Source organism: Pseudomonas sp. PGPR40, assembly GCF_022014505.1.
Classification (GTDB): Bacteria; Pseudomonadota; Gammaproteobacteria; order Pseudomonadales; family Pseudomonadaceae; genus Aquipseudomonas.
In genome coordinates this window covers 57,540-112,828 of record NZ_JAKLSP010000023.1, presented here as the reverse complement: position 1 = coordinate 112,828, position 55,289 = coordinate 57,540, and the positions used below count along the sequence as shown (strand labels likewise).

The 55,289-nt window shown below is 60.0% G+C and carries 56 protein-coding genes and 1 pseudogene (1 of these 57 only partly in view); 26 read left to right on the top strand and 31 right to left on the bottom strand.

Translation table 11 applies throughout. The features are described from left to right. A protein-coding gene (locus MEB48_RS20145; RefSeq protein ID WP_237885690.1) for an SdiA-regulated domain-containing protein crosses the window boundary here: on the top strand, positions 1–407 show its final stretch. The gene continues 511 nt to the left of window position 1, outside the view; only the last 407 of its 918 coding nucleotides appear in the window; the start codon falls outside the window, past its left edge; the stop codon is at positions 405–407. Between the two features lie 124 nt (positions 408–531). Here MEB48_RS20145 and rpiA read toward each other — a convergent pair whose 3' ends face one another. Then, positions 532–1,206: a ribose-5-phosphate isomerase RpiA gene (gene rpiA, locus MEB48_RS20140; protein WP_237885689.1), complete on the bottom strand. Its 675-nt coding sequence runs from the start codon at positions 1,204–1,206 to the stop codon at positions 532–534. 316 nt (positions 1,207–1,522) lie between these two features. On the opposite strand from rpiA, the gene ilvA reads away from it, so the two are divergent. Both ilvA and MEB48_RS20130 read left to right on the top strand, forming a co-directional pair. Then, positions 1,523–3,037 (top strand): threonine ammonia-lyase, biosynthetic, encoded by a 1,515-nt coding sequence (gene ilvA, locus MEB48_RS20135; protein ID WP_237885688.1) that lies wholly within the window; start codon positions 1,523–1,525, stop codon positions 3,035–3,037. A gap of 39 nt (positions 3,038–3,076) precedes the next feature. After that, complete coding sequence (locus MEB48_RS20130) at positions 3,077–3,502, top strand: DUF2269 domain-containing protein (protein ID WP_237885687.1); 426 nt, start codon at positions 3,077–3,079, stop codon at positions 3,500–3,502. Positions 3,503–3,621: 119 nt separating this feature from the next. On the opposite strand, the gene MEB48_RS20125 is transcribed toward MEB48_RS20130, so the two are convergent. Beyond that, positions 3,622–4,278 carry an HAD family hydrolase gene (locus MEB48_RS20125; RefSeq protein ID WP_237885686.1) on the bottom strand — a complete coding sequence of 219 codons (657 nt, stop codon included), beginning with the start codon at positions 4,276–4,278 and terminating at the stop codon, positions 3,622–3,624. Positions 4,279–4,421: 143 nt separating this feature from the next. Between MEB48_RS20125 and MEB48_RS20120 the strand changes: the two genes are divergently transcribed. Beyond that, positions 4,422–4,901, top strand: a complete 480-nt coding sequence (locus MEB48_RS20120; RefSeq protein ID WP_007897732.1) for an RNA pyrophosphohydrolase — start codon at positions 4,422–4,424, stop codon at positions 4,899–4,901. A 22-nt stretch (positions 4,902–4,923) separates the two neighbouring features. After that, complete coding sequence (ptsP, locus tag MEB48_RS20115) at positions 4,924–7,203, top strand: phosphoenolpyruvate--protein phosphotransferase (protein WP_237885685.1); 2,280 nt, start codon at positions 4,924–4,926, stop codon at positions 7,201–7,203. Positions 7,204–7,335: 132 nt separating this feature from the next. Here ptsP and MEB48_RS20110 read toward each other — a convergent pair whose 3' ends face one another. Then, positions 7,336–8,082, bottom strand: coding sequence for an NRDE family protein (locus MEB48_RS20110; protein ID WP_237885684.1), 747 nt, complete (start codon positions 8,080–8,082; stop codon positions 7,336–7,338). A 134-nt stretch (positions 8,083–8,216) separates the two neighbouring features. Between MEB48_RS20110 and MEB48_RS20105 the strand changes: the two genes are divergently transcribed. The 3 genes from MEB48_RS20105 to MEB48_RS20095 all read left to right on the top strand — a co-directional run bounded on the left by MEB48_RS20105 (position 8,217) and on the right by MEB48_RS20095 (position 10,926). Beyond that, the gene (locus MEB48_RS20105) at positions 8,217–8,999 is read left to right on the top strand and encodes a sulfite exporter TauE/SafE family protein (RefSeq protein WP_237885683.1); all 783 of its coding nucleotides are present in this window, start codon (positions 8,217–8,219) and stop codon (positions 8,997–8,999) included. 83 nt (positions 9,000–9,082) lie between these two features. Beyond that, positions 9,083–9,889: a prolipoprotein diacylglyceryl transferase gene (gene lgt / locus MEB48_RS20100; protein ID WP_237885682.1), complete on the top strand. Its 807-nt coding sequence runs from the start codon at positions 9,083–9,085 to the stop codon at positions 9,887–9,889. 65 nt (positions 9,890–9,954) lie between these two features. Continuing rightward, positions 9,955–10,926 (top strand): thymidylate synthase, encoded by a 972-nt coding sequence (locus MEB48_RS20095; RefSeq protein WP_237885681.1) that lies wholly within the window; start codon positions 9,955–9,957, stop codon positions 10,924–10,926. A gap of 120 nt (positions 10,927–11,046) precedes the next feature. On the opposite strand, the gene cadR is transcribed toward MEB48_RS20095, so the two are convergent. Further along, positions 11,047–11,496, bottom strand: a complete 450-nt coding sequence (cadR, locus tag MEB48_RS20090; RefSeq protein WP_007897786.1) for a Cd(II)/Pb(II)-responsive transcriptional regulator — start codon at positions 11,494–11,496, stop codon at positions 11,047–11,049. Between the two features lie 84 nt (positions 11,497–11,580). Here cadR and MEB48_RS20085 point away from each other — a divergent pair, with 84 nt between their 5' ends. Together MEB48_RS20085 and MEB48_RS20075 are read left to right on the top strand one after the other, a co-directional pair. Further along, on the top strand, positions 11,581–13,854 hold the full coding sequence (locus tag MEB48_RS20085) for a heavy metal translocating P-type ATPase (RefSeq protein ID WP_237885680.1): 2,274 nt from the start codon (positions 11,581–11,583) through the stop codon (positions 13,852–13,854). Positions 13,855–14,085: 231 nt separating this feature from the next. Beyond that, positions 14,086–14,508: a hypothetical protein gene (locus MEB48_RS20075; protein ID WP_237885679.1), complete on the top strand. Its 423-nt coding sequence runs from the start codon at positions 14,086–14,088 to the stop codon at positions 14,506–14,508. A 155-nt stretch (positions 14,509–14,663) separates the two neighbouring features. Here MEB48_RS20075 and MEB48_RS20070 read toward each other — a convergent pair whose 3' ends face one another. Then, positions 14,664–16,040: a GTPase/DUF3482 domain-containing protein gene (locus MEB48_RS20070; RefSeq protein WP_237885678.1), complete on the bottom strand. Its 1,377-nt coding sequence runs from the start codon at positions 16,038–16,040 to the stop codon at positions 14,664–14,666. Beyond that, positions 16,033–17,412 carry a DUF2868 domain-containing protein gene (locus MEB48_RS20065; RefSeq protein ID WP_237885677.1) on the bottom strand — a complete coding sequence of 460 codons (1,380 nt, stop codon included), beginning with the start codon at positions 17,410–17,412 and terminating at the stop codon, positions 16,033–16,035. Before MEB48_RS20065 ends, MEB48_RS20070 begins: the two co-directional genes overlap by 8 nt. Before the next feature lie 85 nt (positions 17,413–17,497). Here MEB48_RS20065 and MEB48_RS20060 point away from each other — a divergent pair, with 85 nt between their 5' ends. Next, positions 17,498–18,010, top strand: coding sequence for a dihydrofolate reductase (locus MEB48_RS20060; protein ID WP_237885676.1), 513 nt, complete (start codon positions 17,498–17,500; stop codon positions 18,008–18,010). A 115-nt stretch (positions 18,011–18,125) separates the two neighbouring features. Here the strand turns inward: MEB48_RS20060 and MEB48_RS20055 are convergent. Beyond that, positions 18,126–18,419, bottom strand: a pseudogene (locus MEB48_RS20055) (cation:dicarboxylate symporter family transporter); the annotation flags it as partial. A 185-nt stretch (positions 18,420–18,604) separates the two neighbouring features. On the opposite strand from MEB48_RS20055, the gene MEB48_RS20050 reads away from it, so the two are divergent. Further along, complete coding sequence (locus MEB48_RS20050) at positions 18,605–19,672, top strand: haloacid dehalogenase-like hydrolase (protein WP_237885675.1); 1,068 nt, start codon at positions 18,605–18,607, stop codon at positions 19,670–19,672. 201 nt (positions 19,673–19,873) lie between these two features. Here the strand turns inward: MEB48_RS20050 and ilvD are convergent, their stop codons facing one another. The 3 genes from ilvD to MEB48_RS20035 form a co-directional block, all read right to left on the bottom strand. After that, positions 19,874–21,715 (bottom strand): dihydroxy-acid dehydratase, encoded by a 1,842-nt coding sequence (gene ilvD / locus MEB48_RS20045; RefSeq protein WP_237885674.1) that lies wholly within the window; start codon positions 21,713–21,715, stop codon positions 19,874–19,876. Between the two features lie 259 nt (positions 21,716–21,974). Further along, entirely contained in the window at positions 21,975–23,177 is a 1,203-nt protein-coding gene (locus MEB48_RS20040; protein WP_237885673.1) for an MFS transporter, read from the bottom strand. 139 nt (positions 23,178–23,316) lie between these two features. Continuing rightward, positions 23,317–24,513, bottom strand: coding sequence for a class I SAM-dependent rRNA methyltransferase (locus tag MEB48_RS20035; RefSeq protein ID WP_017341306.1), 1,197 nt, complete (start codon positions 24,511–24,513; stop codon positions 23,317–23,319). Positions 24,514–24,777: 264 nt separating this feature from the next. Between MEB48_RS20035 and MEB48_RS20030 the strand changes: the two genes are divergently transcribed. From MEB48_RS20030 to MEB48_RS20020, 3 genes are read left to right on the top strand one after another with little or no spacing between them, the layout of a single operon-like run. Beyond that, positions 24,778–25,590 (top strand): HDOD domain-containing protein, encoded by an 813-nt coding sequence (locus MEB48_RS20030; RefSeq protein WP_176466876.1) that lies wholly within the window; start codon positions 24,778–24,780, stop codon positions 25,588–25,590. A 31-nt stretch (positions 25,591–25,621) separates the two neighbouring features. Continuing rightward, positions 25,622–26,434 carry a bifunctional DNA-formamidopyrimidine glycosylase/DNA-(apurinic or apyrimidinic site) lyase gene (gene mutM, locus MEB48_RS20025; RefSeq protein ID WP_038980934.1) on the top strand — a complete coding sequence of 271 codons (813 nt, stop codon included), beginning with the start codon at positions 25,622–25,624 and terminating at the stop codon, positions 26,432–26,434. Between the two features lie 54 nt (positions 26,435–26,488). After that, positions 26,489–26,812 (top strand): multidrug transporter, encoded by a 324-nt coding sequence (locus tag MEB48_RS20020; RefSeq protein ID WP_237885672.1) that lies wholly within the window; start codon positions 26,489–26,491, stop codon positions 26,810–26,812. A 271-nt stretch (positions 26,813–27,083) separates the two neighbouring features. Here MEB48_RS20020 and MEB48_RS20015 read toward each other — a convergent pair whose 3' ends face one another. The 5 genes from MEB48_RS20015 to MEB48_RS19995 form a co-directional block, all read right to left on the bottom strand. Beyond that, positions 27,084–27,335: a YfhL family 4Fe-4S dicluster ferredoxin gene (locus MEB48_RS20015; protein ID WP_003195146.1), complete on the bottom strand. Its 252-nt coding sequence runs from the start codon at positions 27,333–27,335 to the stop codon at positions 27,084–27,086. A gap of 168 nt (positions 27,336–27,503) precedes the next feature. Then, entirely contained in the window at positions 27,504–27,983 is a 480-nt protein-coding gene (coaD, locus tag MEB48_RS20010; protein WP_046818361.1) for a pantetheine-phosphate adenylyltransferase, read from the bottom strand. A gap of 115 nt (positions 27,984–28,098) precedes the next feature. Further along, positions 28,099–29,694, bottom strand: a complete 1,596-nt coding sequence (locus tag MEB48_RS20005; protein WP_237885671.1) for a GMC family oxidoreductase — start codon at positions 29,692–29,694, stop codon at positions 28,099–28,101. Positions 29,695–29,849: 155 nt separating this feature from the next. After that, entirely contained in the window at positions 29,850–30,395 is a 546-nt protein-coding gene (locus tag MEB48_RS20000) for a twin-arginine translocation pathway signal protein (protein WP_237885670.1), read from the bottom strand. Positions 30,396–30,423: 28 nt separating this feature from the next. Beyond that, on the bottom strand, positions 30,424–31,854 hold the full coding sequence (locus tag MEB48_RS19995) for a coniferyl aldehyde dehydrogenase (RefSeq protein ID WP_237885669.1): 1,431 nt from the start codon (positions 31,852–31,854) through the stop codon (positions 30,424–30,426). Positions 31,855–31,999: 145 nt separating this feature from the next. On the opposite strand from MEB48_RS19995, the gene MEB48_RS19990 reads away from it, so the two are divergent. Both MEB48_RS19990 and MEB48_RS19985 read left to right on the top strand, forming a co-directional pair. After that, positions 32,000–32,671, top strand: coding sequence for a TetR/AcrR family transcriptional regulator (locus MEB48_RS19990; RefSeq protein WP_237885668.1), 672 nt, complete (start codon positions 32,000–32,002; stop codon positions 32,669–32,671). 44 nt (positions 32,672–32,715) lie between these two features. Continuing rightward, a complete protein-coding gene (locus MEB48_RS19985) occupies positions 32,716–33,570 on the top strand; it encodes a sulfurtransferase (RefSeq protein WP_237885667.1) in 855 nt (284 codons plus the stop codon). Positions 33,571–33,727: 157 nt separating this feature from the next. Here MEB48_RS19985 and MEB48_RS19980 read toward each other — a convergent pair whose 3' ends face one another. The 4 genes from MEB48_RS19980 to MEB48_RS19965 form a co-directional block, all read right to left on the bottom strand. Further along, positions 33,728–34,738 (bottom strand): hydrolase, encoded by a 1,011-nt coding sequence (locus tag MEB48_RS19980; protein ID WP_237885666.1) that lies wholly within the window; start codon positions 34,736–34,738, stop codon positions 33,728–33,730. A 73-nt stretch (positions 34,739–34,811) separates the two neighbouring features. Beyond that, the gene (rsmD, locus tag MEB48_RS19975) at positions 34,812–35,429 is read right to left on the bottom strand and encodes a 16S rRNA (guanine(966)-N(2))-methyltransferase RsmD (RefSeq protein WP_237885665.1); all 618 of its coding nucleotides are present in this window, start codon (positions 35,427–35,429) and stop codon (positions 34,812–34,814) included. Continuing rightward, positions 35,429–36,919 carry a M16 family metallopeptidase gene (locus tag MEB48_RS19970; RefSeq protein WP_237885664.1) on the bottom strand — a complete coding sequence of 497 codons (1,491 nt, stop codon included), beginning with the start codon at positions 36,917–36,919 and terminating at the stop codon, positions 35,429–35,431. Before MEB48_RS19970 ends, rsmD begins: the two co-directional genes overlap by 1 nt. Continuing rightward, a complete protein-coding gene (locus MEB48_RS19965; protein ID WP_237885663.1) occupies positions 36,912–38,267 on the bottom strand; it encodes a M16 family metallopeptidase in 1,356 nt (451 codons plus the stop codon). The genes MEB48_RS19970 and MEB48_RS19965 overlap by 8 nt, the downstream gene beginning before the upstream one ends. Positions 38,268–38,610: 343 nt before the next feature. Between MEB48_RS19965 and ftsY the strand changes: the two genes are divergently transcribed. From ftsY to rpoH, 4 genes are all read left to right on the top strand, one after another. Beyond that, entirely contained in the window at positions 38,611–40,155 is a 1,545-nt protein-coding gene (gene ftsY, locus MEB48_RS19960) for a signal recognition particle-docking protein FtsY (protein WP_237885662.1), read from the top strand. Further along, positions 40,152–40,823: a cell division ATP-binding protein FtsE gene (gene ftsE / locus MEB48_RS19955; RefSeq protein WP_007897888.1), complete on the top strand. Its 672-nt coding sequence runs from the start codon at positions 40,152–40,154 to the stop codon at positions 40,821–40,823. Before ftsY ends, ftsE begins: the two co-directional genes overlap by 4 nt. Beyond that, entirely contained in the window at positions 40,820–41,842 is a 1,023-nt protein-coding gene (ftsX, locus tag MEB48_RS19950; protein WP_237885661.1) for a permease-like cell division protein FtsX, read from the top strand. The genes ftsE and ftsX overlap by 4 nt, the downstream gene beginning before the upstream one ends. A 113-nt stretch (positions 41,843–41,955) precedes the next feature. Further along, positions 41,956–42,810 (top strand): RNA polymerase sigma factor RpoH, encoded by an 855-nt coding sequence (gene rpoH, locus MEB48_RS19945; protein WP_007897890.1) that lies wholly within the window; start codon positions 41,956–41,958, stop codon positions 42,808–42,810. Positions 42,811–43,001: 191 nt separating this feature from the next. Here the strand turns inward: rpoH and mtgA are convergent, their stop codons facing one another. Further along, entirely contained in the window at positions 43,002–43,724 is a 723-nt protein-coding gene (gene mtgA, locus MEB48_RS19940; RefSeq protein ID WP_237885660.1) for a monofunctional biosynthetic peptidoglycan transglycosylase, read from the bottom strand. A 74-nt stretch (positions 43,725–43,798) separates the two neighbouring features. Between mtgA and MEB48_RS19935 the strand changes: the two genes are divergently transcribed. The 4 genes from MEB48_RS19935 to trmB all read left to right on the top strand — a co-directional run bounded on the left by MEB48_RS19935 (position 43,799) and on the right by trmB (position 46,144). Beyond that, a complete protein-coding gene (locus MEB48_RS19935) occupies positions 43,799–44,170 on the top strand; it encodes a DUF423 domain-containing protein (protein ID WP_237885659.1) in 372 nt (123 codons plus the stop codon). Between the two features lie 183 nt (positions 44,171–44,353). Next, positions 44,354–44,554 carry a sulfur carrier protein ThiS gene (gene thiS / locus MEB48_RS19930; protein ID WP_007897898.1) on the top strand — a complete coding sequence of 67 codons (201 nt, stop codon included), beginning with the start codon at positions 44,354–44,356 and terminating at the stop codon, positions 44,552–44,554. A gap of 60 nt (positions 44,555–44,614) precedes the next feature. After that, the gene (locus MEB48_RS19925; protein ID WP_007897902.1) at positions 44,615–45,409 is read left to right on the top strand and encodes a thiazole synthase; all 795 of its coding nucleotides are present in this window, start codon (positions 44,615–44,617) and stop codon (positions 45,407–45,409) included. Between the two features lie 9 nt (positions 45,410–45,418). Beyond that, positions 45,419–46,144 (top strand): tRNA (guanosine(46)-N7)-methyltransferase TrmB, encoded by a 726-nt coding sequence (gene trmB / locus MEB48_RS19920; protein ID WP_046029724.1) that lies wholly within the window; start codon positions 45,419–45,421, stop codon positions 46,142–46,144. A gap of 128 nt (positions 46,145–46,272) precedes the next feature. On the opposite strand, the gene MEB48_RS19915 is transcribed toward trmB, so the two are convergent. The 10 genes from MEB48_RS19915 to MEB48_RS19870 form a co-directional block, all read right to left on the bottom strand. Beyond that, on the bottom strand, positions 46,273–46,596 hold the full coding sequence (locus MEB48_RS19915) for a DUF3392 domain-containing protein (protein ID WP_237885658.1): 324 nt from the start codon (positions 46,594–46,596) through the stop codon (positions 46,273–46,275). A 9-nt stretch (positions 46,597–46,605) separates the two neighbouring features. Further along, the gene (hemW, locus tag MEB48_RS19910; RefSeq protein WP_237885657.1) at positions 46,606–47,811 is read right to left on the bottom strand and encodes a radical SAM family heme chaperone HemW; all 1,206 of its coding nucleotides are present in this window, start codon (positions 47,809–47,811) and stop codon (positions 46,606–46,608) included. Beyond that, complete coding sequence (rdgB, locus tag MEB48_RS19905; protein WP_237885656.1) at positions 47,808–48,404, bottom strand: RdgB/HAM1 family non-canonical purine NTP pyrophosphatase; 597 nt, start codon at positions 48,402–48,404, stop codon at positions 47,808–47,810. Before rdgB ends, hemW begins: the two co-directional genes overlap by 4 nt. Continuing rightward, on the bottom strand, positions 48,401–48,835 hold the full coding sequence (locus MEB48_RS19900; RefSeq protein ID WP_237885655.1) for a DUF4426 domain-containing protein: 435 nt from the start codon (positions 48,833–48,835) through the stop codon (positions 48,401–48,403). The genes rdgB and MEB48_RS19900 overlap by 4 nt, the downstream gene beginning before the upstream one ends. A 26-nt stretch (positions 48,836–48,861) precedes the next feature. Beyond that, complete coding sequence (gene metW, locus MEB48_RS19895) at positions 48,862–49,482, bottom strand: methionine biosynthesis protein MetW (RefSeq protein WP_030130163.1); 621 nt, start codon at positions 49,480–49,482, stop codon at positions 48,862–48,864. 7 nt (positions 49,483–49,489) lie between these two features. After that, entirely contained in the window at positions 49,490–50,629 is a 1,140-nt protein-coding gene (metX, locus tag MEB48_RS19890; RefSeq protein WP_237885654.1) for a homoserine O-succinyltransferase MetX, read from the bottom strand. 195 nt (positions 50,630–50,824) lie between these two features. Beyond that, positions 50,825–51,121, bottom strand: a complete 297-nt coding sequence (locus MEB48_RS19885; RefSeq protein WP_149659730.1) for a DUF167 domain-containing protein — start codon at positions 51,119–51,121, stop codon at positions 50,825–50,827. Next, positions 51,121–51,708: a YggT family protein gene (locus MEB48_RS19880; RefSeq protein ID WP_237885653.1), complete on the bottom strand. Its 588-nt coding sequence runs from the start codon at positions 51,706–51,708 to the stop codon at positions 51,121–51,123. The genes MEB48_RS19885 and MEB48_RS19880 overlap by 1 nt, the downstream gene beginning before the upstream one ends. 25 nt (positions 51,709–51,733) lie before the next feature. Then, entirely contained in the window at positions 51,734–52,552 is an 819-nt protein-coding gene (proC, locus tag MEB48_RS19875; protein WP_237885652.1) for a pyrroline-5-carboxylate reductase, read from the bottom strand. Between the two features lie 36 nt (positions 52,553–52,588). Next, positions 52,589–53,275 (bottom strand): YggS family pyridoxal phosphate-dependent enzyme, encoded by a 687-nt coding sequence (locus tag MEB48_RS19870; protein ID WP_237885651.1) that lies wholly within the window; start codon positions 53,273–53,275, stop codon positions 52,589–52,591. A 57-nt stretch (positions 53,276–53,332) separates the two neighbouring features. On the opposite strand from MEB48_RS19870, the gene MEB48_RS19865 reads away from it, so the two are divergent. Continuing rightward, positions 53,333–54,367, top strand: coding sequence for a type IV pilus twitching motility protein PilT (locus tag MEB48_RS19865; protein ID WP_095052526.1), 1,035 nt, complete (start codon positions 53,333–53,335; stop codon positions 54,365–54,367). A gap of 130 nt (positions 54,368–54,497) precedes the next feature. Here MEB48_RS19865 and MEB48_RS19860 read toward each other — a convergent pair whose 3' ends face one another. Next, a complete protein-coding gene (locus tag MEB48_RS19860) occupies positions 54,498–55,118 on the bottom strand; it encodes a C40 family peptidase (RefSeq protein WP_237885650.1) in 621 nt (206 codons plus the stop codon). Positions 55,119–55,289: the final 171 nt, after the last annotated feature.

Sequence of the window (55,289 nt, the reverse complement as noted above, 5' to 3'; positions counted from 1 at the left end):
TGGCCTATGACTCAGTGGGCAAACGCTTGTTTGTCGCCAAGGAGCGCGACCCGATGCTGATTTACGAAGTGCAGGGGTTTCCGCATTACAACCCGGAAAAATCCTACGCGGTGCATGTGGTGAACAACCCCAAGCGCGATGCCGGGATGTTCGTGCGAGACCTGTCGAGCCTGCAGTACGACGAGCGCAGCGGCCATTTGCTGGCGCTGTCCGATGAGTCGCGACTGATCCTGGAGCTGGATGTCGACGGACGGCCGCTGACCACCCTGTCACTGAGCAAGGGCCGTCAGGGATTGCAGAAGACTGTGCCGCAGGCGGAAGGCATCGCCATGGACGACGACAGCACCTTGTACCTCGTCAGCGAGCCGAACCTTTTCTACGTCTTCAAAAAACCGGCACAGCCCTAACCAACACTACAAAACAAATGTGGGAGCGGGCTTGCTCGCGAAAGCGCTCTGTCAGCCGACATCTCTATCGGCTGACACGGCCTCTTCGCGAGCAAGCCCGCTCCCACATTGTTTGGTGTTTGCCTTATTGGGCACGCAGGGTTTTCACGCCTTCGCTCGTGCCTAGCAACAGCAAATCAGCCGGGCGGGCTGCGAACAAACCGTTGGTGACCACGCCGACGATGGCGTTGATCTGTGTTTCCAGCTCCACCGGGTTGGTGATCTGCATGTTGAACACGTCGAGGATGATGTTGCCGTTGTCGGTCAGCACGCCTTCACGGTAAACCGGGTCGCCGCCGAGCTTGACCAGTTGGCGGGCTACGTGGCTGCGGGCCATCGGGATCACTTCCACCGGCAGCGGGAACGCACCGAGGACCGGCACCAGTTTGCTGGCGTCGGCAATGCAGATGAAGGTCTTGGCCACAGCCGCAACAATCTTCTCGCGGGTCAGGGCCGCGCCGCCGCCCTTGATCAGGTGCAGGTGTTCGTCACTTTCATCGGCGCCATCGACATAGAACTCCAGATTGCTCACGGTATTGAGCTCATACACCGGAATGCCATGGCCCTTGAGGCGGGCGGCGGTGGCTTCGGAACTGGCGACCGCGCCATCGAACGCGCCCTTGTGTTTGGCCAGGGCGTCGATGAAGCAGTTGGCGGTGGATCCGGTGCCGACCCCGACGATGCTCTTGTCGTCGAGTTTCGGAAGGATGAAGTCGACGGCGGCCTGAGCCACTGCCTGTTTGAGTTGATCCTGGGTCATGCGGGCTCCGAAATGCCGAAAAGAGGGACGAAAGGCCGGCATTATAGGCCTCGCAATGGGGAAGGTCATTGCCCGATTGGCGGGTCAAATGCGCACGCCCGACGATGGATAACTGTAGGAGCGAGGCTTGCCCGCGAAAGCGATCTAACCGCCAACATTTATGTCGGATGTTAAGACCTCTTCGCGGGCAAGCCTCGCTCCTACAAATGTCATGATCCCCCTAGTGAGCCTGAAACCTCTTGATTCGTGTGGTCGCCCGCCCAAAAGCCGGGTTAGACTCCTTGGCCCTGCCCAACCCGCTCAGTGATGCTTTCCGATGCTCGAACAGTACGTCAAAAAGATCCTCACCTCGCGCGTTTATGACGTTGCCGTAGAAACTCCATTGCAGACTGCCCGCCAGCTCTCCGAGCGGCTGGGCAACGATATCTGGCTCAAGCGTGAAGACTTGCAGCCCGTGTTCTCGTTCAAGATTCGCGGCGCCTACAATAAGTTGACGCAGCTGAGCGATGAAGAACGTGCTCGCGGCGTGGTCACCGCGTCGGCGGGCAATCATGCACAAGGCCTGGCCCTGGCGGCCAAGGTACTGGGCGTGAAAGCGACCATCGTGATGCCCAAGACCACTCCTGAGATCAAGGTCGAAGGCGTGCGCTCGCGCGGCGGCAAAGTGGTGCTGCACGGAGATTCGTTCCCGGAAGCCCTGGCCTACTCGCTGAAACTGGTCGACGAAAAAGGCTACGTCTACATTCACCCTTATGACGATCCCCACACCATTGCCGGGCAGGGCACGGTGGCCATGGAGATTCTGCGCCAGCACCCGGGCCGTCTGGATGCGATCTTCGTTCCGGTGGGCGGCGGCGGGCTGATCGCCGGGATCGCGGCGTACGTGAAATATCTGCGCCCGGACATCAAAATCATCGGCGTCGAACCAGATGACTCCAACTGCCTGCAAGCCGCCATGGCGGCCGGCGAGCGCGTGGTGCTGCCGACCGTCGGTCTTTTCGCTGATGGCGTGGCGGTGGCGCAGATCGGCCAGCACACCTTCGATATCTGCAAAGACTACGTAGACGAAGTCATCACTGTCAGCACCGATGAGATCTGTGCGGCAATCAAGGATATCTACGACGATACCCGCTCGATCACTGAACCAGCCGGTGCCTTGGGCGTGGCCGGGATCAAGAAGTATGTCGAGCAGCGGGGCGTCACGGGCCATACCTTCGTGGCCATTGATTCCGGTGCCAACGTCAACTTCGACCGCCTGCGCCATGTGGCCGAGCGCGCTGAGCTGGGCGAGGGCCGCGAAGCCATCATCGCCGTGACCATCCCCGAGAAACCGGGCAGCTTCAAGGCGTTCTGCGAAGCCATCGGCAAGCGTCAGATCACCGAGTTCAACTACCGCTACAACACCGGCAGTGAAGCGCACATTTTTGTCGGCGTGCAGACACATCCGGAAAACGACCCGCGCAGTGCGCTGCTCGCCAGTCTCACCAAGCAGGGTTTTCCGGTGCTCGACCTGACCGACAACGAACTGGCCAAGTTGCACATCCGTCATATGGTTGGCGGGCGTGCCGCCCAGGTTGTCGATGAAGTGGTGCTGCGTTTCGAGTTCCCGGAGCGTCCGGGGGCGTTGTTCAACTTCCTCAACAAGCTCGGTGGGCGCTGGAACATTTCGATGTTTCACTACCGCAACCACGGCGCAGCGGATGGTCGGGTGGTCGCGGGCCTGCAAGTGCCGCACGACGAACGTCATCTGGTACCGGCCGCGCTGGAAGAAATCGGTTACCCGTACTGGGACGAAAGCGACAATCCGGCTTATCAGCTGTTTCTCGGCTGAGCGGCTACGCTGACGAGCAAGCCATAAGGAAATCGCACAATGGAAACGTTAACCACCCTCAAAATCGCTCACATGGTGGCGACACTAGTGCTGTTGATCAGCGCTCTGGGGCTGGCGATCTGGGTCTGGCGCACACGCCGCAGCGGTGATGCGACGGCTCATGCCCGCACCTTGCAGCGACCGCAGGTGTTCATTTGGCTGTTGATGGGCCTGGCGCTGTTGAGCATGCCTTTCACCGGCTGGTGGATGGTGCATCTGGTGGGCTGGCCGTTGGGGCAGACCTGGCTGCTGGCTTCCAGTGTGCTCTACACCGTGGCGGCGCTGGGCTGGTTCTGGTTGTTGGTGCGGCTGAACAAGTTGCGCAAGTCGCCGGCGGGGAACGGCAAATTCACCTTTGCCCTCGCACTGTTCAGCTTTGTCTGTTTCATCGCGATTGCGGGGTTGATGGGGGCCAAGCCGGTTTAAGGCTACAGACCGAGTCGGCCCCTTCGCGAGCAAGCCCGCTCCCACATTGATCTCGGCTGTACACAGATCCTGTGTCCACTGAAGATCAACTGGGAGCGGGCTTGCCCGCGAAGGCGATTTCAGTCGCGCAACGAAATCACTGGCCAGCCACGCTTCTCGGCCTCGGCCCGCAGATTCACGTCCGGATCGACAGCGATCGGATTCGTCACCTGTTCCAGCAACGGCAAGTCGTTCATCGAATCACTGTAGAAATAGCTGTCTTCCAGGTTATGGCCGGTCTCTTCGAGCCAGCGATTCAACCGGGTCACCTTGCCTTCACGGAAACATGGAACATCGGTGCTGCGCCCGCTGTAACGGCCGTCGATCATTTCGCATTCGGTGGCGATCAGGGTTTCAACGCCCAAACGTGCTGCAATGGGCCCGGTCACAAAGCGATTGGTGGCAGTGATGATCACCAGTTTATCGCCGGCCTCACGGTGTTTGGTCAGCAGTTCGATGGCCTTGGGCAGCACGATCGGTTCGATGCAGTCGCGCATATAGTCCAGGTGCCATTGATCCAGCGTGGCCATCTCTGTACGACCGAGGACCTCCAGGCAGAAGTTCAGGTACGCGTCGTTATCCAGCTTGCCGGCCAAGTAATCCTGATAGAACTCGTCGTTGCGTGCCTTGTAGGCGACGGCGTCGAGGAAACCGCGTTCACACAGGTAATCGCCCCAGGCGTGGTCACTGTCACCGCCCAGAAGCGTGTTGTCCAAGTCGAATAAAGCCAGCCGCATTGCAGTTACTCGCTGAAAAGTCTGTAGAAAGGTCTCCAGAATACGGACTTTTCACAAGAGTGCACATAAGGTAGGTCGGCTCGTTGCTGCTTTCACAACCTTTGTGGAACAATGCGGCGATATGCGTTTGCGAGGTTGTTGCCGTGATCGACCCCGATGGTTTCCGCCCCAATGTCGGGATCATTCTGACGAATGATGCCGGCCAGGTGCTATGGGCTCGCCGTATCAATCAAGATGCCTGGCAGTTTCCACAGGGAGGGATCAACCCCCAGGAGACGCCGGAAGACGCCTTGTACCGCGAGTTGAACGAAGAAGTGGGCCTGGAGCGCGAAGATGTTGAAATTCTCGCCTGCACCCGGGGCTGGTTGCGTTATCGTTTGCCGCAACGTCTGGTCAGGACGCACAGCCAACCGCTGTGCATCGGCCAGAAGCAGAAATGGTTTCTCCTGCGCCTGATCTCCAACGAGCAGCGGGTGCGGATGGATTTGACCGGTAAACCGGAATTCGATGGCTGGCGCTGGGTCAGTTATTGGTATCCGTTGGGCCAGGTGGTGACATTCAAGCGCGAGGTGTATCGACGCGCTCTCAAAGAGCTTGCCCCGCGCCTTTTAGCGCGCGACTGACGACGGAGTTCGACCCCGAGCCATGCTCAATACGCTGCGCAAGATCGTCCAGGAAGTTAACTCCGCCAAGGATCTCAAGGCGGCGTTGGGGATTATTGTGTTGCGCGTCAAAGAGGCCATGGGCAGCCAGGTCTGCTCGGTCTACCTGCTTGATCCAGAGACCAACCGCTTCGTGCTGATGGCCACCGAGGGCTTGAACAAGCGCTCGATCGGCAAGGTCAGCATGGCACCCAACGAAGGTCTGGTCGGTCTGGTCGGCACGCGTGAAGAACCCCTGAACCTCGAAAACGCCGCGGATCACCCGCGCTATCGTTACTTCGCCGAGACCGGTGAGGAACGCTACGCCTCGTTCCTCGGGGCGCCGATCATTCACCACCGTCGCGTCGTCGGCGTATTGGTCATTCAGCAAAAAGAACGCCGTCAGTTCGATGAAGGTGAAGAAGCCTTCCTCGTGACCATGAGCGCGCAACTCGCCGGCGTTATCGCCCACGCCGAGGCCACCGGTTCGATCCGTGGCCTGGGCCGTCAGGGCAAAGGTATCCAGGAAGCAAAGTTCGTCGGTGTACCGGGTTCGCCGGGCGCGGCGGTCGGAACCGCGGTTGTCATGCTGCCTCCGGCCGATCTGGACGTAGTGCCGGACAAGGCCATCTCCGACATCGATGCGGAACTCGGATTGTTCAAGACCGCCATCGAAGGCGTGCGCGCCGACATGCGTGCCTTGTCCGCCAAGCTGGCTACCCAGCTGCGGCCTGAAGAGCGGGCGCTATTCGACGTTTACCTGATGATGCTCGACGATGCCTCGCTCGGCAGCGAAATCACCACGGTGATCAAGACCGGTCAGTGGGCCCAGGGCGCACTGCGTCAGGTGGTCACCGACCACGTCAACCGTTTCGAATTGATGGACGACGCCTACCTGCGAGAGCGCGCCTCGGACGTCAAAGACCTCGGTCGGCGCTTGCTGGCTTATCTGCAGGAAGAGCGGCAGCAGACGCTGGTCTACCCCGACAACACCATTCTGGTCAGCGAAGAACTGACGCCGGCGATGCTCGGCGAGGTGCCGGAAGGCAAGCTGGTCGGCCTGGTGTCAGTACTCGGTTCCGGCAACTCCCACGTGGCGATCCTGGCGCGCGCCATGGGTATTCCAACGGTGATGGGCCTGGTCGACTTGCCGTATTCCAAGGTCGACGGCATCCAGATGATCGTCGACGGCTACCACGGGGAGGTCTATACCAACCCGAGTGATGTGCTGCGCAAGCAGTTCGCCGAGGTGGTCGAGGAAGAGAAACAACTGGCGCTCGGGCTGGATGCTTTGCGGGACCTGCCGTGCATAACGGTCGACGGTCACCGCATGCCGCTGTGGGTCAACACCGGCCTGCTGGCGGACGTGGCGCGGGCGCAGAAGCGCGGTGCCGAGGGCGTGGGACTGTACCGCACCGAGGTGCCGTTCATGATCAACCAGCGCTTCCCCAGCGAAAAGGAGCAGTTGGCGATCTATCGCGAACAACTCGCCGCGTTCCACCCGCAACCGGTGACCATGCGTACCCTGGACATTGGTGGCGACAAGGCGCTGTCGTACTTCCCGATCAAGGAAGACAACCCGTTCCTCGGCTGGCGCGGCATTCGCGTGACCCTCGATCACCCGGAAATCTTCCTGGTGCAGACCCGCGCCATGCTCAAGGCCAGCGAAGGCCTGAACAACCTGCGCATCCTGCTGCCGATGATCTCCGGCATCCACGAGCTGGAAGAAGCCTTGCACCTGATCCATCGGGCCTGGGGCGAAGTCCGCGATGAAGGCACCGACGTGCCGATGCCGCCGGTTGGCGTAATGATCGAGATTCCGGCGGCGGTGTATCAGACCAAGGAACTGGCGCGACAAGTAGACTTTCTGTCGGTCGGCTCCAACGACCTGACTCAGTACCTGCTGGCGGTGGACCGCAACAACCCGCGGGTGGCCGATCTCTACGACTACCTGCACCCGGCAGTGTTACAAGCCTTGCAGAGCGTGGTGCGCGATGCCCATGCCGAAGGCAAGCCCGTGAGTATCTGCGGCGAAATGGCGGGTGATCCGGCGGCGGCTGTGTTGTTGATGGCGATGGGTTTCGACAGCCTGTCGATGAACGCCACCAACTTGCCGAAAGTGAAGTGGATGTTGCGCCAGATCAACCTGAGCAAGGCCAAGGAGTTGCTGGCGGAACTGATGACCATCGACAACCCGCAAGTTATCCACAGCTCGTTGCAACTGGCGCTGAAGAATCTTGGGTTGGCGCGGATGATTAATCCGGCTTCGGTTAAAACCCTCTGAAACGCTGAGGGCCTCTTCGCGAGCAAGCCCGCTCCCACATTCGATCTTCAGTGAGCACATTATTTGTGAACACCAGAGACCAAATGTGGGAGCGGGCTTGCTCGCGAAAGCGTCAGCACTGACAACGCCTGATTAAATCCTGACTTCCACTTCCCCCAAATGCCCCCCATACGGCCCGAAACTCCTTTCGACCATATGCCGCACCCCATCCGCCTGAACAATCAATGCCGTGCTCGCCCGAGTCCCGTAAGTCGGGCTCTTGATAAACACGCTCGACAACAACGTCTCGGTGGCCTGCCCCACGCCAGTGTCCGGCAATTCGGCAAGCGGCGCCGTCTGCGGATCGCTGAGCAAGGCCAATAGCGCCTGCGGCTGCGGAGCGCCCAACACCTCGCTCAATGCTGCCTTGGCTTTGAGCACTTTCGGCCACGGCGTATCCAGCCCCGCGTTCGATAACCCATAAATGCCCGGTTTGAGCATGACCGCCTCTGTCTCCCGAGCGTTGAAGTGCCATAACTCGTGGGCATTGCCGAGCAACAGATTAAATCCGGCATATTCAGGTGAGCGTCCGACAACATCCTTTAAATAGTCGTCAATCGACATGTCCCCGCTGAGAAACTGCGCCACCAGTTCGCCTCGCGATTTGCGCGCTGGCGGTTGAAGGGGATCACGGATATTGGTCAGCGCGGCGAAGCGCCCGTGGGCGCCGACACCGAGCCACGTACCGCCAGCTTCAAGGTCGCGACCGGCGTACACGTGCGGGGCTTGCGGCCATTGCGCCAGGGGCAGGCTGGGCCGGGCATAGAATTCATCGCGGTTGGCCGCCACGATCAGCGGCTGGGCGTGGCCCGGTCGCCAGGCAAAAACAATCAGGCACATAAGGTGGTCCTTGTGTGTTTTTTGCTCACTCTACGCAGACATCGCTCATCGATCCATCGCCATCCACAGTGGAGCCCGAGGCCATGCTTCCGTTACCATGCCGCTCCTGAATCGGGATGCTTGGGGATGTGGCCATGGAATTTCTGCTCTATCTGGCGCTGGGCGCCTGTGCGGGCGTGCTGGCCGGGCTGTTCGGGGTAGGCGGTGGGATTATTATTGTCCCGGTGCTGGTGTTCAGTTTCACTTTGCAGGGATTTGATGCGTCGATCCTGACGCATTTGGCAGTCGGCACCTCTTTGGCGACGATCATCTTTACGTCGATCAATGCGATTCGCGAGCACCATCGCCGCGGCGCCGTGCGTTGGCCGATTTTTGCCTGGATGACATTCGGCATTCTGATCGGTGCCGGTTTCGGCGCATTGACTGCCGAAGCGATTTCCGGACCACATTTGCAGAAGATCATTGGTGTATTCGCGCTGACCATCGCCGTTCAACTCGCTTTGGACTTCAAGCCCAAGGCCAGCCGAACGGTGCCCGGTAAAGTCGGTCTGACCGTGGCTGGCAGTGTCATTGGCTGGGCCTCGGCGATTTTCGGAATCGGCGGCGGCTCGTTGACCGTGCCGTTCCTGACCTGGCGCAGCGTGCCGATGCAGCAAGCGGTGGCCACTTCGTCGGCCTGTGGCCTGCCAATCGCCTTGGCCAGTGCATTAAGTTTCATGATTCTGGGGTGGCACGATCCACTGCTGCCGGCCCATAGTCTCGGTTTTGTTTATTTGCCGGCGCTGCTGGGGATCGCCCTGACCAGCATGGTTTTCGCCCGCCTCGGTGCGCGACTGGCCCACGCGCTGTCGCCGCGCTTGCTGAAAAGACTGTTTGCCGCTTTGCTGTTTTGCGTCGGCTTGAGCTTCCTGCTCTGACGCGTGGCGCAATCCTGGCTTAATCCTGGCGTGACAGGGTCGCCCCGGGAATTTGAAGATTTCAACTCTAACGAGGAGTCGCAATGCTGCCTTACCCGCAGATCGACCCGGTGGCCCTGGCCATCGGTCCGCTGAAAATCCACTGGTATGGTCTGATGTACCTGATCGGCATCGGCGGCGCATGGTGGCTGGCGTCCCGTCGGCTGAACCGCTTCGACCCGACCTGGAGCAAAGAGAAACTCTCCGACATGGTGTTCTGGATGTCGATGGGCGTCATCGTGGGTGGCCGTTTGGGTTATGTGCTGTTTTACGACCTGAGCGCCTACATCGCCAACCCGCTGCTGATCTTCGAAGTGTGGAAGGGCGGCATGTCGTTCCATGGCGGGTTTATCGGTGTGATGCTGGCGGCGTTGTGGTTCGGTAAAAAGAACGGCAAGTCGTTCTTCGAGCTGATGGACTTCGTCGCGCCGATGGTGCCGATCGGCCTGGGTGCCGGGCGCATCGGTAACTTCATCAACGCCGAGTTGTGGGGCAAGGCGACCGACGTGCCGTGGGCGATGGTCTTCCCGACCGATCCGGCGCAACTGGCGCGTCACCCGTCGCAGCTGTACCAGTTCGCGCTGGAAGGCGTGGCGCTGTTCGCGATTCTCTGGCTGTTCTCGCGCAAGCCGCGGCCGACCATGGCGGTGTCCGGGATGTTCGCGCTGTTCTATGGCATCTTCCGCTTCATCGTCGAATTCTTTCGCGTGCCGGACGCGCAACTGGGTTATCTGGCGTGGAACTGGCTGACCATGGGCCAAGTGCTGTGCGTACCGATGATCGTCGGCGGGCTGTTCCTGATCTGGCTGGCTTATCGACGCGCCCCGGCGGCTCCCGCTGCTGCTGTATAAAAAGCAGGCGCTATACATTCGAACCCCGGGGGCTTTGGCCCCGGGTTCAAGGACACAGGTAATTCATGAAGCAATATCTCGAACTGGTCGCCCACGTCATCAAGAACGGCACCAAACAGGCCAACCGCACCGGCGTGAACACCATCAGCTTTCCGGGCGCGATGCTGCGCTTCGATCTGCAGGAAGGTTTTCCGGCGATCACCACTCGCAAAATGGCCTTCAAATCCGCCATCGGCGAAATGTGCGGTTTTCTGCGCGGGGTGAACAACGCCGCCGAATTCCGTGCGCTGGGCTGCAAGGTCTGGGACCAGAACGCCAACGAAAATGCGCAGTGGCTGGCCAACCCGTTCCGTCAGGGCGAAGACGATCTCGGCGAGATCTACGGCGTGCAATGGCGCAAATGGCCGGCGTACAAGCAGATCCCGGTCAGTAACCAGGCCGCCATCGAGCAGACGTTGAGCCAGGGTTATCGTCAAATCGCCGAGGGCTCCGAGGCCGGTCAGGCCTACGTGGTGCTGTACAAGGCGATCGACCAGATCCGCCAATGCGTGGACACCATCATCAAGGACCCGGGCAGCCGCCGCATTCTGTTCCACGGCTGGAACGTTGCGCAGCTCGATGAAATGGCTCTGCCGCCGTGCCACTTGCTGTATCAGTTCCATCCGAATGTCGAGACCAAAGAGATTTCTTTGACCCTCTACATCCGCTCCAACGATCTGGGCCTGGGCACACCGTTCAACCTCACCGAAGGCGCCGCGCTGCTGAGCCTGATTGGTCGCCTGACCGGTTACACACCGCGCTGGTTCACCTATTTCATCGGCGACGCCCACGTCTACGAAAACCATTTGGACATGCTCAACGAACAGCTCAAGCGCGAGCCGTTCCCGCAGCCGAAACTGGTGATCAGTGATCGCGTGCCGGAGTTTGCCAAGACCGGTGTTTATCAGCCGGAATGGCTGGAGCAGATCGAGCCGAGTGATTTCTCGCTGGAAGGCTACGAGCACCACGCACCGATGACCGCGCCGATGGCGGTCTAGTCCCTCCTGATCGTTCCCACGCTCTGCGTGGGAATGAATCCCGTGACGCTCTGCGTCACAGTGGACGCGGAGCGTCCATGGCTGCATTCCCACGCAGAGCGTGGGAACGATCATTGACCGCTAATGGCCGTGACTGCGCCCGACATGGGAATGCTCAACCTCCGTCGCCACAACCCCGCCACTCACTTCCAGCCGCTGCAAAATCCCGCACTGATCGATATCCGGCCCTTCGCTGCAGCGTTGGCGCAGGTCGAGCAGTTGTGTCTGCAAGGCCAGCAAACCGTCGATTCGTGCCTTCACATGGTGGATGTGTTCGTCGATCAACGCGTTGACGTTTTCGCATTGATCCTGCGGGCTATCGCGCAGGGCCAGCAGGCTGCGGATTTCCTCGAGGGTCATGTCCAGCGTGCGGCAGTTGCGGATGAAGGTCAGGCGCTCTGCGTGGGCCTGGGTATAGACGCGGTAATTGCCGTCGCTGCGGGCCGGCTCCGGCAGGAGGTTTTCGCGCTCGTAGTAGCGAATGGTTTCCACTGCGCAGTCGGTGAGTTTCGCCAGTTCTCCGATTTTCATCGCGACAATCTCCAGAAGGGTGCTTGACCCTATAGTGGCTACAGGGTCTTTACTTGGCAACAGGCACCTTCATGGACGCGACCAATGAGTGATTCTTTGCACACCCACAAACCCGAGGCTGGGCACAGCCACAAGCTACAGCCTGTACAGAAGCATGATCATGGCAGCCACGGGGATTCCTGCTGTTCCTCGAAGGCGGCGGCACCTTCGCGGATTTTGTTGAGCGAGACGCCGACCGCTGGCGCGCGGCTAAGCAGTTTCCGCATCGAGGCGATGGACTGCCCGACTGAGCAGACGCTGATCCAGAACAAACTGGGGAAGCTTTCGGGTGTGCAGCAACTGGAATTCAACCTGATCAACCGGGTGTTGGGCGTGACCCATGACCTGCCGAGCACCACGCCGATCATCGAAGCAATCAAGTCTCTCGGCATGCACGCCGAGCCGATGGAGCAGAGCGCTGAAACGCCAGCGTCGAGCCCTGAACCTGTGCAAAAGCCCTGGTGGCCGCTGGCGCTGTCCGGCGTCGGGGCGCTGGCCGCCGAGCTGATCCACTTCACCAATGCGGCACCGAACTGGGTGGTGGCGGTTATCGCGCTGATTTCGATCCTCAGCGGTGGCCTCAGCACCTACAAAAAGGGCTGGATTGCCCTGAAAAACCTCAACCTGAACATTAACGCGCTGATGAGCATCGCAGTGACCGGTGCGATCCTGATCGGCCAATGGCCGGAAGCGGCGATGGTGATGTTCCTGTTCACCGTGGCCGAGTTGATCGAGGCCAGGTCCCTGGACCGGGCACGCAACGCCATCGGCGGGCTGATGCAGATGGCCCCCGAGCAAGCCACGGTTCAGCAGGCCGACGGCAGCTGGGTCGCACGACCGGTTAAAAGCATCGAACTGGGTGCACGGGTGCGGGTGCGTCCCGGTGAGCGGATCGGTCTGGACGGCGAAGTGCTGTCCGGCAACTCGACCATCGATCAGGCGCCGATTACCGGCGAAAGCCTGCCGGTGGAGAAAACCGTCGGAGACAAGGTGTTCGCCGGCACCATCAACCAGTCCGGTTCGCTGGAATATACCGTGACTGCCGCAGCGAACAATTCGACCCTGGCGAGGATTATCCACGCCGTGGAACAGGCTCAGGGTGCGCGGGCGCCGACCCAGCGTTTCGTCGACGCCTTCTCGAAAATCTACACCCCGGCGGTGTTCATCCTGGCCTTGGCCGTGGCGGTGATCCCGCCGCTGTTCATGGACGCGTTGTGGTTCGACTGGATCTACCGGGCGCTGGTGTTGCTGGTGGTCGCCTGCCCGTGTGCCTTGGTGATTTCCACCCCGGTGACCATCGTCAGCGGCCTCGCGGCGGCGGCGCGCAAAGGGATTCTGGTCAAGGGCGGCGTCTATCTGGAGCACGGCCACAAACTCGATTACCTGGCTCTCGACAAGACCGGCACCCTCACTCACGGTAAACCGGTGCAGACCGACTATGTGTCCCTCGACCCAACCGCTGATGAAACAGCCCCGGCCGTTGCGGCGGCACTGGCCGGGCGCTCGGATCACCCTGTGTCGCTGGCCATTGCCAATGCGGCTGTGGATGCAGTTGTCGACAGCCAACGCGCGCCGCTGATTGTGGATAACTTCGAAGCCCTGGCCGGTCGTGGTGTGCGCGGCGAGATCAACGGTGAGCTCTACCACTTGGGCAACCATCGCCTGGTGGAAGATTTGGGCCTGTGTTCACCAGCGCTGGAAGAGAAACTGTTTGCTCTGGAGAAACAGGGCAAATCCGTGGTGCTGTTGCTCGACAAGTCCGGTCCACTGGCATTGTTTGCCGTAGCAGACACAGTGAAAGCGTCCAGTCGCGAAGCGATCCAGCAACTGCATGAGTTGGGCATCAAAACCCTGATGTTGACCGGCGACAACGTTCATACCGCTCAGGCCATCGCCGCCCACGTGGGCATCGATCAGGCGCAGGGCGATCTGTTGCCGACCGAGAAGCAGCAGGCCATTGAAACGCTTTATGCCCAGGGCCATCGGGTCGGAATGGTCGGCGACGGCATCAACGACGCCCCGGCACTGGCGCGGGCCGAAATCGGTTTCGCCATGGCGGCCGCCGGTACCGATACTGCGATTGAAACCGCTGATGTCGCCCTGATGGACGATGATCTACGCAAGATTCCGGCCTTCATCCGCCTATCGCGGCAGACTTCGAATATCCTCAAACAGAACATCGCTCTGGCATTGGTCATCAAAGCGATCTTTCTTGGGGTAACCTTCGCCGGGATTGCCACCATGTGGATGGCGGTGTTCGCTGACATGGGCGTGAGCTTGTTGGTGGTGTTCAATGGTTTGCGCCTGTTGCGTAAATAGACGGGCGGGAAGATGACAGCTGTCGAGGCTGAAGCCTTCGAGCAGGATCTGTTGTGTGCCGTCCGTTTGCGGATGCAGTGCCGATGATCGATCTCGGTATCTTGAAAGGCAAGGCTGTCGAGTTGTTGTCCCGCAACGCTTGATGACTTGTCTGACGGGCGATAGGGAAAGCCCGCATGGAACCCACTGTCGAAAAGGTTCAGGCTGAGTTTTTCGACAAGGAACGCTTGGATGCGTTATCTAAAAGTCATTGCACAGGACCCAAGCGGTTCGGGTCAGCCGGATAGCCTTCATTTCCGGTTTTATGAAGGTGAACAGTTGTTGCGCGAAGCGACAGCGCTAGAACGGCAACGACTTAAGGCACTAGGTGCGACTTATTCAAAGTGCGCTTGGTACAACACGGGTGAAAGCGAGGAGCGGCACCTGCGGATTTTTTCGCTGAACCCTTCCGTCGACGGCACACCGGAATCGGTGCGACTGCATTTTCACGAGGGCCCGACAATCATTTACAAGGCTGCGGTCCATGATCTTGATAACGATGGTGCATTCGAGGTGATACTGAGCGGCGATGTGGACAATGACGGATATGCCAATCGTACGGATCGGAACCGGGTCAGGGCGTTGGTGCGGGAATTTTTGACGGTCGGCTGGTAGCGTTCACTCCGATTTCGAGTCGCGGCCATCGCGAGCAGGCTCACTCCCACAGGGATTTGGTGCTGGAACATTCATCTGTGATCAGACGCAGATCCAATGTGGGAGTGAGCCTGCTCGCGATGGTGTCAGCCCAGACAAAACAAGTGTTCCGGCCATTACAGTTGCTGCGCCAACACCTCAATCTGCTCTTGGCGCTCCGCCTGACTCAACTTCGAATGCGGATTGAGCGACGACCACTGCGGATGCGCCCGCGCCTTGTTCAGCGCATCCGGCAGTTTCCCTTCGCGCCAGGTTTTGTCCTGCGGCGTGGCGACCTGAATGCTGTCCATCGCCGCATGCCCACGGGAATTCAGAGCCTGCAGCAATTGTCGCTGGCGCAAGGCCAACAGCCGTAATACGCCGTCGTCGACGGTCAGTTCTCGCTGCCCTTTGATTTTTCCCAGCAGGCGGCTGCCGTAACTGCGGGCGGTTTGCAGGGCGCCGCCGGCAATTGCTCCGGCCAGTGCCGCGGCGCCGAGGGTCAGGCCGCCCACCAGCAAATCAACCCCGGCCCCGGCCGCCGCGCCGGCTGCGATACCGCCGCCGACCCGCACACCGAGCTGCTTCAGGGTTTCCGGGTTGAACAGGTCATCGCCCCAGCGGCCATCGAGCAACGGCAAGTCACTGGCCGCCGCATCTTGTGGGCGGAAGGCGTAGAGCTTGAGCAAAGCCTCGACGCAGCGTTGTTCGCGCTGACGCACGGCTTTGCGCAGTTCGCTGATCGCTTGCTGTTCCTGCGCCGCCTCGCTGACCACACTGCGGCGGCAGGCGGCGCAATCGATCAATAAATCGGCAATCAGCCGCGCTGCACTTTGCTGACGGACCAGGCGTTGGGCCTGCTGGTCGGCGATCAAGCGCTCCAGTTGTTCGCGGGAGTTTTCCAGCAGCAGCGCGAGGCTTTCATAGAGTCGGCGTTCGCCATCTTCCGGTGGCGCGACGCTGTCGAAACGCACCAATGCATGCAAACCCAATCGCGCCAGGGCTTCGCGCCAATCAGGTTCGCGATGCTGGGCGCTGCTGACAAAATTCAACACCGGCAGCAGCGGTTTTCCGCAACTGGCCAACACTTCCAGTTCGTCGCGGTACTTGGCCAGCACCGGCTCCCGGGCGTCGATCACATAAAGGCCGGCGTCCGAGGCGAGCAATTGCCGCAGCACTTTGGCTTCCTGTTCGAAGCGCTGCCGGGCTTCGCTGCTCTCAAGAAAACGCGTCAGTCGTGCCGGGCCGTCGAGGCGTTCGCCGGGCCGTTCCAGGCGCTCAAGGTAGTCGAGCAGGGCGATTGCATCTTCCAGGCCGGGAGTGTCGAAGAGATCGAGCAACGGTTCGCCATCTACCGATAATCGCGCGCCTTCGACGTGGCGAGTGGTGCTGGGCCGATGGGACACTTCGCCGAAGCCGACGTCTCGTGTCAGCGTTCGCAGCAATGAAGTTTTGCCGACATTGGTATGACCGACCACGGCGAGCTTTAATGGCTTATTCCACACATCAGTCATGACCCGTCTCCAGCCAGTTCAACGGCGCGCAATCGGCGAAGGGCAGGTCAAGTTGTCGTAGCGCAACATGCCAGTCGCCCAGGCGTTCGGCATCCAGCGCTTCGCCGGGCGGCGCTTGCAGCAACCACACACGGGTGGCGCTGGCGCTGCGGGCCAGTTCGGCGATCAGCGCCAGGCTGCCACGGTCCGGCGAACGCCGTGGGTCGCAGGCGATGGCCAGACGGGCCGGGGGAAAGCGACTCAGCTGTTCGAGCAGTTTGTGCCGGGATTCACGGCTGTCGAGGACGCCGGCGTTGTTGACGTTTTTCGGCAGCTGCGGCGGCCAGGGGCGTTGGTCGTCCAGTTCGATGGCCACCAACAGCGCGCCATCGCTTTGCAGATCGCTGGCAGTGTTTTCAACCCGATGAAGCTGCGCAGGCGCGGCATCGTTGATGCCCAGTCGTTCGCTGGTGGGCATCAGCCGTTCGCGCAACTGGGCGTAGCCGGGCAGGTTCAGATCCAAATGCAGGGTTGCTTGACCGGTTTTCCAGCGCCACAGGCAGAACAATGCGAGCAACAATCTCGGTAAAACGCCGTACACCAGCAGCACCCCAACCAGCCACCCCGCCCAGGCCTGGCGGGCGCTTTCGATGTTCAGCGCGGCATCGCCGCTGGCGCGGATCATCTCCACACTGGGCACACTGAAACCGAGCAAGGCCGGCAAGGCACCGAGGGCTTGGGTCATGGCGACGAAGGTGTCGCCGCCGAGAATAGTGGTCTCCCAGACGAAGCCGTAGCGCCGGGTCGCCATCAGCGTCAGCACCATCACCAAGGCGCTGAGCATCGCCAGCAACCACAATCCGTTGACCAGCACGCCCAGCGCCCAACGATTGAGCTTCTGCCGTTGCAGCAACAGCAGCAGAGCTGGCGCCAGTTGCGCAGCGTTGGCATCGCGGGCGAGTTTTTCACTGAGCCACAGCCATAATCGTCCGAGGGCGGCACCCTGCTCGCCGGCAAACACCAGACCCAGGGCCCAGCTCAGCAATAAAATCAGATTCAGTCCGAGCAGGCTGCCCAACGCCCAGAACACATTGACCGGGGTCTGGCCATCGCCCAATGCGGCAAACGCCAGGCCGGCGCCGCTGATCACGGCCAGAACAGTCAGCACAATCAGCGCCAATCGTGCGCCTTGCAGCCAATGTTTGAGGGCGTGGGTCTGTCCGTCGCGCTCGGCCAGCCACAGGGCGCGGCGTTGAATGCGCGTCGGCAGATCGCCGCCGGCGCTACGGGCGATTCGATTGGCTTCCAGATCGTCCAGGGGGCCGGCGTGTTCTTCACGCAGACGCACGGTTTCGCTCAGCCAGAGGTTTTGCAGTGGAGTCAGTTCAGTCACGCGGCATCCCGTCGCTTAATTGAGCGGTGAGCATAACCGCTGTGACGCTTATCGGGGTAAGGGAGGCTCTGGTATCCTCGCCGACATGACTAAATCACCCCCCCTCAGCCTGATCGCAGCCCTCGGTGAAAACCGTGTGATCGGCGTCGACAACAGCATGCCCTGGCACTTGCCGGGGGACTTCAAATACTTCAAGGCCACCACCCTCGGCAAGCCGATCATCATGGGTCGCAAGACCTGGGATTCCCTCGGTCGACCGCTGCCCGGCCGGTTGAACATCGTGGTCAGCCGTCAGACGGATCTGCAGCTGGAAGGCGCGGAAGTTTATCCGTCGCTGGAGGCAGCAGTGGTTCGCGCCGAGGAATGGGCGAACGAGCAAGGCGTCGATGAGGTGATGTTGATTGGCGGGGCGCAGTTGTATGCGCGAGGGTTGGCACAGGCTGATCGGCTGTACCTGACCCGCGTGGCGCTGAGCCCGGAAGGGGATGCGTGGTTTCCGGAGTTTGATTTGAACCAGTGGAAACTGGTATCGAATGTTCCGAATCCGGCGGAGGGTGATAAGCCGGCGTATAGCTTTGAGGTGTGGGAAAAAGCCTGAAAGCTTCGCGGGCAAGCCTCGCTCCTACAGGGTTGTGGTGACCACTAGGTGATCGACACAGATCCTGTAGGAGCGAGGCTTGCCCGCGAAGAGGCCCGCTCAGACGATAAAAGTCTTAAGCGTGAGCCAACGCCCCATGCTCATCCGCCTCCAGCAATTCCTTATCCGTCTGCTGCATCACCTGGCTGTTAATCGCCCCCGCCGTAATCGAACCACTGACGTTCAACGCCGTACGCCCCATATCGATCAGCGGCTCAACCGAAATCAGCAACGCCACCAGTGACACCGGCAAGCCCATGGCCGGCAGCACGATCAACGCGGCGAACGTCGCGCCACCACCGACCCCGGCCACACCGGCCGAACTCAGCGTCACAATCTCCACCAACGTTGCGATCCACAGCGGGTCCAGCGAGTAACAGCTTGAAAACTAATGAATTAATATCGAAAACGTATGGTTGCTGTCGTTTTTGGAATAAGCCAGTGTCGTTGTCAGGGATGCAGCTGGCGCAATAGGAACGCGGGCGGTCGCTGACAGACGAGGACTGTCACACTTATTTGTTAGCGTCGATTTCTTTGAATCAGGGAGAAACGCCGATGAAACTCGCACCGAAATTTCTGGCTGCCGCACTTGGATTGGGTTTGAGCCTGGGCCTTGCCGGCCAGGTATTCGCTACCGATTTGAAGCACTGGCCAGCCGATCAGGCCAAAGCGCTGGACGCGATGATCGCGGCCAATGCCAACAAGGGTAACTTCGCGGTGTTCGACATGGACAACACCAGTTACCGCTACGACCTCGAAGAGTCCTTGTTGCCGTTCATGGAAAACAAAGGCCTGATCACCCGCGAGAGCCTCGATCCCTCCCTGAAACTGATGCCGTTCAAGGACACGGCCGACCATAAGGAAAGCCTGTTCAGCTACTACTATCGCCTCTGCGAAATCGACGACATGGTGTGCTATCCATGGGTCGCCCAAGTGTTTTCCGGCTTCACGCTTCAAGAGCTCAAGGGCAATGTCGATGAGCTGATGGCGTCCGGAAAACCGGTGCCGAGCACTTATTACGATGGCGATGTGGTCAAGACCATCGACGTCAACCCGCCGAAAATCTTCACCGGCCAGAAAGAGCTCTACAACAAGCTGATGGAGAATGGCATCGAGGTTTATGTGATGACCGCCGCCTCCGAAGAACTGGTGCGCATGGTCGCTTCCGATCCGAAATACGGCTACAACGTCAAACCGCAGAACGTGATTGGCGTGAGCCTGTTGCTCAAGGACCGCAAGACCGGCGAGTTGACCACCGCACGCAAGCAGGTCACCGCTGGCAAGTATGATGAGAAGGCCAATCTGGGCCTCGAATTGACCCCGTACCTGTGGACCCCGGCCACCTGGATGGCCGGTAAGCAGTCGGCGATCCTGACGTATATCGATGAATGGAAAAAACCGGTCCTCGTGGGCGGCGATACCCCGACCAGCGATGGCTACATGTTGTTCCACAGCGTCGACGTGTCCAAGGGCGGCATCCATTTGTGGGTCAACCGCAAAGACAAGTACATGACGCAGATTAACGGCATGATGGCCAAAAACGCAGCAGCCCAGGCGAAAGAAGGGTTGGCAGTGACGGCGGACAAGAACTGGGTGATCGTGAAACCGGAAGAGATTCAGTAAGACCGAGTTGTGGCATTCGCGGGCAAGCCTCGCTCCCACAGGGATCCTCGGTGATGATCGTTCCCACGCTCTGCGTGGGAATGCAGCCCGTGACGCTCCGCGTCACTGGACGCAGAGCGTCCCTTGAGGCATTCCCACGCGGGAGCGTGGGAACGATCAGCCCCGCACTTGGCGGGGCATTTTTGTTTCTGCGACTGACGCTTACAGCCCGTCGAGCATCGCCTTGTTACGTACCGCACCCTTGTCGGCGCTGGTGGCCAACAGCGCATAGGCTTTCAGCGCAGTGGTCACTTTACGTGGACGCACTTCCACCGGTTTCCAGCCTTTCTTGTCCTGCTCGGCACGGCGCGCGGCCATTTCTTCATCGCTGATCAACAGGTTGATCGAGCGGTTCGGAATGTCGATCAGAACTTTGTCGCCATCCTGCACCAGACCGATCGCGCCACCGGCAGCGGCTTCTGGCGAAGCGTGGCCAATGGACAGGCCCGAAGTGCCGCCAGAGAAGCGGCCATCGGTGAGCAGGGCGCAGGCTTTGCCCAGGCCTTTGGATTTCAGGTAAGACGTTGGGTACAGCATTTCCTGCATGCCCGGGCCGCCTTTCGGGCCTTCGTAACGAATGATCACGATGTCGCCGGCCTTCACTTCGTCGGCGAGGATGCCGCGTACGGCGCTATCCTGGCTTTCGAAGATCTTCGCATTGCCTTCGAAGACGTGAATCGACTCGTCGACGCCGGCGGTTTTCACCACGCAACCGTCCAGAGCGATGTTGCCGTACAGAACGGCCAGGCCGCCTTCTTTCGAGTAAGCATGTTCGACACTGCGGATGCAGCCGTTTTCACGGTCGTCATCCAGGGTTTCCCAACGGGTCGACTGGCTGAACGCGGTTTGCGTCGGAATGCCCGCCGGACCGGCCTTGAAGAAGTGATGCACGGCTTCGTCGGTGGTCTGGGTGATGTCCCACTTGGCGATACCTTCGGCCATGGTCTTGCTGTGCACGGTCGGCAGGTCGGTGTGCAGAAGGCCGCCACGGGCCAGGGAGCCGAGGATGCTGAAGATCCCGCCGGCACGGTGCACGTCTTCCATGTGGTATTTCTGGATGTTCGGCGCGACCTTGCACAATTGCGGTACATGGCGGGAGAGACGGTCGATGTCGCGCAGGTCGAAATCGATCTCGGCTTCCTGGGCCGCGGCCAGCAAGTGCAGGATGGTGTTGGTGGAACCGCCCATGGCGATGTCCAGGGTCATGGCGTTTTCGAACGCCTTGAAGTTGGCGATGTTGCGCGGCAACACTGACTCATCGTTCTCGCCGTAGTAACGCTTGCACAGCTCGACGATGGTGCGGCCGGCCTGCAGGAACAGTTGTTCGCGGTCGCTGTGGGTGGCCAGGGTCGAACCGTTGCCCGGCAATGCCAGGCCCAGGGCTTCAACCAGGCAGTTCATCGAGTTGGCGGTGAACATGCCGGAGCAGGAGCCGCAAGTAGGGCAGGCGCTACGCTCGTACTCAGCGACTTTCTCGTCAGATGCGCTGGAGTCGGCGGCGATCACCATGGCATCGACCAGGTCGAGACCGTGGCTGGCCAGTTTGGTCTTGCCGGCTTCCATCGGGCCGCCGGACACGAAGATCACCGGGATGTTCAGGCGCAGAGACGCCATCAACATGCCAGGGGTGATCTTGTCGCAGTTGGAGATGCACACGATGGCGTCGGCGCAGTGGGCGTTGACCATGTATTCGACGGAGTCGGCGATGATCTCGCGGCTCGGCAGCGAATAGAGCATGCCGTCGTGGCCCATGGCGATGCCGTCATCCACGGCGATGGTGTTGAATTCTTTGGCGACGCCGCCGGCCCGTTCGATTTCGCGAGCGACCAGTTGCCCCAGATCCTTGAGGTGCACATGGCCTGGAACGAACTGGGTAAAGGAGTTGGCAATGGCGATGATCGGCTTCTTGAAGTCGTCATCTTTCATCCCCGTGGCGCGCCACAGTGCGCGGGCACCGGCCATGTTGCGGCCGTGGGTGGATGTTTTCGAGCGGTAATCAGGCATGAAGCACTCCGGGCGGCTAATCAGGTATCAAAAGGGAAGTGAGCTTCTATTGACGTCTGGAACACTCAGAAATGGCCGTGTGTCCGGAAGTTGCCGATAACTTTGCGGGATCGCCGCGCGCTTCAGCTTGAGCTCATAAACCCGCCGGGGGATGACTGGCGATGAATCTCGCGATTCTACACCGCTGGCGGCTGGAGGGAATGCCGGAAACTGTTGATCCAGCGCTGATGGGGCGTGTGGGGTGACGATCGGCGGGTTACTACCCGATATCGAGTGCCTGTTTATTCCGTTGGATGATCAATGCATTCAGTCCAAGGCCTGCGAAGCTCGATGTCAGAAAGCACAGGGCTAATGTCGTGGTCAGGTCTTCGGGCGATAGATTGATCACCGCGCTGATCACGCCGCCGCACATGAAGATCAACACGGCGCCGACCGAGGTCGATGTTCCGGCGTATTGCGGGTGGATATCCATGGCTTTGCAATTGACGACTGGCCTGACAATGGTGGTTCCGATCGTGCAAATAAGCATGGATACCAGGACCGTGACGGCAGAGAGGCCGAAGTGGCGAGTCAGCCATAGCATCAACACACCTGAAGCAGCGATCAGCACCAGGCCAATAATGATCTGGGTATTGGCTTGCAGGTGTCGATGCAAAACGCTGGCTACACCGCCGCCGCCCACATAGGCAACGCCATACAGCAGCAACGCCCAGGCGAACTCATACGGTGAAAGGGTCAGGTTCTCCATGAAAATATTGGGTGAAGTGACGATGAACGAGAAATGACAGGCGAAGGCCAAGGCTGAAATCAGCCGATAGCTCATGAAGCGAGCATCCGAACACACATACCCGTAAACACGGAAAAATCCCCCCTTCGATGCCGTGCGGCTAGACGAGGATTCCTTGAGTAGCAAACAAGCACTTAACCCGCCAAAAACGGCTAGCGTGACAAACACATAAAAGCTGCCTTGCCAGCCAAACTGCAATTGCAGCCAAGTCCCCAGCAGCGGGGAAATTGAAATGAAGACGCCGCCCGCGGTCACCATCCAGATCCTGAGCCGCTGCCTTTCATGGCCGATGAATAAATCCTGCACCAGCGCCTGTGACAGCGAGAAGGACCCGCAACCGATCGCCTGGACCACACGAAAAACCAGAAACCAGCTGTATTCGCGAGAAACTGCGCATCCAACCGCGCCAATGGCCGCGATGGCGATCCCTCCCAGCAACAGCTTTTTGCGGCCCCACCTATCCGAAAGCGGCCCCACCAGCATCACGGAAAACGCCAGGCTGATGGCAAACACGCTGACGGAGAGGGCAACATCGGGCGGCGAGGTCTGGAAATAGACCGACATGTCGGGAAAGGAAGGAAGAACCACGTCCAATGGGAAAACACCCAGCAGTGTCATGGTCATCAGCAACAGGACGATTAACGGCTTTTCTTGGGTGTTTTTGGCGTGGGTCATCAATCAACGCGCTCGTTCCGTGAGGGGGGGACGAGGATTGATTTGACGAAGAGGCAAGTCAATGCAGGCGAGCGTAGGCCCTTTCTGAATCTGTTGTAGGAGCAGCCGGCCGACGCTCGATTGCTCCTACAGGAGGGGGTTAGCTGTTTGGCAGCAGACGGCAGGTGATGCTCTTGATGTAACGAGTCTCGGCAATCGCCGGGTGTACAGGGTGGTCCGGGCCCTGGCCGCCGCGCTCCAGCATCTGGATATTGCGGTCCAGGTGACGGGCGCTGGTCAGCAGAATGTTCTGCAGATCGTCTTCCGGCAGGTGCATCGAGCACGATGCGCTGACCAGGATGCCGTCCTTGCTCAGCAGGCGCATGGCTTGCTCGTTCAGGCGACGGTAGGCGCCTTCACCGTTTTTCATGTCTTTCTTGCGTTTGATGAAGGCAGGAGGGTCGGCCACGATGACGTCGAAACGTTCTTCGCTGGCTTTCAGTTCCTTCAGGGCTTCGAACACGTCGCCTTCGATGCAGGTCATTTTTTCGGCGAAACCGTTCAGAGCGGCGTTGCGCTCGACGCCGTCAAGGGCGAAGGCCGACGCATCGACGCAGAACACTTCACTGGCGCCGAAGGCTGCCGCTTGAACGCCCCAGCCGCCGATGTAGCTGTACAAGTCCAGTACGCGTTTGCCTTTGGCATAAGGTGCCAGGCGCGCGCGGTTCATACGGTGGTCGTAGAACCAGCCGGTTTTCTGCCCCTGGATGACGGGCGCTTCGAATTTCACGCCGTTCTCTTCCAGCGCAACCCACTCGGGCACGAGGCCGAATACGGTTTCGACGTAGCGGTTGAGGCCTTCGGCATCACGGGCGGCGGAGTCGTTCTTGAACAGAATGCCGCTTGGCTTGAGCACTTGGGTCAGTGCCGCGATCACGTCATCTTTGTGAGCTTCCATGGTCGCCGAGGCGATCTGGACTACCAGGATATCGCCGAAACGGTCGACCACCAGGCCTGGCAGCAGATCGGAATCGCCGTAGACCAGACGATAGAACGGCTTGTCGAACAGGCGATCGCGCAGGGACAGGGCAACATTCAGGCGATGCACCAGCAGCGACTTGTCCAGCGGCAACTTGATGTCGCGCGACAGCAAGCGTGCGCAGATCAGGTTGTTCGGGCTCATGGCAACGATGCCCAGCGGCTTGCCGCCGGCGGCTTCGAGGATCGCCTGATCGCCGGCCTTGAAACCGTGCAAAGGGGTGGCGGCTACATCGATTTCGTTGCTGTAGACCCACAGGTGGCCGTTTCGCAGGCGACGGTCGGCGTTGGCTTTGAGGCGCAGGCTAGGCAGGGACATGACGTCGCTCCGGAAAAAAGAGCGGGAGTATAGCGTGTTGAGGGAGTGGCGGGTTTGGTGGTCGATGAAACGCGGATGAGGCCTGTAGGAGCGGGCTTGCCCGCGAAAGCGGTATGTCAGGCAACATCAATGTTGACTGGTACCGCCGCTTTCGCGGGCAAGCCCGCTCCTACAGGGTTAGAATCCCCGCCTGACCCGGAGTGCGTACTTATGTCCCAAGAGCTGACGACCGAACAGATTCAACAGTCCCTGCAAGGCATCAGCGTGCCGCCCCAGCCGCAGATCATGGTGGATCTGCAGATGGAGCAGTACATGCCCGACCCGGACCTGGAAGTGATCGCGAAGCTGATCTCCCAGGACCCAGGCCTTTCCGGCGCCTTGCTGAAAATCGTCAACTCGCCGTACTACGGCTTGAGTAACAAAATCACCGCGATCCAGCGGGCAGTGAACCTGTTGGGCAGCCGTTCGATCATCAACCTGATCAATGCGCAGTCGATCAAGGGCGAGCTGAACGACGACGCCATCGTCACCCTCAACCGTTTCTGGGACACGGCGCAGGACGTGGCGATGACATGCCTGACCCTGGCCAAACGCGTCGGTGTCCAGGCCGGCGATGAAGCCTATGCGCTGGGCCTGTTCCACGATTGCGGCATCCCGCTGATGCTCAAGAAATTCCCCGATTACATGAAAGTGCTGGAACAGGCCTATGGCAACGCCAGTGCCGAATGCCGTGTGGTGGATACCGAGAACAGGCAATACAACACCAACCACGCCGTGGTCGGGTATTACACCGCCAAATCCTGGCGCCTGCCGGAACATGTCACCCAGGCCATTGCCAACCATCACAACGCCCTGGCCATTTTCAGCGATGAGTCGTCGCGCAACACGCCGCTGAAAAACCTGCTGGCGATCCTGAAGATGGCCGAGCACATTTGCGCCTCCTTCCGGGTGCTGGGCAACCAGTCCGAAGACCATGAATGGAACAGTGTCGGGCCCTTGGTGCTCGATTACATGGGTCTATCGGAATACGATTTCGAAACCCAGAAACAAGAAATTCGCGACCTCTCCACGCGTTGAGTGTCGAACCTTCGCCTGATTCGAGAACCCCATGCCTGAACTGCCGGAAGTCGAAACCACCCGCCGCGGAATTGCACCGCACCTGGAAGGCCAGCGTGTCAGCCGGGTGATCGTGCGTGAGCGCCGTCTGCGCTGGCCGATCCCCGAAGACCTGGATGTGCGCCTGTCCGGCCAGCGCATCGTGCTGGTGGAACGGCGCGCCAAGTACCTGCTGATCAACGCCGAAGTCGGCACGCTGATCAGTCATTTGGGGATGTCGGGGAATCTGCGGCTGGTGGAAGTCGGCATGCCGGCGGCCAAGCATGAGCATGTGGACATCGAACTGGAATCGGGCCTGGCGCTGCGTTACACCGACCCGCGACGGTTTGGGGCGATGCTCTGGAGTCTCGATCCGCTGAACCATGAACTGCTGATTCGCCTGGGGCCGGAGCCGTTGACCGATCTGTTTGACGGCGAGCGCCTGTTCCAGCAATCCCGCGGACGCTCCATGGCGGTCAAGCCGTTCATCATGGACAACGCGGTGGTGGTCGGCGTCGGCAATATCTATGCGACTGAAGCGCTGTTTGCGGCCGGCATCGACCCGCGCCGTGAAGCCAAGAGCATTTCCCGGGCGCGCTATTTGAAGCTGGCGATCGAGATCAAGCGCATCCTGGCCGCCGCTATCGAACGCGGCGGCACCACGCTGCGGGATTTCATCGGCGGTGACGGTCAACCGGGTTATTTCCAGCAGGAACTGTTCGTGTACGGCCGTGGTGGTGAACACTGCAAGGTCTGTGGCACAGGGCTGCGGGAGGTCAAACTGGGGCAGCGCGCCAGTGTTTTTTGTCCGCGCTGTCAGAGCTGATATCGGCTACGGTCTATAGTCAGTGTTCTCACTGCCTAGCCGAAGGACCGTGCCATGAATCTGTTTCGAACCCTTGTCGTTGCGCTGCTGCTGAGCGTCGGTGCGCCCGCGCTGGCGGCTGAGAACGGCAGCGGCGATCCGCGTTACACCATCCAGAATCCACCGGCCTACGCCATGCTTGGCGATTTACTGATTGCCCGACCGTTACTGGTGGCGGCGACGGTGATCGGCGCCGGGGCGTTTGTGCTGTCGTTGCCGTTTACCGCGTTGGGTGGCGGCATTGGCGATGCGGGGCAGGCGTTGGTGGTCGACCCGGCGAAAGCCGCATTTGTGCGGTGCCTGGGGTGTATCGGGGAGGGGTTTGAGCAGCAGGAGTGAAGCTCTAAAAGCTTCGCGGGCAAGCCTCGCTCCTACAGATTATGAATTTCGGGGATGACGCGGACCTGTAGGAGCAAGGCTTGCCCCAATGCCAGTCAGTTAAGACACGGAACCCTGTAGGAGCGAGCTTGCTCGCGAAAGCGGCATATCTGGCGACATCAATGTTGACTGTACCGCCGCCTTCGCGGGCAAGCCCGCTCCTACAGAATTGCGCTTAACTGACTGGCATTGAGGCTTGCCCGCGAAGGCGCCCGGACAGGCGCCGAATGACTCAAGCCTTACCGGTAATCTTCCGGTATTTCTCCATCAACTGTTCTTCAGTCTCCGGATGAGCCTCGTCCAGCGGGATGCAATCCACCGGGCAGACTTGTTGGCACTGCGGTTCGTCGTAGTGGCCGACACATTGTGTGCACAGGTTCGGGTCGATCACGTAGATCTCTTCGCCCTGGGAGATGGCGGCGTTCGGGCACTCGGGTTCGCAGACGTCGCAGTTGATGCAATCGTCGGTGATGATCAGGGACATGCTAACTCCAGCCAGGGCGGCAGGCCCGGGCGCAATAAACCAATGCGCACAATTGTGCCGCATTGTCGCTGTAGGAGCCAGCTTACTGGCGAAGGCGGTGTATCAGGTGCACTGCGTGGTTCGTTCGCTGGCAAGTCGAACCGCCGCACCGCACCTCCTGCAGCAGGGTTACTTCTTGAAGCGCTGGGTGAGGGCGTCGGCCACCACCGGGTGGACGAACTTGGTGATATCGCCACCCAAGGCTGCGATTTCACGAACCAGCGTCGAGGAAATGAACGAATAACGCTCGGACGGGGTAAGAAACAGGCTTTCCACATCCGGCGCCAGTTGGCGGTTCATGTTGGCCAGCTGGAATTCGTATTCGAAATCCGATACCGCGCGTAAACCACGCAGGAATACGTTGGCGTTCTTCTCTTTGGCAAAGTGCGCGAGCAACGTCGAGAAACCGACGACTTCAACGTTCGGCAAATGCTTGGTGACCTCGCGGGCCAGCTCCACACGTTGTTCCAAGGGAAACAGCGGGTTTTTTTTGGGGCTGGCGGCGACGGCGATGATCACGTGATCGAACAGGCGCGAGGCGCGTTCGACCAGATCGCCATGGCCCTTGGTAATAGGGTCGAAGGTACCTGGGTACAACACTCGGTTCATCGCGTCGTCCTGGCGGGAATCCGTTGGGGAGTCGGATGGTATCGCAGCCTTCCCGGTCGGCCAAGTCGCCTGTTGGGTAAGAAAGCACTATAGACGACGGGAATATTCCGCATTTTCATGGGTTTTTCAAACGTTCGGCCAGCAAAGTCGCCAATTGCGCCGTCAACCCGTAGACCGACAATTGGGGGTTTGCGCCAATGCTGGTGGGGAAAAGCGAGCCGTCGTGAATCGACAAATTGCGCAACTGGTGATGTCGGCCGAGGCTATCGGTCACAGCGTTTTTCGGGTCTTCACCCATGGCACAACCGCCCATCACATGGGCACTGCCCAGACGTGTGCGATACAACTCAAGGCTCAGGCCATTAATCAGCGTGCGCGCTTCGGCAAGGGTTTTTACGTAGCGCGCGTCGGCGTGCATCGGCATCACGGCGTTGGCGCCACCGGCGAACTGGATCTCGGCCATGCTGTGGAAAGCCCGGCGCAACCCGTCCCAGGCGTAAGGTGAAACCTGATAATCGAGCTCGGGTGTGCCGTCACCGCGCAATTCGACGTTGCCACCGGGACTGTCCGGGTGAAAACCGTCCCGCAGCAACGCCAGCATGGCGTGGGTGTGCGGCAGGTTTTCCATATGCCGGGCGCTTTCAGTGCCGAAACCGCCGAGCAGAGTGCTGGCCAGCGCTGGGTGCAGCGGTGGAACTTCAAGTTTGTAGGACATCTTGCCGGTGGTGCCATCCTGCCACTGGAAATGGTCGGAATAGATCGACTGCGGCGCGCCGTAGAACGGGTTGATCACCTCATCGAACAGCCCGGCGGACATGTTTACCAGGTGCAGGAAGGTCCGTTTGCCCAGCCGCTCGTGAGGATCCGGCGCTTCGGAGCGCAATAGCAGCGCCGGGCTATTGATCCCGCCGCCGGCCAACACGTAATGCCGCGCCTTGACCGTAATCGTGCGTCCGGTGGGCGCAACGCAACGTTCATCCATCGCCACACAGTGCAGGCCAGTGACCTTGCCGTCCTTGATCGATAGCTTTTCGGCGCGGGCCAGATAGAGCAGCTCGCCACCCTTTTCCAGGGTCGCCGGGATAGTCGTGACCAGCATTGACTGTTTGGCGTTGGTCGGGCAACCCATGCCGCAGTAGCCGATGTTCCAGCAGCCGCGCACGTTGCGCGGAATCACACGCCAGGCATAACCGAGCTTTTCGCAGCCTATGCGGATGACGTCGTTGTTGGCGTTGGGCGGCACCAGCCAGGGGGCGACACCCAGGCGCTGCTCCATTTGCTCGAACCAGGGCGCCATATCGGCCGGCGTATGGCCTTTGACGTCGTGCTCCTTGGCCCAGTGCTCCAGTGTCGGATCCGGGGTGCGAAAGCTCGAAGTCCAATTGATCAGCGTGGTGCCGCCCACTGCCCGGCCCTGGAGGATGGTGATCGCGCCGTCCTTGCTCATGCGCCCGATGCCTTCCTGATAGAGGCTGGTGTAGGCCTGGTCTTCGAGCATCTTGAAGTCGCTGCTGGTCTTGAGCGGGCCTTCTTCGATCAGCAACACCTTGTAACCGGCGGCGCTGAGGATTTCGGCGGTGGTCCCGCCGCCGGCACCGCTGCCGATGATCGCTACATCCGCTTCGAGGGTCAGGTCCTGGGTCAGTTGCGAACCGTTGTAAGTTTTCCAGCCACGGGCCAGGCCTTCGCGGAACGGATCGGGTACGGGCATGTTTGGGTTCTCTTTTTTATTGTGGGGTGCAGTGGTGAGGCGGCTGACGCCTTCGCGAGCAAGCCCGCTCCCACAGGTTTTGAGATGGACCACCCTTTTGTGAACGACTCAATCCCTGTGGGAGCGGGCTTGCTCGCGAAGGGCGCGCTGCGGTCTCAAACCGTGGGCGGCCCGGGATACCCGCAATGCGCCCACGATTCCGCCCGGCTGTACCACGCCATCATCACCATTTGCAGCAACGAGCTATGGCCCATGCGCAGCAGGCTCAATGAACTGTTTTCCCATCGATCGAGAAAGTGCCGGATCTGTTCGCTGCTGGCGTTTTCCCAACTGCCCCAGATCCCGGTCAATGGCCCGCGAGTCACGGCCATCCCCAACACATCGAACAATTGCCGGGTCAGTTTGAGCATTTCCGGCGACAAGTGATTCAGGCCGTTATCCAGGCAGTGCAAGGTCTCGGCAACAGCGGCCGGCATTTTTTCAACGGTCACGGCGCCATCGAGCATCACCGGAATCACTGCCCGTAGAAACAACAGGTCGCTGCTGCGCAGAATCGCGAAACCGCTGGCCGGGGTGCTCGACGAGCAGCCGCTGAGGCTCGCGCCTAATCCGGCTGTGGCCAGAAAGACGCTGGCGCCGAGGCTGAATTTAAGCAGGCCGCGCCGGGACAGCGCGGGTGTGTCGGACAGGCTTGGGCTCATTATTGTTATTACCCGGTGGTGATGATCGTTAGCGGATAAACAGCTTCTGGATCAGTTTCTGAATGGATTTTCCGTACGGCGGATAGATCAGCTTCGCCGCGTTGAAGCGCTGTTTGATCAGTACGCCTTTGGCCTTGCTGAAAGTCAGGAAACCTTCGTGGCCGTGGTAGTGACCCATGCCCGAGGCACCGATGCCGCCGAACGGCATATCGTCCTGAGCCACGTGCAGCAAAGTGTCATTGAGGCAAACGCCGCCGGAATGGGTTTCGTCGAGGACGCGGTTTTGCTCACGCTTGTCGTAGCCGAAGTAATACAGCGCCAGCGGACGAGGTCGCTGGTTGATGTAGGCAAACGCTTCGTCGAGATCCTTGTACGGTACGATCGGCAGCAACGGGCCGAAGATTTCGTCCTGCATCACGGTCATCTCGTCGCTGACGTTGAGCAGCAGGCTATGACTCATGCGCCGGCCCTGGCCCTGATCGAACAGCGGAATCAGCAGCGCGCCCTTGCTGGTGGCGTCGCTGAGGTAGCCGTTGAGACGCGCCAACTGCCGGTCGTTGATGATGGCGGTGTAGTCCGGGTTGTCGGCCAGCGTCGGATAAAAACTGCGAACCGCCTGACGATAGGCTTCGACGAAAGAACCGACGCGGTCTTCCGGCACCAGCACATAGTCCGGGGCGACACAGGTTTGCCCAGCGTTGAGGGTCTTGCCGAAAGCGATGCGTTCGGCGGCGTCCTTGAGCGGCACATCGCGGGAAACGATGGCCGGAGACTTGCCGCCCAGTTCGAGGGTCACCGGGGTCAGATTTTCGGCCGCCGCGCGCATCACATGTTTGCCGATACTGGTGGCGCCCGTGAACAGCAAGTGATCGAAACGCAGTCGGGAGAACGCCACGCCGATATCGGCCTCGCCCAATACAACGCAGACCAGATCCTGGGGAAAGATTCGACCCAGCAGTTCCTTGAGCAGCAAACCGGTGGCCGGGGTCGATTCGCTGAGTTTGAGCATCACCCGGTTGCCCGCCGACAACGCGCCCACCAGCGGCCCGATGGCCAGATAAAGCGGATAGTTCCACGGCACGATCACTCCGACCACGCCCAACGGCTGATAAACGACTTTGGCTGACGCTGGTTGAAAGGCGAGGCCGACTTTGCGTCGCGAGGTTTTCATCCAGGTTTTGAGATGCCGGCTGGCGTAGTGAATGCCGTGCAGGCTGGGCATCAATTCGGCGAGCAGGGTTTCATCGGCGCTGCGGTGGCTGAAATCCTGGCTGATGGCGTCGATCAGGACCTCGCGCTCATTGCTCAGCAGATCCCGCAACGCTTTTAGCCATTGCTGGCGCTGAGCCGCGGGCGGCATCGGGTGGGCCGCGTATGCCGCACGTTGAGCGTCGAACAGGGTTTGGAGCTCGTCCAGAGGCTGCTGCAGGTTTTTCAGGTAGGCGATGTCAGCAGGCATGGTCGGCTCCGGATTTATTGTAATGAGGCACTTTTTAGAGTCTATGCTCTAGAAAGTCAAATACCATCCTGGTGCAGCTTTGTTTATCCATCCGCGGATAGGTCGTAAGATGCCCATCACCGCACTCTGAATTAAAGCTCAAGCCATGGCCCCTCGGATCAAAACCAGCGAGCGCATCGTGCAGAACAGCCTGGAGCTGTTCAATCAGCAGGGCGAGCGCAGCATCAGCACCAACCACATTGCTGCCCACATGGAGATTTCTCCGGGCAATCTGTACTACCACTTCCCCAACAAGCAGGCGATCATCGCCGTGTTGTTCAGTGAGTACGAAAGCCTGGTGGACAGCTTCCTGCGCCCGCCCCAAGGGCGTGCCGCGACAGTTGAAGACAAGCGCTTCTATCTCAAGGAATTGCTCTCCGCCATGTGGCGCTACCGCTTCCTGCATCGCGACCTCGAGCATTTGCTCGACAGCGATCCCGAGCTGGCCGCCCGTTACCGGCGTTTTTCCCAGCGCTGCCTGATCCAGGGCACGCACATCTACGCCGGCTTCGTCGAGGCGGGCATTCTGTGCATGGATAAGGTTCAGATCGAATCCCTGACCCTCAATGCCTGGATCATCCTCACCTCGTGGGTGCGTTTTCTGTGCACCACGCGGGAAAATTCCAACCATCTGAGCGAACAGGCCATTAAGCGTGGCGTTTATCAGGTGCTGGTGCTGGAGGCCGGGTTCGTCACCGATCAATCTCGCAATGCGGTGAATGCACTGTTCGAAGAGTTTTATGTGCCGCTGGCCCAGGCGCTTGAAGAAGTAGGATAAAGAGTGCAGCAGGATTGAAGCCGACAACATCACAGGAGCCCGTTATGCCCATTGCGCAACTGATCAGCCCGCAAGCGTTGGACCTGAAAAAGGAGACGCCGGGGCTGGTGATTCTGGATTGTCGTTTTGCCCTCGAAGACCCGGACTACGGTCAGCGCAGCTACGCCGAAGGGCATATTGCCGGATCGAGCTTTGCCGATCTTGAGCGTGATTTGAGTGGGACAGTGGTCAAGGGGGTTACCGGGCGTCATCCATTGCCAGAACCCGCCGACTTGATCGAACGCTTGCAAACCTGGGGCATCAACGCCGACAGCGAAGTGGTTTTGTACGATGACGGTCCCGGCGCCTACGCGGCGCGGGCCTGGTGGTTGCTGGCGTGGCTGGGCAAGCGCGATGGCGTGTTCATTCTCGATGGCGGGCTGAAAGCGTGGCACGCCGCCGGATTGCCCCTGAGTCTTGATCCGCCAACAATCACTCGCGGCACCTTCACCGGGACGCCAGATGCTTCGTTGGTGCTCAGCGCCGAACAACTCCAGCAACGTCTCGGCCAGCCCGCGCTGACTTTGCTCGACGCCCGCGGCTTGCCACGTTTCAAGGGCGAAGTGGAGCCGATCGATCCGATTGCCGGGCACATCCCCGGCGCACAATGTGCCGCGTTCACCGATAACCTGGGCAACGACGGGCGGTTCCTGCCGGCCGAACAGCTCAAGCAGCGGTTTGCCGCAAAGCTCGGTGATCGTTCACCGACCGAGTTGGTCGCGTATTGCGGTTCCGGTGTGACCGCCTGCCACAACTTGTTCGCCCTGTGCCTGGCGGGTTATCCGTTGGGAGCGTTGTATGCCGGGTCGTGGAGCGAGTGGATCAACGATCCTGCGCGAGGCGTCGCCACCGGCGAGTAAACGCAAATCTCCTGTGGGAGCGGGCTTGCTCGCGAAAGCGGTGGGTCAGTCAGCATTGATGGCGGCTGACCCACCGCTTTCGCGAGCAAGCCCGCTCCCACATGAGTAATAGCGTGCTTTTGAGATCACCCCCAGCCCCTTGAGCGGAGCCCACGGTTTACTTGCGCCCCGTGGTGGCCAGCCATTGGGGAATGCGCCGTTCCAGGTAGTAACCCGGTTGCCGGAACGAGCCGTCGACGAAGCCGACATGCCCACCCTTGGCCTGCAATTCGAATTGGGTGCAGGCAGACAATTCATCGGCTTGCGGCAGGCTATGAGGAAAGACAAACGGGTCATCGGCCGCCTGGATGATCAGGGTCGGTGTGCGAATCTCTCCGAGGAAATAACGACTCGACGCGCGGCGATAATAATCCGCGGCATCGGCGAAACCATTCAGCGGTGCGGTCACCCGGCCGTCGAAATCCCAGAAGGTGCGCATATTCTCCAGTGAGCCCAGCGCCTCCAATGCCGCCAGGCCATCCTGATGCCCTTCATGCTGGAACCTGCGCTGCTTGTTCTTGATGTAGGCGACCATCTCTCGCATGAAATGCGCTTGATAGAATTTGGAAAAACCCTGGCCGATACGATCGGCGCAGTGATCGAGGCGAAACGGCACCGACACTGCGACGGCGCCTAGCACACCGCTGTTGCTGCCCGTTTCGCCCAGATGCTTGAGCAACACATTACCGCCCATGGAATAACCGACCGCATACAGCGGTGCAAGGGGGCGTTGGTTTCGCAGGTGTTTGATGGTTTCCGCCAGGTCTTCACTGGCCCCGGAATGGTAACTGCGTGGCAACAGATTGGGCTCGCCGGAGCAGCCTCGCCAGTTCAGCGCGACGCTGGCCCAACCCTGGGCACCCAGCGCCTTTTGCACCCCGGCCACATAAGGCGAGTTCGATGAGCCGGTCAGGCCGTGCAGCACCAACACCAGCGGCGCATTCGTGCTGTGGGGGCCGTGCCAGTCGAGGTCAAGGAAGTCGCCGTCTTCGAGCCACAAACGTTCGCGTTCGCGGTTGATATGCGTGGTTTTGCGCCATAGCGGTCCCCACAGGGTTTGTAAGTGCGGATTACCCAGACCGTAGGCGGGCGTGAAGGCGGGGGTGAAACGTTCTGGCAGATGGGACACGATTGCTCTCGATGCAGCGGTGCTTACCCGCAGCGTTAACTGACTGAGCTTCGCACCGTTTTTTCAGGCCGGACTAGCCGGCGATCCCTGCCATACGTTGCCACAACGCGTAGTACACCCGTCCCGATTTTTGCTCCCGATGCAGGCGCCAATTTTCTGGCAAACCCAACATCGACGGTGCCGTTTCGCTTTCAGTGTAGACCCACGCATCGTCACTCAGCCAATGACGCTCTTCGAGCAACGTGCAAACGGCCGGCAACAGATTCTGATTGAATGGCGGGTCGAGAAACACCAGATCGAATGCCGTGGCCGGTTGGGTTTCGAGATAGCGCAAGGCGTCGGCAGTCTGTACTTGCCCAGTCGTGCAGCGCAGGGTGCCCAGATGTTCCTTGATGCTCGCTACCGCAATGTTGCTTGCATCCAGTGCCTGGCCCATTGCTGCGCCACGGGACAACGCCTCGAGAAACAATGCGCCGCTACCGGCAAAGGGGTCGAGCACCTTGGCCCCGGCGACATAAGGCGCGAGCCAGTTGAACAGGGTTTCACGCACCCGGTCCGGGGTCGGTCGCAGGCCCGGAGCATCCGGGAAGCTCAGCTTTCGGCTGCGCCATTCGCCGCCGATGATGCGCAGTTGATTCACGCCGTTATGCACGTTGTGAACAGGTTTTTTAGGACGCGATGGACTGGCCATTAATGCTCCGGAACCCCGAGCGGTTGCTCGGCAGGTTTGTCAGTAGGGGCCGGCAACGGCTTTTGTGGCACGGTCGGGCCAGCGCTGACGATGACCAGTTTGTCCGTGCTCAGGTGTTTGTTCAATGCGGCTTTGACTTGCTCGACGGTCAGGCTCTGGGACTGCTGCATGAAGTCTTCCAGGTAGCTCAGCGGCAAGTTGTAGAAACCCATGGCACCAAGCTGCCCGACGATATCGGCGTTGCTGGCGGTGGACAGCGGGAAGCTGCCGGCCAGTTCACGTTTGGCATCGTCGAGTTCTTTCTCGGTGGGGCCGGTCTTAAGGTAGTCGGCGAGCACGTCCTGCACCAGTTTCAGCGTGCCTTCGCTCATCTCGGCGCGGGTCTGCAGGTTGATCATGAACGGGCCGCGCACCTGCATCGGGCTGAAACCCGAATACACGCCATAGGCCAGGCCACGCTTCTCGCGCACTTCGCTCATCAACCGGGTGCCGAAGCCACCGCCGCCAAGGATCTGATTGCCCAAGGACAACGCTGCGTAATCCGGATCGTCACGGTCGATGCCCAATTGCGCGATCATCAGGTTGGTTTGCTTGGACGGAAACTCGATGTGGCCGATGCTGGACTTGGGGTCCGTCGGTTGTTCGATTTTCGCCAGGGCTGGCCCCTTGGGCAGGTCGGCGGACACTTGTGCGGCAACCGTCTCGGCCTCGGCGCGCGACAGATCGCCCACCAGCGCAATCACCACGTTGCCGGCGGCGTAGGCTTTCTGATGGAAGGCCCGCAACTGCGCCAGGGTGATCGGTGGAATGCTTTTCGCCGTGCCGTCGCTGGAATGCGCGTACGGGTGATCGCCATACAAGCGGTTCATCAGCTCCAGGCTGGCGAGTTTGCCGGGGTTCTGTTTCTGGTATTCGAAGCCGGCCAGCATCTGGTTCTTGATGCGCGCAAACGAATCGGCGGGGAAGGTCGGTTTGCCGACGACTTCAGCGAACAGCTTCAAGGCCGGCGCGCGTTTGTCCACGTCACTGAGGCTGCGCAAGGAGGCAATCGCCATGTCTTTATACGCGCCGTTACCGAAGTCAGCCCCCAGGCCTTCGAAGCCCTGGGCGATAGCGCTGACGTCTTTGCCGGCCACACCTTCGTTGAGCATGGCGTTGGTCAGCAGTGCCAGGCCGGGTGCATCGCCGTCCTGGCTGCTACCGGCGGCGAAAGTCAGGCGCATGTCGAACATCGGCAGTTCACGGGCTTCGACGAACAATACCTTGGCGCCTTCGGCGGTGTTCCAGGTCTGCACGTTCAGCGAGCGACGGCTTGGGGCTTTGTCGTCGAGTTCTGCCAACGATTGCAGTTTCTGACTGGACTTGGCTTTGTCGAGGGCTTCGCTGGCGCTGGTTTCGTCAGACTTGGAAAAATAGAAGGCGGCAGACCCGAGCAATGCTATGACGACCAGGCCGATCAGGGCCAGGCGCGGTTTTTTACGCTCACTCATGAGTCGTCTCCTGTGGCAGTACATGGGCGACGCTGAGACGTGCGCGGGTGAAATACAGCTTGGCGGCCTTCTGAATGTCTTGCGGGGTCACGCTTTCCAGGTCGGCGAGTTCGGTGTCCATCAGTTTCCAGGACAGTCCGACGGTTTCCAGTTGGCCGATGGCGGTGGCCTGGCTGGTGATCGAGTCACGCTCGTAGACCAGGCCGGCAATGACCTGCGCTCGCACGCGCTCCAGTTCTTCAGTGGACGGCGCGGTGGTTTTCAGCTGTTCAAGCAGTTTCCACAGGCCGGCTTCCGCCTGGGCCATGGTTTTCTTCTTCTGGGTGTTCGGCGTGGCCGACAAAGTGAACAGGCTGTCGCCACGGGTATAGGCGTCGTAGCTCGACGAACCGCCGGACACCAGCTCTTCGCCGCGTTCCAGTTGCGTCGGGATCCGGCCGCTGTAGCCGCCGTCGAGCAGTGCGGAGATCAGGCGCAGGGCATTCACCGATCGCTTGTCTTCGGCGGTGGCGATGCTCGGCACGTTGAAGGCCAGCATCAGGCTCGGCAATTGGGTCTGCACATGCAAGGTGATCTTTCTCTCGCCGGGCTCGGCCAGTTCCAGCGGGATTTTCGCTGATGGCACGTCGCGCTTGGCGATCGGGCCGAAGTAACGCTGGGCCAGGGTTTTGACTTCGTCCGGGGTCACGTCACCGACCACCACCAGGGTGGCGTTATTCGGCACATACCAGGATTGATACCAGTGGCGCAGTTCTTCGATCTTCATGCGGTCGAGGTCCGCCATCCAGCCGATGGTCGGCGTGTGATAGCCGCTGGCGGGGTAAGCCATGGCCATGAAGCGTTCGTAGGCCTTGGACATCGGCTTGTCGTCGGTGCGCAGGCGACGTTCTTCTTTGATGACTTCGATCTCGCGGGTGAACTCGTCGGCTGGCAGGCGCAGATTGGCCATGCGGTCGGCTTCCAGCTCGAAGGCCACGCCCAGGCGATCACGGGCCAGCACTTGGTAATACGCGGTGAAGTCGTCGCTGGTGAAAGCGTTCTCTTCGGCACCGAGGTCGCGCAGGATCAGCGAGGCCTCGCCGGGGCCGACTTTCTCGCTGCCCTTGAACATCATGTGTTCCAGCGCGTGGGACAGCCCGGTCTGGCCCGGGGTCTCATAGCTTGAGCCAACCTTGTACCAGACTTGGGAAACGACGACCGGCGCACGATGGTCTTCGCGCACAACGACCTTCAGGCCATTGTCGAGGGTGAATTCGTGGGTGGGTTGTGGATCGGCAGCCAGGGCTGAAAGTGGCAGACAAACTGTGCTGAACAGCAGGCCTGCAGCGCGGCGGGCTAGAGCATTCATTCGTTTTTAAACCTTTGGGGCTGCCCGCTTGGTCTTAGCGTCGGCGGGCGAGAGGGTGCTAGGATACTGATCCGTTTTACTGGCGGCCACGCCTATCAGGCCTTTGTGTTTGATCAGGCTGTATAGGTTTGCGACGGAAGGCATGTGTTTAGCAGCTAAACTCTGCTTTTTCGCCGATTTTGCCGGTCTAGTCCTTTGTGAAATCGTATCTTTGAGGTGCCGTTGGTACCTCGACAAAATATTGCGCGCGAACAAGCTGGATGAATCGCAGTCTGTTTTGCATCGAATTATTTATTGCCGAAGCGCCCTTTGGCGCGTCGCTACCGTGAGATAGCCGTCCTCCATGTTTGGTTCCAACGACGACAAGAAGACCCCAGCTGCGGCTGGCGAGAAGAAAAGCCTGTTCGGATGGCTGCGCAAAAAGCCGCAGGAACCCGTTGTCGAACAGCCACAGCCACTTCCTGAGCCAACACCTGCGCCGGTCATGGAGCAAGTGCCTGCGCCGATTGCCCTGCCGATCGCCGAGCCGGTGCTGCAATCCGCGGTCGATCCTGAGCCTGAAACCGTAGTCGGGGCCCCGTTGCCACTGACGCCAGCCGCCGAGCCGTGGCTGACGTTGCCGGTGGCGGAAGAACCGGTGGCGTTGGTCGAAGATGAGCAAGCGGTTCACATCACGCCACCGATTCCGGCCCCGATCGCATTTGCTCCTGAGCCGGTTCAGGCGCCAGTGGTTGAGTCGGTCGTTGAGCCCGTGTTCGTGGCCGAGCCTGCACCGGTTGTTCCAGAGCTGGAAGTGCCGGCATTTGTTGCTCCCGCTCCGGTTGCTCCGATTGTTCAAGCGCCAGAGCCTGCACCTGCACCTGCACCTGCACCTGCACCAGTCATCGCTCCTGTATCCGCCGCGCCTGTTGCTCCCGTCGAAACACCGGTCGAGCCTGTGCGTACCGAAGAGTCCAAGGCCGGTTTCTTCGCCCGTCTCAAGCAAGGCCTGTCCAAGACCAGCGCCAGCATTGGCGAGGGCATGGCCAGCCTGTTCCTCGGCAAGAAAATCATCGATGACGAGTTGCTCGAAGACATCGAAACCCGTCTGCTGACCGCCGATGTCGGCGTCGAAGCGACGTCGGTGATCATTCAACGCCTGACTCAGAAAGTCGCTCGCAAAGAACTGGCCGATGCCGACGCCTTGTACAAATCCCTGCAAGCCGAGCTGGCAGCGATGCTCAAGCCCGTCGAACAGCCGCTGAAGATCACCTCGCAGAACAAGCCGTTCGTGATTCTGGTGGTGGGCGTCAACGGCGCCGGTAAAACCACGACCATTGGCAAACTGGCGAAGAAACTGCAACTGGACGGCAAGAAAGTCATGCTTGCCGCCGGTGACACCTTTCGCGCCGCAGCGGTCGAGCAATTGCAGGTCTGGGGTGAGCGCAACAAGATTCCGGTCATCGCCCAGCACACTGGCGCCGACTCGGCTTCGGTCATCTTCGATGCCGTGCAGGCCGCCAAGGCCCGGGGTATTGACGTGCTGATCGCCGACACCGCCGGTCGTTTGCACACCAAAGACAATCTGATGGAAGAACTGAAGAAAGTTCGCCGGGTGATCGGCAAGCTCGACGCCGATGCGCCGCACGAAGTGCTGCTGGTGCTCGACGCCGGTACCGGCCAGAACGCCATCAACCAGGCCAAGCAATTCAACCAGACCGTTGAACTGACCGGCCTGGCGCTGACCAAACTCGACGGCACCGCCAAGGGCGGGGTGATTTTCGCCCTGGCCAAGCAGTTTGGCTTGCCGATTCGCTACATCGGCGTCGGTGAAGGCATCGATGATTTGCGTACTTTTGAAGCAGAACCCTTTGTCCAGGCATTGTTTGCCGAGCGGGAGCGTTCATGATTCGTTTCGAACAGGTCGGTAAACGCTACCCGAATGGTCACGTCGGCTTGCATGAGCTGAGCTTTCGAGTCCGTCGGGGCGAGTTCTTGTTTGTCACCGGCCATTCCGGCGCGGGCAAAAGCACCTTGTTGCGGCTGTTATTGGCGATGGAGCGTCCGACCACCGGCAAATTGCTGCTGGCAGGGCAAGACCTGAGCACCATCAGCAATGCGCAGATTCCGTTTCTGCGTCGGCAGATCGGTGTGGTGTTCCAGAATCACCAGCTGCTGTTCGATCGTACGGTGTTCAACAACGTCGCGTTGCCGTTGCAGATCCTTGGCCTGTCCAAGGCCGAAGTCGCCAAGCGCGTGGACTCGGCCCTGGAGCGCGTGGCGCTCTCGGACAAAACCGATCTCTACCCCGGCGACCTGTCCACCGGCCAGCAACAGCGCGTCGGCATCGCTCGCGCCATCGTTCACCGTCCGGCCTTGCTGCTGGCGGACGAACCCACCGGTAACCTCGACCCGCGTCTGGCGGCAGAAATCATGGGCGTGTTCGAAGACATCAACCGTCTGGGTACCAGTGTGCTGATCGCCAGTCACGACCTGGCACTGATTGCCCGCATGCGTCACCGCATGCTCACCCTGCAGCGTGGCCGATTGATCGGCGATGGGGAGGCTGGCGTATGAGTGCAACACGTAGCCCCAAGGTTTCCGAGCGCGTGGCCCCGAAACCCGCCGATCCGCAGCCGCAGAAGAAAAAGCGCGACGATGATGATGGCCCGGATTTCTCTACGCTATTGCGCGCCTGGATCGAAAGCCATCGTGCCAGTCTGCTGGACAGCTTGCGTCGCTTGGGCAAACACCCGATCGGTAGCTTTTTCACCTGCTTGGTGATGGCTGTAGCCCTGAGTTTGCCCATGGGCCTGTCACTTCTGCTGAGTAACGTCGAGCGTCTCGGCGGTTCATGGCAGCGTGCGGCGCAGATTTCCCTGTACCTGCAACTCGATGCCAGCCCAGAACAGGGCGACTCGTTACGCGAGCAGATCAAAGGCATGCCGGGCGTGGCCGACGCCGAATACGTGGGTCGCGATCAGGCGCTGGAAGAGTTCCAGCAGCAGTCCGGTCTGGGCGAAGCGCTCAAGGAACTCCCGGAAAACCCGCTGCCGGGCGTGGTCTTGGTGACCCCGAATGAAGTCGACAAGCCCGCGCTTGAAGCATTGAGACAAAAACTTTCCGAATTGCCGAAGGTACAACAGGCCCAACTTGATCTAGTCTGGGTCGAGCGTCTGGCAGCCATCCTCAAGCTGGGCGACCGATTTGTCTTCGGTCTGACCGTGCTTTTGGTTTCTGCATTACTTTTGGTGATAGGCAATACCATTCGTCTTCATATTGAAAACCGCCGCACAGAGATAGAAGTGATTAAACTCGTCGGCGGCACTGACAGCTATGTGCGCAGGCCCTTTCTGTATATGGGCGCGTTGTATGGCTTCGGTGCGGGGGTTCTTTCCTGGGGCGTATTGGCGTTCGGCCTGAACTGGCTGAATGACGCGGTGGTTGGATTGGCCGGTTTGTACGGCAGTGATTTTGCGCTGGCCGGAGTGCCAGCTGCCGACGGTCTATCGCTCTTGCTTGGCGCGGTGCTGTTGGGGTATATCGGTGCATGGATTGCAGTCGCACGCCACCTGCGGGAGCTTGCGCCAAAGTAATATCATTTTGCTCGGATTGACCTTTCAGCGTTTATGGGAACTTGCTTTTTTGTTTCCGGTCAATTTTTGCAGTGCTGAACTGCACGAGTTATGTAAGTCGGAGGTTTTTTCGTATGACCAATTCTTTGCAACCTGCATATGCTCTGGTCCCGGGTGCGAACCTGGAGGCCTATGTGCACACGGTGAACAGCATTCCATTGCTGACGCCGGAGCAGGAGCGTGAACTGGCCGAGAGTCTCTATTATGAGCAGGATTTGGGGGCGGCTCGGCAGATGGTGCTCGCCCACCTGCGTTTTGTCGTACACATTGCCCGTAGCTATTCCGGCTACGGCCTGGCCCAGGCTGACCTGATTCAGGAAGGCAACGTCGGCCTGATGAAAGCGGTCAAGCGTTTCAACCCGGAAATGGGTGTGCGCCTGGTGTCCTTTGCGGTGCACTGGATCAAGGCGGAAATCCACGAGTTCATCCTGCGCAACTGGCGGATCGTGAAAGTCGCGACCACCAAGGCTCAGCGCAAGTTGTTCTTCAACCTGCGCAGCCAGAAGAAACGTCTGGCCTGGCTGAACAACGAAGAAGTCCATCGCGTGGCGGAAAGCCTCGGCGTAGAGCCGCGGGAAGTGCGCGAGATGGAAAGTCGCCTGACCGGCCATGACATGGCTTTCGACCCGGCAGCGGAAGCAGACGACGACAGTGCATTCCAGTCGCCGGCCAACTACCTGGAAGACCACCGGTACGACCCGGCCCGTCAGCTGGAAGATGCCGACTGGAGCGACAACTCCAACCACAACCTGCACGAAGCGCTTGAAGTGCTGGACGACCGCAGCCGCGACATCCTCTACCAGCGCTGGCTGGCAGAAGAAAAAGCCACGCTGCACGACCTGGCGCAGAAGTACAACGTGTCGGCCGAGCGTATTCGTCAGCTCGAGAAGAGCGCGATGAACAAGCTCAAGTTGTCGATTGCGGCGTAACCTGCGCACCGGCAATAAAAAAACGCCCCGATCATTGATCGGGGCGTTTTTGTTTGTACTCAATATTCCTGTTAACCACAAAACCAATGTGGGAGCGGGCTTGCTCGCGAATGCGGTGTATCAGTCAACATCAAAGCTGAATGACACACCGCATTCGCGAGCAAGCCCGCTCCCACAGGGGATCTTTAGCGTTACTGGGACCAAGGTGCCCGACGCGAATCGTTGAGCCCGAGCAGATAGCTGTCCCCACCCAACTGACTCATCTGCTGCCGAATCCACCCGGCCCGTCTTGCAACGTAAGAGGTTGGATGACTGGCACTCCACACCCGCGGGTTCGGCAATACAGCGGCCAGCAAGCTCGACTGCTGCCGAGACAGCGAACGGGCGCCCATACCAAAGTGATGCCGGGCCGCCGCTTCGGCGCCAAACACGCCTTCATCCCATTCGACGCTATTGAGGTACACCTCAAGAATCCGCTGCTTGGGCCACAACACCTCGATCAGCCCGGTAAACCAGGCCTCCAGGCCTTTGCGCAGCCAGCTGCGGCCAGACCACAGAAACAGGTTCTTCGATACTTGCTGGCTCAGAGTGCTGGCGCCACGAATCGAGCCGCCGCGCTCGTTATGCGCAAACGCCGCCTGAATCGCGCCGATATCAAAGCCCCAATGTTCGGGAAACTTCTGGTCTTCACCGGCAATCACCGCGACTTTCAGGTCGTCAGAGATTTCCTCCCAGGGTTTCCAGGTGCGTTGCAGGTCGATGGGTTCGCCGTCGAACCAGGATTCGATCTTGCGCTCGACCATCAGCGCCGTTCCCGGTGGCGGCACCACCCGAAACAGCAACACCAGCAATACGCTGCCGCCCGCGAACCAGAGCAGGGCCTTCGTGAAGCGACGGAAAAATAACTGCAGCATAGAGATGGCTTGGCCGAACCCGTTGAGCCGGCCATTATACAGACCCTGTTGATCGAGTCGGACTGGAGTTTTTCATGTTGCGTGGCTTCCTGATGCTGGCTGCCTTTTTCGGCTTCACCGGTGTTGCTTTGGGCGCATTCGCCGCTCATGGCCTGAAAAGCCGCCTGAGCGCCGAGTATCTGGCGATTTTCCATACAGGCGTCAACTATCAACTGGTGCACACCTTGGCGTTGCTGGGTGTGGCGCTGCTGGCCACGCAGATTCCCGGTCGACTGATTACTTGGGCCGGAGCATCATTTGCTATCGGCATTCTGTTGTTTTCCGGCAGCCTGTACCTGCTGACGATGACCGGCGTCAGCAAGCTCGGGATCGTTACGCCCTTTGGTGGCCTGGCGTTCTTGGTCGGCTGGGTTTGCCTGGGGCTCGCCGCCTGGCGGTTGAGCTGATGTAGGAGCCGGCTTGCCGGCGAAGGCGTCTTCAGGGGCGATGCACAGCGTGCGGGACTTTTCGCTGGCAAGCCAGCTCCCACAGGACCGTGGTGCGTCTGTCCATTTCAAGACGAATGGCTTGGGTCGGCCCGACTGATCGGGCTAGAATGCCAGCCCCTAAAAATGATGGCGGCATTCGGTATGCGCATTCAATTGAACGGCGAATCCCTTGAACTGCCCGACGGTGAAACCGTTGCGGCCCTGCTGACTCGCCTGGAGCTGACCGGGCGCCGGGTGGCGGTCGAGCTCAATCTGGATATCGTCCCGCGCAGCCAGCACGCAGAAACCACGCTGAACGACGGCGATTCCGTCGAAGTGGTCCATGCCATCGGCGGCGGCTAGTCGTCCGGCCCTCAAGGGCACAGAATTCTGCAAGAACCTCATCCCAACAGAGGATTTCCCATGAGCATCGTTCGTAGCGACAAGCCCTTCGTCCTGGCCGGTCGTACCTACCAGTCGCGTTTGCTGGTAGGCACCGGCAAGTACCGTGACATGGAAGAAACCCGCCTGGCCATCGAAGCCTCGGGTGCCGAGATCGTTACCTTCGCCGTGCGCCGTACCAATCTCGGTCAGAACCCAGGCGAACCGAACCTGCTCGAAGTCCTGTCGCCGGATCGCTACACCTTCTTGCCCAACACCGCCGGTTGCTTCGACGCTACCGAGGCTGTGCGCACCTGCCGCCTGGCCCGTGAGCTGCTCGGCGGCCACAACCTGGTGAAGCTGGAAGTGCTGGCGGATCAGAAAACCCTGTTCCCTAACGTGATCGAAACCCTCAAGGCCGCCGAAGTGCTGGTCAAGGAAGGCTTCGACGTGATGGTGTACACCAGCGATGACCCGATCATTGCCCGTCAACTGGCGGAAATCGGCTGCATCGCGGTCATGCCGCTGGCCGGTCTGATTGGTACGGGTTTGGGCATCTGCAACCCGTACAACCTGCAGATCATCCTCGAAGAAGCCAAGATCCCGGTGTTGGTAGATGCCGGTGTCGGCACCGCTTCCGACGCCACCATCGCCATGGAATTGGGTTGCGAAGCGGTGCTGATGAACTCGGCCATCGCCCATGCCCAGCAACCGATCATGATGGCCGAAGCCATGAAACACGCCATCGTCGCGGGCCGTCTGGCCTACCTCGCTGGCCGCATGCCGAAAAAACTCTATGCCAGCGCCTCCTCGCCGCTGGATGGTCTGATCAAGTAAGAGCCATTGATGACTGAATCGAACGACACGCCTATCCAGACGGAAGAAGGCGAAGAGCGCCAACACCGCCGCATCAAGAGTTTCGTGATGCGCGCCGGGCGCATGACCGAAGGCCAGCAAAAAGGCCTGGAGCAGGGTACGCCGCTGTTCGTCCTACCACTGGCCGATGCGCCGGTGGACTTCGATCAGGTGTTCGGTCGCTCGGCACCGCGCTCGCTGGAAATCGGTTTCGGCATGGGCCATTCGCTGCTGGAAATGGCCGCGGCCTCGCCGGAGCAAGATTTCATTGGCGTTGAGGTTCACCGTCCGGGTGTCGGCGCGCTGCTCAATGGCGTGCTGACTCAGGGCCTGACCAACCTGCGCGTCTACGATTGCGATGCGATCGAAGTGCTCAACCGTTGCATCGCCGACAATAGCCTTGATCGCCTGATGCTGTTTTTCCCGGACCCGTGGCACAAGAGCCGTCACCACAAGCGTCGTATCGTTCAGGCATCGTTCGCTGAACTGGTGCGCAGCAAGTTGAAGGTCGGCGGTGTGTTGCACATGGCCACCGACTGGGAACCGTACGCCGAGTACATGCTGGAAGTGATGAACGTCGCGCCGGGCTATCGCAACCTCGCCGAAGACGGCAAATGCGTCCCGCGCCCGGCCGAACGCCCGATCACCAAGTTCGAACGTCGTGGCGAACGTCTTGGGCATGGCGTATGGGATTTGAAGTTCGAAAAACAGTCCTAAGCGTGTACTGATCGTTCCCACGCTCCGCGTGGGAATGCCTCAACGGACGCTCCGCGTTCGGCTCTGAATGGGACGCGGAGCGTCCCTGGCTGCATTCCCACGCAGAGCGTGGGAACGATCGTCAGCCCTCAGCGGCGATCGGCTACGACGCCGATCAACACCAGCACCACCAACAGCACCGGCGCCAGGCTGTAGTTGTTGAACTGGCTCAGGCCTTTGATGATCCAGGGCGTTGCATAGATCAGTGCCACGCCGCTGCCGACCATGCACAGCAGGGCCATCAGCGGGACGCGCAAGGCGCCTGCGATGTTGCCCAAGCGTTGGTCGACCCAGCCTTTGATGTCGGCGCCAAACAGCACCAGCAAACAGCCCACCAGCGCCAGAGAGATTTCCGACAGGTTGCTACGGCTCCAGCGGGACACGGTGGCGAGCAGGTCGAGTACCAGATCCATTCGATTTCCTTATGTCAGAAAATTCTGCAGCAAGTCATTGAGAAAGAGTTGTCCGCGCAACGTGGCCGCCAGACGTGACGGTTCGACCTGCAACAAGCCACTTTGTTCGGCCTCGCGACGGCCTTCGGCGAGGCTTTCCAGGGGCAGCCCGGTGCGCTCCGGATACAACCGCGCTTCGACGCCCTCGGTCAGGCGCAAGGCGTTCATCAGGAACTCGAAGGGCAGCTCTTCATTGGTCAGGGCTTTCTCGCCGGCCTTAAAGCTCTTGGCGGGGTTGAGATAGTCCTTCGGCAGGCGGGTCTTCCAGGTGCGCACGATGCGCCCGTCCGGATGGCTGAGTTTGCCGTGGGCGCCCGCGCCGATGCCGATGAAGTCGCCGAAACTCCAGTAATTGAGGTTATGCCGCGCCGGACGGCCGGGTTGGGCATAGGCCGAGACTTCGTATTGCGCGTAACCGTGTTCGGCCAGCAGTGCCTGACCGGCCTCTTGAATATCCCACAGGGTGTCGTCTTCCGGCAGCGTCGGCGGCTGGTTCCAGAACACCGTGTTCGGCTCCAGCGTCAGCTGATACCAGGACAGGTGCGTCGGTTTCAGGGCAATGGCCTGGCGCAGGTCATTCAGGGCATCGTCCAGGGACTGATCGGGCAAGCCATGCATCAGGTCCAGATTGAAGTTGTCGAAGCCGGCCTGACGGGCCATGCCGGCGGCACGCACGGCTTCATCGCCGTTGTGAATCCGCCCCAGGGCCTTGAGTTTCTCTTCCTGAAAACTCTGGATGCCGATCGACAGGCGATTGATGCCCAACGCCCGGTAAGCGACGAACTTTTCCTGCTCGAACGTCCCGGGATTGGCTTCCAGGGTGATTTCGATGTCGCTGGCAAACGGAATACGTTGCTCGACGCCCTTGAGCAAACGACCCAGCGCCTCGGCACTGAACAGGCTCGGCGTGCCGCCACCGAAGAAGATCGAACTCAGCTCACGGCCATAGACTGCATGCAGGTCTTGATCGAGGTCGGCCAGCAAGGCGTCGACATATTCTTCTTCCGGCAGCACCGGGCTGGCAGTGTGGGAGTTGAAGTCGCAATAAGGGCATTTGCGTACACACCACGGGATGTGGATGTACAGCGCCAGGGGTGGCAGCACGGGCAGGGCCGCTCGAGGCGACTGTGCGGCGCCGCCGAAGATCAGCGGCGATGCGGATGATTCACGGGTCATTTCAAGCCCAGACGCTGGCGCAGCAGATCCATTGCACGGGCGCGGTGACTGATCTGGTTCTTGTCGCTCGGGCTCAGTTCGGCGCTGGAGCATTCACGCTCCGGCACCCAGAACAGCGGATCGTAGCCGAAACCGTGTTCGCCGCTGGCCTGGGTCAGGATGCGCCCGTGCCACAGGCCTTCGCAGAGAATCGGCAACGGATCGTCGGCATGACGCACCAGCGCCAATACGCAGACGAACTGCGCACCGCGTTCTGCTTCAGGCACGTCTTTCAACACGTCGAGCAGTTTGGCGTTGTTCGCCGCATCGCCTTTACCGTCAGCGTAACGGGCCGAATAGATACCCGGTGCACCGCCGAGGAAATCTACTGCCAGCCCCGAATCGTCGGCCAAGGCCGGCAGGCCGGAAATGCGTGAGGCATTGCGGGCCTTGAGAATGGCGTTCTCGACGAACGACAGGCCGGTTTCTTCAGGCTCGATGCTGCTGAACTCGCCAATCGAGCGCAAGTGCACCGATTCGCCGAGCATGGCCTGGAGTTCCTTGAGTTTGCCGGCGTTATGGCTGGCCAGTACGAGTTGCGTGAAATTCATCATTGGCCGGGGAAAAGCTCTTGTTGGAAGCTGATGGTGTTGGTTTTGTCGCCGGTCTGCACCTTGATGTCAAAGGTACGGATTTCCTGCTGATCCACCGGGAACTGGGCGATGTAGTACACCGCGCCTGTTTCGGTGATCTGTTTGAACTTCAGCGGGATGCTTTGGCTGGTCAGGTCTTTGACCGAGCCGCTGACCTGAGCTGTCTGTGGTTTACCATCCTTGAGTACCGAGACGTTGATCACGCCCTGATTCTTGCTGCGGTTCAGCTCGGCCGCTTTGGCGATATCCGGTGTCAGGAAAGTGGAATTGAAGGTGTTGTAATGCACCGTCACATCGCCAAAGGTTTCCTTGCGCTCGCCCTTGATGACATCGGCGGCCGTGGCGGTGACGCTCAGGCAGGCAGTGAGTAAAAACAGCGCTAGACGACCCATGATCGTTCTCCTCGAAGTGTCGTGATTCAGACCGCGACCTTGTGGTCCGGCAGACCGGGGCTGCTGACGCGGTAGATGCCGATCTCACCTAACAGATTAGGCCATAGCTTACTGGCCCACCCGTGCCGATGCTGTTGATCCACGGCAAGCCGATCAATGACCTTGGCTTCGCGTTCGCGGCACAGTGCCTCAAAGTCTTCAAAGGTGCAGAAGTGAATGTTTGGCGTGTTGTACCAGGTATATGGCAGAAAATCGGAGACCGGCATCCGGCCCTTGCTCGCCAGGTACCAGCGGCAGCGCCAGTGACCGAAGTTGGGGAAGGTGATGATGCACTGGCGACCGACCCGCAACATTTCGTCGAGGATCTTGTCCGGGTAATGCACGGCTTGCAGGGCCTGGGTCATGACCACGATGTCGAAGCTGTTGCTGGCGAAGTTGCCCAGGCCCTTGTCCAGGTCCTGCTCAATGACGTTGATGCCCTTGGCCACGCACTCAGCAATGTTGTCCGGGTCGTTTTCCAGGCCATAGCCGGTGACCTGTTTGTGGTCGCGCAGCCAGGTCAGCAATTCGCCGTCACCGCAACCGAGGTCGAGCACGCGGCTGCCGGCGGGGATCCATTCCTGGATGATTTCCAGATCGGCTCTCATGTCTTCCTCAAAGCGCTATACGGTTCATGTAATTGCTGAAGGCCTGCAAGTAACGCGGGATCGGAATCAGGAAGGCGTCGTGGCCTTGCGGAGCGTCGATCTCCAGGTAGCAGACGTCTTTCCTGGCCGCCATCAGCGCGTCCACCAGTTCCCGCGAGCGGGCAGGGGAGAAGCGCCAGTCGGTGGTGAAAGAGATCACGCAGAACCTGGCCTGGGCATCGGCGAAGGTTTTCGCCAGGTCATCGTCGAAGTTCGCCGCCGGGTCGAAGTAGTCCAGCGCCTTGGTCATCAGCAGATAAGTGTTGGCGTCGAAACGCCCGGAAAACTCCTCGCCCTGATAACGCAGGTAGCTTTCGACCTGGAACTCGACGCTGTGGAAGTCGTAGTTGAGTTTTTCGCTCTTCAGGCCGCGACCGAATTTTTCGCCCATGGAGTCGTCGGACAGGTAGGTAATGTGCCCGACCATCCGCGCCAGCATCAGCCCGCGCTTGGGGATCACACCCGCTTCCTGGAACGAGCCGCCGTGGAACTCCGGGTCGGTGAGGATCGCCTGACGTGCAACTTCGTTGAACGCAATGTTCTGTGCCGACAGTTTCGGTGCCGAGGCAATCGCCAGGCAGTGCCGCACACGGTCCGGGTAGGTGATTGTCCACTGCAAGGCCTGCATGCCGCCGAGGCTGCCGCCGATCACCGCCGCCCATTGGCGGATGCCGAGCAGGTCGGCGAGGCGTGCCTGGCTATGCACCCAGTCTTCTACGGTCAGTACCGGGAAATCGGCGCCGAACGGCTTGCCGGTGTCCGGGTTGATGCTGCTGGGGCCGGTGGAACCGTTGCAACCGCCGAGGTTGTTCAGGCTGACCACGAAGAACTTGTTGGTGTCGATCGGTTTGCCGGGGCCGATGCAGCTGTCCCACCAACCGGGTTTGCGGTCGTCGGGGCTGTGGAAGCCGGCGGCATGATGGTGACCAGACAAGGCGTGGCAGATCAGCACGGCGTTGCTCGCCTTGGCGTTCAGCGTGCCATAGGTTTCGTAGATCAGGTCATAGGCGGGCAGCGAACGGCCGCAGGCCAGGGCCAGGGGTTCACTGAAGTGCGCCACTTGCGGCGTCACCAGACCAACAGAATCGGGGGGGAAGGCAGCTGGCATCGACCCTGCTCTCATTGAAATGAGGCGTAAGTCTAAAGACCGCTGTGGCTAGCGGCAAGCAAAGGCCGGGCCTGATTTATGATCGTTCCCACGCTCCGCGTGGGAATGCCTCAATGGACGCTCTGCGTCCGCTTCGGTGGGGACGCGGAGCGTCCCGGGCTGCATTCCCACGCGGAGCGTGGGAACGATCAACGGTCAGCCTGCCGGGCGCACCAGATCTGGCAATTCCGGCAGCTTCTTCGGCGAACAGATCCGCACCCGCTTCTGCCGGTTCAGCTCTCCGCTGATCAAGCTCACCTGACTCTTGGAAACCCCGAACGCCTTGGCCAGAAACGCCATCAGATACGCATTGGCCTTGCCTTCAACGGGCGGGGCGGTCAGGCGAATCTTTAATCGATCGCCATGCAGCCCGCAGAAATCATCGCTGCGGGCCGCCGGTTGCAGGTGACATTCCAGAATCAGATCATCACCGTCCCAGCGAAAGTAGCTCATCAGATCAGCCCGAGCAGTCCCTGAGGCATGAGGGCATAGTACGCAAGGCGTGGGATCAGCCAGCTTTGCACCAGCTGGATCGCGATAAACGCGAAGATCGGCGAGATGTCGAGGCCGCCCAGGTTTGGCACGATACGGCGGAACGGGGCGAGTACCGGTTCGGTTATCTGAGCGACCAGTTCTGCGCCCGGATTGTGACTGCCCGGGGCGACCCAGGACAGAATCACACTGATGATCATCGCGTAGAACAGCACACTCAAAAACAGCGAGAAGATGGCGATCAGTGCCCAAGGCACCAAAAGCAGCCAATCGACCTCGAAGCCTTTGAGTAGCAGGATGACGGCTATCAGCACCATCTGCACGATCAGCGCCAGTACCAGTGATGACATGTCCAGGCCGAACATGCTCGGGATGACCCGGCGCAAGGGCTTGAGCAGCGGTTGAGTGGCTTTCACGATGAATTGGCAGAGCGGGTTGTAAAAATTCGCCCGAACCAATTGAAGAATGAAGCGCAACAGCACGATCAGCAGGTACAGGCTGCCCAAGGTCTTGATGATGAAAATGGCAGCGTCATTGAGTCCGAGCATCGTTGAATTCCTTTGTAAGAGCTGATTAACGACCCAGTTGCTCGGCCATTTCGGCCGAGCGGTGCGCAGCGGCGCCGAGTGCTTTTTCGACCAGGGCTTCGAAGCCGTCGGCCTGGAATGACTTGATCGCCGCTTCGGTGGTGCCCGCAGGCGAGGTCACGCGGCGACGCAATTCTGCCGCGTCGACATCACTGGCGACCGCCATATGTGCTGCGCCCAACGCGGTTTGCACGGTCAGTTGTGCGGCGATGTCCGCTGGCAGGCCGAGCTTCACGCCAGCGGCGGTCATGGCTTCGATCAGCAGGAAGAAATACGCCGGGCCCGAGCCGGAAACGGCGGTCACCGCGTCCAGTTGCTGCTCTTCGTCCAGCCACAGGGCAATGCCCACCGCCGACAGCAGTTCTTCCGCTTGCTGGCGTTGTGCGGCGCTCACTTCGCCGGTGGCGAATAAACCGCTCACGCCCTGACGCAGCAGCGCCGGGGTGTTGGGCATGCAGCGCACGATAGGCTGGGCGCCAAGCCAGTTGTTCATGCTGGCGCAGGTGATGCCGGCCGCAATCGAGACCACCAGTTGATTGGGCTTGAGGCTTGGGCGAATGGCTTCACAAACGGTTTTCATCGCCTGGGGTTTGACCGCCAGCACGATCACGTCCACGCCCTCAATGGCTTGGGCGTTGTCGGCAAACATTTCGATGCCGTGTTCGGCGCTCACGCGGGCACGGGTTTCTTCACCCGGATCGCTGGCGCGGATCTGCGCGGCGTCCAGACCTTTGGCGCGCAGGCCGCCGATCAGGCTGGCGGCCATGTTGCCGGCACCGATAAAGGCAATACGAGTCTTGCTCATGTCAGGTCCTTATAAAGAGTGGTGTCAGCCATTGTTTCAAGGCTGGGGGTAGTCGCGGGCACCAAATAGAGCCGTACCGATACGAACCCAAGTGGCGCCCATAGCAATGGCCGACTCGAGGTCGTGGCTCATGCCCATGGAAAGTGTGTCGAGTGGCAGGTTCAGGCTGGCTTGCAGGCTCTGTACGGCAGCAAAGGCTGCATCCTGGGCGGCGCGATCTTCAGTCGGCTCGGGAATCGCCATCAGCCCGCGCAATTTCAAGCGCGGCAGAGCGCTGATGGCATTGGCCAGGGCGGGCAGGTCGGCCGGGGTGCAGCCGGACTTGCTGGCTTCACCACTGACGTTGACCTGGATGCAGATGTTCAATGGCGGCAAATCGGCAGGGCGTTGTTCGGACAGGCGTTGTGCGATTTTCAAGCGATCCACGGAATGCACCCAGTCGAAATGCTCGGCGATAGCACGAGTCTTGTTCGATTGAATGGGGCCGATAAAGTGCCAGATCAAGGGCAGGTCGGCCAATTCGAGCTGTTTGCTCAGGGCTTCCTGCAGGTAGTTTTCACCAAAGTCGCGGATTCCGGCTGCATAGGCTTCACGCAAGGCCTCGGCGGGCTTGGTCTTGCTCACGGCCAGCAGTTGCACGCTGCCTTGGTCGCGGTGGGCGGCTTCGGTCGCAGCCTGGATACGCGAACTAACCTGAAGGATGTTGTCTGCTATCGTGGACATTCAAGAGGCGCCAGCGGGTCTGAGGTTCGCGGCATTCTACTGGAATTGAGGAGCGCTATGGATATCACTGAGCTGCTGGCTTTCAGCGCCAAACAAGGCGCGTCCGACCTGCACCTGTCCGCCGGCCTGCCACCGATGATCCGTGTCGACGGCGATGTGCGACGCATCAACCTGCCGGCTCTGGACCACAAGGAAGTGCATGATCTGATCTACGACATCATGAACGACCTCCAGCGGGTGGACTTCGAGAAGCATCTTGAAACCGATTTTTCCTTCGAAGTGCCTGGCGTGGCGCGTTTTCGGGTCAATGCCTTCAACCAGAACCGTGGTGCTGGCGCGGTATTTCGGACCATCCCGTCCAAGGTTCTGAGCATGGACGACCTGGGCATGGGGGAAGTGTTTCGCAAGATTACCGAAGCGCCCCGGGGTCTGGTGCTGGTGACTGGCCCAACCGGCTCCGGTAAATCCACCACACTGGCGGCGATGATCGATTACCTGAACAACCATCGCCATCATCACATCCTCACCATCGAAGACCCGATCGAGTTCGTCCACGAATCGCGCAAATGCCTGATCAATCAGCGCGAAGTCCATCGTGATACCCGCAGCTTCGCCACGGCCCTGCGTTCGGCCCTGCGCGAAGACCCGGACGTGATTCTGGTGGGGGAAATGCGTGATCTGGAGACCATCCGGCTGGCGTTGACCGCCGCTGAGACCGGCCATCTGGTGTTTGGCACGTTGCACACCACATCGGCGGCGAAAACCATCGACCGAGTCGTGGACGTGTTTCCGGGCGACGAGAAATCGATGGTGCGTTCGATGCTCTCTGAATCATTGCTGGCGGTGGTGTCCCAGACATTGATCAAGAAAATCGGCGGCGGGCGGATTGCCGCCCACGAAATCATGATCGGCACTTCGGCGATCCGTAACCTGATCCGCGAAGACAAGGTGGCGCAGATGTACTCGTCGATTCAGACCGGAGGGTCGCTGGGGATGCAGACGCTGGATATGTGCTTGAAGGAGTTGGTGACCAAGGGCGTGATCAGCCGCGAACATGCGCGGGAGAAGGCGCGGTCGCCGGATAATTTCTGAGGGGGAGTTTGATCGTTCCCACGCTCTGCGTGGGAATGCCTCAATGGACGCTCCGCGTCCGCTTTGGCAGGGGACGCGGAGCGTCCCGGGCTGCATTCCCACGCAGAGCGTGGGAACGATCAGTGTCGGATCAACGCTGAACAACCCGCAAAGCATTCTGTTCTTTGGGCAGAACCCGCTTGGCAACTACGTAGTGGCTTTCCCAGTACGGTTTCTTCAGGGTGTCGATGCTCACCGACTTGCCACGGCGTGGAGCGTGGATGAAGCGGTCGTTACCCAGGTAGATGGCAACATGATTGACCCGGCGGCTCTTGAGTTTGAAGAAAATCAGGTCGCCTGGCTTCAGATCGTTGCGATCGACTTTCTCGCCATGACCGCTGGCCATGGCATTAGAGGTACGAGGCAGGTCAAACGTGGCGTCATTGAACGCGTATTTCACCAGGCCGCTGCAATCGAACCCTTTACTTGGGCTGCTGCCACCCCAACGATAAGGCGTACCGAGCACGTTTACCGCACGGCTCAATACGTTGCTGCTTTCCTTGGTGGCCATTGGCGGCACCAGATTGCGGTTGGCGCCGCTCAATTGAGGAGAGCGTTTTACAGTCTGTTTGTTTTTGCTTGAAGGAGCAGAAACATGAGATTTCGGGGTGAAACCATTAACGTTAGGAAGACGTTGCTCACGGTTGGTGGCGTGGGCGGCCAGAGGCAATAATAGGCAAATGGTTAGCCAGGTCTTGAAAAATGAACGCATCAGCAAGGCTCGTAGATAGTGAACGCGCAACTTTATAACAGCTTTTTTCCCCCTCCCGTGGCCGTTGGTCGATTCACTTTGCTGGCAACGGAACCAAATAAGCAGAAAATTGACGTGATTGTCGGACAGAAGTCCGTGAGCATAAGGGTTTGAAGGGGATGCAGCTCATAT

Bases quoted from the DNA above. Each gene is read 5' to 3' on its own strand.
- MEB48_RS20070 (WP_237885678.1), bottom strand. From the start codon at position 16,040: ATGACTGATGTGTGGAATAAGCCATTAAAGCTCGCCGTGGTCGGTCAT.
- MEB48_RS19965 (WP_237885663.1), bottom strand. From the start codon at position 38,267: ATGAATGCTCTAGCCCGCCGCGCTGCAGGCCTGCTGTTCAGCACAGTT.
- ilvA (WP_237885688.1), top strand. From the start codon at position 1,523: ATGCTCGAACAGTACGTCAAAAAGATCCTCACCTCGCGCGTTTATGAC.
- lgt (WP_237885682.1), top strand. From the start codon at position 9,083: ATGCTGCCTTACCCGCAGATCGACCCGGTGGCCCTGGCCATCGGTCCG.
- mtgA (WP_237885660.1), bottom strand. From the start codon at position 43,724: ATGCTGCAGTTATTTTTCCGTCGCTTCACGAAGGCCCTGCTCTGGTTC.
- MEB48_RS20020 (WP_237885672.1), top strand. From the start codon at position 26,489: ATGAATCTGTTTCGAACCCTTGTCGTTGCGCTGCTGCTGAGCGTCGGT.
- ilvD (WP_237885674.1), bottom strand. From the start codon at position 21,715: ATGCCTGATTACCGCTCGAAAACATCCACCCACGGCCGCAACATGGCC.
- MEB48_RS20040 (WP_237885673.1), bottom strand. From the start codon at position 23,177: ATGACCCACGCCAAAAACACCCAAGAAAAGCCGTTAATCGTCCTGTTG.
- MEB48_RS20000 (WP_237885670.1), bottom strand. From the start codon at position 30,395: ATGAGCCCAAGCCTGTCCGACACACCCGCGCTGTCCCGGCGCGGCCTG.
- MEB48_RS20035 (WP_017341306.1), bottom strand. From the start codon at position 24,513: ATGTCCCTGCCTAGCCTGCGCCTCAAAGCCAACGCCGACCGTCGCCTG.
- metX (WP_237885654.1), bottom strand. From the start codon at position 50,629: ATGCCAGCTGCCTTCCCCCCCGATTCTGTTGGTCTGGTGACGCCGCAA.
- rsmD (WP_237885665.1), bottom strand. From the start codon at position 35,429: ATGGCCAGTCCATCGCGTCCTAAAAAACCTGTTCACAACGTGCATAAC.
- MEB48_RS19995 (WP_237885669.1), bottom strand. From the start codon at position 31,854: ATGCCTGCTGACATCGCCTACCTGAAAAACCTGCAGCAGCCTCTGGAC.
- MEB48_RS19935 (WP_237885659.1), top strand. From the start codon at position 43,799: ATGTTGCGTGGCTTCCTGATGCTGGCTGCCTTTTTCGGCTTCACCGGT.
- rpoH (WP_007897890.1), top strand. From the start codon at position 41,956: ATGACCAATTCTTTGCAACCTGCATATGCTCTGGTCCCGGGTGCGAAC.
- cadR (WP_007897786.1), bottom strand. From the start codon at position 11,496: ATGAAAATCGGAGAACTGGCGAAACTCACCGACTGCGCAGTGGAAACC.
- MEB48_RS19970 (WP_237885664.1), bottom strand. From the start codon at position 36,919: ATGAGTGAGCGTAAAAAACCGCGCCTGGCCCTGATCGGCCTGGTCGTC.
- MEB48_RS20125 (WP_237885686.1), bottom strand. From the start codon at position 4,278: ATGCGGCTGGCTTTATTCGACTTGGACAACACGCTTCTGGGCGGTGAC.
- MEB48_RS19925 (WP_007897902.1), top strand. From the start codon at position 44,615: ATGAGCATCGTTCGTAGCGACAAGCCCTTCGTCCTGGCCGGTCGTACC.
- MEB48_RS20050 (WP_237885675.1), top strand. From the start codon at position 18,605: ATGAAACTCGCACCGAAATTTCTGGCTGCCGCACTTGGATTGGGTTTG.
- coaD (WP_046818361.1), bottom strand. From the start codon at position 27,983: ATGAACCGAGTGTTGTACCCAGGTACCTTCGACCCTATTACCAAGGGC.
- ptsP (WP_237885685.1), top strand. From the start codon at position 4,924: ATGCTCAATACGCTGCGCAAGATCGTCCAGGAAGTTAACTCCGCCAAG.
- MEB48_RS20015 (WP_003195146.1), bottom strand. From the start codon at position 27,335: ATGTCCCTGATCATCACCGACGATTGCATCAACTGCGACGTCTGCGAA.
- MEB48_RS19985 (WP_237885667.1), top strand. From the start codon at position 32,716: ATGCCCATTGCGCAACTGATCAGCCCGCAAGCGTTGGACCTGAAAAAG.
- ftsX (WP_237885661.1), top strand. From the start codon at position 40,820: ATGAGTGCAACACGTAGCCCCAAGGTTTCCGAGCGCGTGGCCCCGAAA.
- ftsE (WP_007897888.1), top strand. From the start codon at position 40,152: ATGATTCGTTTCGAACAGGTCGGTAAACGCTACCCGAATGGTCACGTC.
- MEB48_RS20075 (WP_237885679.1), top strand. From the start codon at position 14,086: ATGCGTTATCTAAAAGTCATTGCACAGGACCCAAGCGGTTCGGGTCAG.
- mutM (WP_038980934.1), top strand. From the start codon at position 25,622: ATGCCTGAACTGCCGGAAGTCGAAACCACCCGCCGCGGAATTGCACCG.
- MEB48_RS20085 (WP_237885680.1), top strand. From the start codon at position 11,581: ATGAGTGATTCTTTGCACACCCACAAACCCGAGGCTGGGCACAGCCAC.
- MEB48_RS19860 (WP_237885650.1), bottom strand. From the start codon at position 55,118: ATGCGTTCATTTTTCAAGACCTGGCTAACCATTTGCCTATTATTGCCT.
- thiS (WP_007897898.1), top strand. From the start codon at position 44,354: ATGCGCATTCAATTGAACGGCGAATCCCTTGAACTGCCCGACGGTGAA.
- trmB (WP_046029724.1), top strand. From the start codon at position 45,419: ATGACTGAATCGAACGACACGCCTATCCAGACGGAAGAAGGCGAAGAG.
- hemW (WP_237885657.1), bottom strand. From the start codon at position 47,811: ATGACCCGTGAATCATCCGCATCGCCGCTGATCTTCGGCGGCGCCGCA.
- MEB48_RS20005 (WP_237885671.1), bottom strand. From the start codon at position 29,694: ATGCCCGTACCCGATCCGTTCCGCGAAGGCCTGGCCCGTGGCTGGAAA.
- MEB48_RS19915 (WP_237885658.1), bottom strand. From the start codon at position 46,596: ATGGATCTGGTACTCGACCTGCTCGCCACCGTGTCCCGCTGGAGCCGT.
- MEB48_RS19865 (WP_095052526.1), top strand. From the start codon at position 53,333: ATGGATATCACTGAGCTGCTGGCTTTCAGCGCCAAACAAGGCGCGTCC.
- rpiA (WP_237885689.1), bottom strand. From the start codon at position 1,206: ATGACCCAGGATCAACTCAAACAGGCAGTGGCTCAGGCCGCCGTCGAC.
- MEB48_RS20060 (WP_237885676.1), top strand. From the start codon at position 17,498: ATGACTAAATCACCCCCCCTCAGCCTGATCGCAGCCCTCGGTGAAAAC.
- MEB48_RS20095 (WP_237885681.1), top strand. From the start codon at position 9,955: ATGAAGCAATATCTCGAACTGGTCGCCCACGTCATCAAGAACGGCACC.
- metW (WP_030130163.1), bottom strand. From the start codon at position 49,482: ATGAGAGCCGATCTGGAAATCATCCAGGAATGGATCCCCGCCGGCAGC.
- MEB48_RS20110 (WP_237885684.1), bottom strand. From the start codon at position 8,082: ATGTGCCTGATTGTTTTTGCCTGGCGACCGGGCCACGCCCAGCCGCTG.
- proC (WP_237885652.1), bottom strand. From the start codon at position 52,552: ATGAGCAAGACTCGTATTGCCTTTATCGGTGCCGGCAACATGGCCGCC.
- MEB48_RS19885 (WP_149659730.1), bottom strand. From the start codon at position 51,121: ATGAGCTACTTTCGCTGGGACGGTGATGATCTGATTCTGGAATGTCAC.
- rdgB (WP_237885656.1), bottom strand. From the start codon at position 48,404: ATGATGAATTTCACGCAACTCGTACTGGCCAGCCATAACGCCGGCAAA.
- MEB48_RS20130 (WP_237885687.1), top strand. From the start codon at position 3,077: ATGGAAACGTTAACCACCCTCAAAATCGCTCACATGGTGGCGACACTA.
- MEB48_RS19900 (WP_237885655.1), bottom strand. From the start codon at position 48,835: ATGGGTCGTCTAGCGCTGTTTTTACTCACTGCCTGCCTGAGCGTCACC.
- ftsY (WP_237885662.1), top strand. From the start codon at position 38,611: ATGTTTGGTTCCAACGACGACAAGAAGACCCCAGCTGCGGCTGGCGAG.
- MEB48_RS19880 (WP_237885653.1), bottom strand. From the start codon at position 51,708: ATGCTCGGACTCAATGACGCTGCCATTTTCATCATCAAGACCTTGGGC.
- MEB48_RS19990 (WP_237885668.1), top strand. From the start codon at position 32,000: ATGGCCCCTCGGATCAAAACCAGCGAGCGCATCGTGCAGAACAGCCTG.
- MEB48_RS20105 (WP_237885683.1), top strand. From the start codon at position 8,217: ATGGAATTTCTGCTCTATCTGGCGCTGGGCGCCTGTGCGGGCGTGCTG.
- MEB48_RS19870 (WP_237885651.1), bottom strand. From the start codon at position 53,275: ATGTCCACGATAGCAGACAACATCCTTCAGGTTAGTTCGCGTATCCAG.